The following is a 57671-nucleotide window of genomic DNA, read 5'->3' as shown; positions in this document are numbered from 1 at the left end:
CTTTTCATCTCGAAACCTGACCTCCTGCTTGGCCGGGTGGACGTTGACATCCACTTCCCGGCTGGGGATGTCCAGAAACAGCACTGCCTGGGGGTACTCCTTGTGCAGAAGCCGACCCTTGAATGCCTGGCGCAGGGCGCTGATCAAGGTTTTGTCCTGGACCGGCCGCCTGTTGACAAAGAAGACGATCCTGTCACCTCGGCCCTGGGCGGTTTCCGGGTGCCCGATGAATCCGGAGATGGCGTAGTCTCCCTCCTGGGTTTCGACTTCGATGAGCCGCTCGGCTATGGACGGGGGCCAGATGCGGTGCAGGCGGGCAAGAAGGTCCTGGCCTGACGGAAAGTCATACACTGTCCGGTCGTTGGAGATAAAGGTGAAGGCGATGTCCGGGTTGGCCAGGGCAAATCGGCACATTGTCTCCTGGCAGCGTTTGGCCTCAGTCTGCTGGGTTTTCAGGAACTTGAGCCGGGCCGGAGTGTTGGCGAAGAGGTCCCGGACCTGGATGCTGGTTCCTTCCCGAAAGGGGATGGGCTTGACCTGACCCAAAAGGCCAAACTCGACGTCCAGCTCAGCTCCTTCCTTCTGCCCCTCCCGAATGGACCGGATCTGCATCCTGGAGACCGAACCGATGGATGGCAGGGCCTCTCCTCGAAACCCGAAGCTGGCGATATTCAACAGATCCTTAAACGCGGTGATCTTGCTCGTGGCGTGACGGGTCATGGCTTGAGGAAGCTGGTCCGGGGCCATGCCCTGTCCATTATCCTCGACCCGGATCAGGGTCTGGCCTCCGCCTTCAATGAGGGCGGAGATGCGGGTCGCCCCGGCATCCAGGCCGTTTTCCACCAGCTCCTTGAGTACGCTGGACGGACGTTCCACCACCTCCCCGGCGGCTATCTGATTCTGCAGCTCTGGAGGCAGGACCTGGATGTCGAAAACCATGGCTTCCTTGATGCGCCTGCAAAAAAATATGTTTTTGCAGGCAGTGTTAAGTTTTAAGTTGAAAGTTTTAAGTGAAATCAAATAGTTGTAAATTTTAATTTATGTGTTTAACCCCAGTCTTCGACTTTTTGCAGTTGAGTCTTTCTTGCAGGGCTTCGGGTTTCTGTTGCTACTGCTCAAGGCTGATGTCTTGTCCAAACTGCCCGATTGGCAGCAGATTGAGCATGAACATAACTTTCTTGTCGTACTCCGTGCGCTCAAACTCTACATTTATGCCCCAGCATTGATGCCTGTAGGTGACATTGAGACGCTGATGGATAATCTCTGATTCTTCGAGATCCTGCTTGATGTCCACCCCCACCTGCCAGGAAGGGGAGATCCTGTGCGTTCCTCCCACCCGCAGGACGTTGATGGCGTCCTGCCCGCTGTCGATGGTGTAATCATCATCATCCTCCTCATCCAGACCGTTATGCCAGATGTCGTTGTCTATATCCTTTTGGTAGTCCAGCCCGAAGAAAAGGGAAGAGTTCTTTCCCGGGCGGACCTCCAGGGTGTGTTCATGCTCGGTAAAACTGGACTCGTAGGGTGAAAACCAGGACTTTGAGTATAATGAGAGCCAGGAGGCCGGATGGAGCTGCAGCTCGGCCCGGATGTCGGAAAAAGGACGGCGGAGGGTAATGGCCTCGTCTTTTTCGCGCAGGGTCGGTTCCCGGAACTCATAGCTCTGTTCCAGCTCAAAGGTGCAGAAATCGCGGTAGCTGTTCTGGATCTGGGACGTGGCGTTGCCGCTGGATGCAGGCTTCAGGGTGGCCTTTCGTCTGGTCAAAATGGACTTAATGGAGTAGGTCAGTCGGTTTGTGGGATCTATGCGGTCCAGGTAGTCGAAGTCCGGAAGGTCCTCCTGAATATTGTTCGGGATGAAGTTCCATTCCAGCTCGGGCTGAATGGTGTGCTTGATGCCGGTCCACTGGGAGTCGCCGGAGGTTTCCAGGCCGTGTCCTGGGCCCTGCCTGGGAGTGAAGTCAAAGACCCGCTGAAGGGAAGTGAAGGCGGTCACCCGGGCATCGAAAAGCCCCCGGGTGAGGGTGGTGCCGTCCACATCAGGATCGTTTTCCACCCGGTCCAGGGTATACAGGGTCTGCCGCCATCCGATCCTGGGGATGATGGTCCCGTAGGCATTGCGCATGGGCAGGCTGATCTGGGGGTGCAGATCGGTCCGTACACCGGTTGTGCCGTACTCCCGCCAGAAGTAGGTCATTTGGTTTTGAGCCTCCCACTCCAAGGGGGTGGACAACAGGCGGGACTGGTAAAAATCGAGATTGACCTCCGGCAGACGCTGCAGGGTGGGATTGAGAGACGATGACAGGTTGTCGTTCATGTATTTCAGGTCCTGGGTGTACTCGACCTGGGTGGTCAGCCCCATCTGGGCCCAGTTCCGGCTGAGCTGAAAGATGCTGGTCCGTTCCAGTACGTCCTCATCCTGGATGTCCCGTCCGAACTCGGAAAGAAAGATCTCCCGGCTGGTCTCAAATCCGCTCATCCCGGAGTCGAACTCCCGCAGATAGTCCTGATCCGAGACCAGGTCCACATCCAGCTTGGTCTTCCAGTCAGGAGTGAACAGCCGACCGTTGTATTTGCCCCGGATCCAAAACCGGTCGGTGTTCGGTCGGTTCCACCTGTCGTTTTGAAACTGATCCAGCTTCTCATCGTCGTCATCCAGGGAGTCACTGAGCCAGTCGGCCCGGAAATAGCCCTTGGACATCAGATTGGGGGTGGTTCTGTACTCCAGGCCGAGCATGAGGCCTCTATTGCTCATCATGTTGGCGTACACGGTTGCATCCCGATCCGGGCCCAAAACCTGGTAGTAGGGGAGGTTGATCCCGTATCCGTCCCGGTCTCCGGTGGTGATCTCGGGCATTAAGAATCCGGACTGGCGCTCCTTTTTGGCCGGCAGGATCAAATACGGCGCATACAGGACCGGGAATCCTTTGACCTGAAACCTGGGGTGGGCCATCCGGGCGTAGCCGTCCAAAGTCACCGATCCTTTGGAAGTCTGTACAGACCAGGCCGGCTTGGATCCATCGCAGGTGGTGACCTGGGCCTGGTCGAAACTGTAGGTTTCCGGGCCGGTCTTGCGCATCCGGTCCCCGCGCACGTAGAGGTTGGATTCCTCCATGAAGATCTGCCCATTGGTCAGCCAGCCCACCTCATTCTTCAAGTCAAATTCCGCAGTCTCAGCCTGCAGGGTATCCGGCCCGAATCTGATGCGGATATTTCCATTCAGGTAGACCCAGTCCGTATCCCAGAAGTATCGGGCAAAATCAGCCTGCAGGGAATCATTGCCCCGGGTAAGCAGGACGTTGTCTTCCGCCTCGACCACTTTTCTCTTTTGAAAGGTTTCCATGGTCTCGGCCCGCAGGATCCACGGCTCTGATCCTGATCCGGAGTCAATGCGCAGGGAGCGCGACTGGGCCCCAGCCTCCATGGCCGGGAGGCAACATGCCAGGATAATGGAAAAAAGGACAAGGGAGCGGAGGCGACAGGGAAAGGGAGCACAAGGATGCAGCATGGATAATCAGCCGGATTTTGCGGAGTTTCGCATCATGAGCCGGGCAAGGATTCAGCCGGATTGTACCGAAGACGTTGGGCTAGGCTATCTCCCCTGCAAATAGACGGAAATGACCTGTTTGTAAAGAACGTCGTTCTGGTCTGGCAAGCTCGCCAGGAATCTCGTGAACCATTCCGGGGGCGGCGGATACGCGGGCATGTGGTGCTTTTCCGTAGTGGATGCCTGATACAAATTTGTTTCGTATCGATTGTGTTGCGTCGGCTCAGCCTGGCGCACCTGAGCGCGCACAAAATACACGGCAAACTCTTATGCATGCTATTCCACTTTCTGTGTCGAAGAGCCTGAACTTTAAGGAGGGGGGTGATCTATTGCATTCAAATGCCTGGGCCTAGAGGCCGCCAGAATGTCGGTCCACGCAGAGTATTGCGGAACAATTATGTATCAAAAAATACATGCATTATATACGTGTACATTCCATGTCTTTGAATTATCAGACTTTTTATAGTGGCAAGCTGATTGCAAAATATATTCTGCCAGTCTTCAGAGGCCTCTGCGCAATCAGTGAACTATGAGATGCTATGGAGGAAGCAATGAAAAAGATTGAAGCAGTCATCAAGCCGTTCAGGCTGAATGCGGTCAAGGATGGATTGACTGCCCTGGGGGTGCAGGGGATGACAATCAGCGAAGTCCGGGGGTTCGGAAGGCAGAAGGGACACCAGGAGATCTATCGGGGGGCGGAGTACGAAGTCGACTTGATCCCCAAGGTGAAGATTGAGGTGGTGGTTGAGGATGAGCAGCTTGGCCAGGTGATGGGGGCTATCCAGCGCAATGCGCAGACCGGAAAGATCGGAGACGGCAAGATATTTGTCTCGCCCATTGACGACGCTATGCGCATCCGGACTGGAGAATCCGGATCAAATGCACTTTAAAGCTCCCGCTGAGGATCAGCCTGTCCGTTCGGTTCCCTTTTGAGCGGGGCTGGACAATGTGGGGCCTTCGGTTTTCTGCACACATACTGCGGCAAAGGGTTGTAAAGAGATATCTCCTTCGCTGGGCGAAGAGCCTCTTTCCGGCCCCAGCAGTCGTTTGCAAAATCATAAAGACAGGAGGATGCAAAGGTGGAATCCGTCCTTGAAATACGTTATGCGCTGGATACGTTCTATTTTTTGGTTTCCGGGATGCTGGTCATGTGGATGGCCGCTGGGTTTTCCATGCTTGAGGCCGGCATGGTCAGATCCATGAATACAGTTGAAATCCTGACCAAGAACATCGCCCTGTATTCCATAGCCTGCATCATGTACATGCTCATCGGCTACAATATCATGTACGGAGATGGAGGATCTGTTCTCCCCGGACTGGGATTCCTGGTTCAAGGCGACAACAGTGTGCAGAGTGTCCTGGCTGGAGGAGAGCAGGCACCGTATTACTCCTCCATGGCTGATTTCTTTTTTCAGGTCGTGTTTGTGGCCACGGCTATGTCCGTGGTTTCCGGGGCTGTGGCCGAGCGGATGAAGCTGTGGGCTTTTCTCCTTTTCTCCGTGGTCATGACCGGTGTGCTCTATCCGGTGCATGGGTATTGGACCTGGGGAGGCGGTTTTCTGGATCAGCTCGGGTTTTCCGATTATGCGGGATCCGGGATCGTGCACATGGCCGGAGCGGCGGCGGCCCTGGCCGGGGTGCTCATTCTGGGGCCCAGGCGGGGCAAGTACGGGCCTGGAGGAAAAATCTCGCCCATCCCCGGTTCAAACCTTCCATTGTCCGCCCTGGGGACTTTTATCTTATGGATGGGCTGGTTTGGCTTCAACGGAGGCTCAGAGCTCAAGGTCTCGGATGTGGAATCGGCCAATGCCGTGGCCATGGTGTTCGCCAACACCAATATGGCCGCAGCCTCAGGCATGATCGTGGCTTTAACGGTTTCCCAGCTGAGCTTTGGCAAGGCCGATCTGACCATGGGCCTCAACGGCGCCCTTGCCGGTCTGGTGGCCATAACTGCGGAGCCCAGCGCACCATCGATGATTCTAGCCAGCGGCATAGGAGCAGTGGGGGGGATCATTGTCGTCCTTTCCATAGTGGCTTTGGACAAGATGGGCATAGACGATCCGGTAGGAGCCATCTCAGTTCACGGGGTGTGCGGCGTATGGGGGCTGTTGGCCGTGTTGTTCTCCAGTCCGGAGGCCTCCCTTGCAGGACAGGTTGTGGGCATTGCGGTTATTTTTGCCTGGATGTTCGGCACAAGCCTTGCTTTGTGGCTGGGCTTAAAGGCGGTTATAGGCATCAGGATCAGCGAGGAGGTGGAGTACAGCGGTATGGACTCCTCTGAGTGCGGCATGGAGGCGTACCCTGAGTTCATGGGGGCCAAAGGAGGTGAGTAAGCCCCGAGACGCTGCGTTCTGGCACATCAGACTGGATGAGCATTTAATGTGCGGGCCTGCCGCTCACGGCACACAGAAGAGACGGCAAACTCTTATGTAGGCAATTCCACTTTCTGTGTCGAAGAGCCGCATTTTGCCCCCGATCCAGAGCTCAGGGGGGGGATGCACAATGAATGCCGGGGTCCTGGGCCTGCCTAGGCCTGTATTGTGCCCAAAAGGACGATTTGATATGCATTGAACTCTGCATCAGGCAGGATTCACGATCAGTACCTGAGCTCAACGGTTTCAAGGTATGGCTTTGCGAGCACCTCCCCTGGTGCGCAAAGGATTCTCAGCTCGGGCTCTTTGCACGATGCCGGAACGCCAGCGTTCCGGCATCGTGCTGTGCATATATCAATCTTGGCGCACAAGGAGAGGCCATGAACGAGGCGCAGGAAGATATCTGGATCTCGGTCCTCGGGTCGGGATGGCACGTCATCTACGAGCCGGGCCGGGACGAAAACGGTGATCCCATATGGAAGTATCCGCTGTTTATGGAGATCGAAGAGCAGGACGACGGACAGCCCGGGATAATATTTCGTCCCTTGTGTGTGTTCGGCAACAACTCACAGCTTTCCCCCATTGACCCTCAGCACATTATGTATTCCTACCGCCCGGCTGAAGATGTGATCAGCATGCGGGACAAGTTTGTGCAGCGGTACAAGGCCGAGCTGGAATCCATGAAAAAGAGCACCCACGACGTGAATGCAGGCAACGGCGGGCGGCTGCAGTAATTGAAAATGGGCAGGGCTATGCCCTCGGCTTTTGCGGCCGCGGCATAGCCCTGCCCACGTACCTGGGACGTCGGGTGGCCGAGGGCATACAGACGAGGCAAGGTGTGCACTCCTTTCTGCCCTTCCCAGATCCATCCTTTCCCGCCTTTCCCCTGTATCGCAAGCGGGCGTGGTTTGTACCTCTGGCCGTGGACTGGTCCGGTCTTCTGGACCAGCTCCATTGAGGTCCGGAAATCCCTGGTTTGGCACGTGTTTCGGGGCGTTGACCAAGGGTGGATCTATGCCTCATACTGGATGCCGTGTTGCATGCATTCCTTTGTGACCCTCTGTTTATGAGAGGGCTGATTTTTTACTGGGGACGCAGGTATGGATGAAAACCAGAAATTTCGCAATGTCGCCAAGATGCTCAAGCCGGACTCCCTGGGCCTTGAGCCCTTGGTTCCCCTGGACCCGGACGAGATCGATGATTTTGATGATCTGCTGTGGTCCATGTCCAAGACTGCTTTCGGCGGCCGGCGCCTGGGGGAGGCCCTGGATGTTCTGCAGACCATGGTCGAGGACCCGGACTGTCATGTGGTGGGCACCTTTTCCGGGGCCATGACCGTGGCCAAAATGGGCCCTCTGCTGTGCAGGATGATCGAAAAAGGATGGCTGAACACGGTCATTTCCACCGGAGCGCTGATGGCCCATGGGTTCATTGAGTCCATCGGCCTGAAGCACTACAAATACAAGCCCGGAGAGATGAGCGATCCAGAGCTTTGTCAGGCCGGGTTGAACCGGGTCTACGACACCCTGGAATCGGAATTCAATTTTATTGAGGCCGAAAAAATCATCTATGCGGTCCTGGATCAGCTGGACAAGAGCCAAGTCTTTTCCTCCCGTTCGGTCTGTGCAGCTATAGGCAAGTACCTGCACCAGAATGTCCAGGGCATGGGGATTTTGAAGAGCGCCTATGAACGAGATGTCCCGGTCTATATCCCCGCGTTTACAGATTCCGAACTGGCTTTGGACATCGCTTCCTACATGATCAAGCTCACGCCGGAGATCGCGGATCACGACATCCAGGCCGAGGGGCTTCCGTTTCAGTTTAACCCGTTTGCCGATCTCTTTGACTACACCCGGCGGATGGTCAACTCCAAGCGCCTGGGCATATTCACCATCGGAGGAGGTGTCCCCAGGAACTGGGCCCAGCAGATGGGGCCTTTTGTGGAGATGGCCAAGCAGACCCATCCGGATTTGTCCTGGCCTTACTCCCGGTTTCAGTACGGAGTGCGCATCTGCCCGGAGCCTGACCATTGGGGGGGGCTCTCCGGATGCACCTACCAGGAGGGCGTGTCCTGGGGGAAGTTCGCCCCGCCTTCCCAGGGCGGCAGGTTTGCTGAAGTCATATCCGATGCGACCATAGCCTGGCCACTTCTGGTCAAGGGCCTGCAAAAGCGGCTGGAAAAAGGGGAGCACGGACAGGCATCGAAGTGAGGGAAAAGGGGTAAGGTATCACCGCGGATTCCGGTGAAAAGAGGAGCACGCGGTTGTTGATCAGAAATGGCGGAGAGGGTGGGATTCGAACCCACGTGGCGGGGCGAACCGCCAACCCGATTTCGAGTCGGGCGCGTTATGACCGGACTTCGCTACCTCTCCGCATGAGCTGGGTGATGATCTTGTATGTGTGCTGCCGTGGGGCGTCGGGGAGTCCGATTTTATTGCCCGGTTTTTGAACTCCGGCGGCGAGCGAAAAAACTCTGCAGGAGCTGCGAGCATTCCCGGTCACAGACTCCCTCCTGAATCCAAAAAGAATGGTTCAGCCATCCATAGTCCTGGGGAAAGTGCATCCGGGAAACCAGGGCTCCGGCCTTGGGGTCTCTAGCTCCGAAGACGATGCCGGAAATTCTGGCTTGAACCAGTGCTCCAGCGCACATACAGCAAGGTTCCAGGGTACAAACTATGACCGAACCAGTCAACCGGTAGTTGCCCTGTCTGCGACACGCCCTGCGCAGGGCGACAATCTCGGCATGGGCTGTCGGGTCCTGACTGCTGATCGGGGTATTGTGCCCGGAACCGAGCACCCGCAGGTTTGCATCCAAAACCAGGGCCCCCACCGGAACCTCGTCCAGCATCTCGGCGTTCCGAGCCTCCTTCAAAGCCGCCTGCATCCAGAAGGTCCAGTCAACCTCGCTTTTCATGGCCTGACAATCTGCGCTCGAAGCGCCGGTCATCCTGCTGGATTGCGGCGCAAAGAATCAATGCCCCGGGCAAAGATGGCTGTGCCGGAAGGGGCTTGTTCTCCCCTGGTCCACGACGGATGGTTGGTCCGGTGGTTAAATGCTTCGGGATGGGGCATCAGGCCGAAGATCCGGCCGGTGGGATCGGTCAGGCCGGCGATCGCCAGATCTGAGCCGTTGGGATTGGCCGGATAGTCCTGGGTTATTCGGCCGAAGCGGTCGGTGTACTGCAAGGCGATATGTCCGTTCTGTTCCAGGGAGTGCAGGGCGTTTTGGTCTTTGGCAATCAGTTTGCCTTCTCCGTGCCGGACCGGAAAATACAGGTTGTCCAAGTCTCGGGTAAAAATACACGGCGAGTCCGGATTGGGCCGCAGGTGGACCCAGCGGTCCTCAAAACGGGCGGAGTCGTTGTGGCCCAGGCTGACCTCGCGGGTAAGGTATCCGGAGTTTGTGGCCGGCAAAAGACCCAGCTTGACCAGGAGCTGGAAGCCGTTGCAGATCCCCAGGATTGCCCCCCCTCTGGCATGAAGGTCCATGATGTCCTGGACCAGAGAACGGCCGGATCGGGTCATAGTGTGCCGAAATCTTGATGCTGCGGCCTGGGCGGCACCCAGGTGATCGCCGTCCAGAAATCCCCCGGGGAAGACCAAAAGCTGGAAATCATCCAGACAGCAGGCCTCTTGCACCAAATCCGCGAAATGGGCAACAATCACCTCGTCCGCTCCGGCAATGCGGCAGACATGGGCGGTTTCCCGCTCGCAGTTCGTCCCGTATCCGGTCAATACCAGCACTCGTACCTGGCTCATACACAGCCTCGCTCGCAGATGGTTGGCGGGTGAAGGGATGGTTGACAACGAGCTGAGCCCATGTCTAGGTCTCGACCCGTTGTGCGCGGACTCACGATACGTATAGCCGTCCGGAGAGTCAACGTGCGCAGAGGGTGCAGCAGGCTGGGCAGACCGCCTGAACTTTGGGCAAGGAGGTCTGAGTGCATAGAGTTGAACACCCAGCGTGGACTTTTGGAGCCCGGAAAGGTATACCACACCGGGTGCCAGGAAGGTTTTCTTTAGAGTGCGCTGTATGCCGTCTACAGATTTTGGAAGGGGGAGTATGAAGACCAAGTTTCTGTTTGTTACCGGAGGAGTCCTTTCCTCCCTGGGCAAGGGGCTGGCAGCTGCCTCCATCGGGGCCCTGCTCAAGTCTCGAGGGCTGAAGGTTACAATTCAAAAGCTCGATCCGTATATCAATGTCGATCCCGGGACGATGAATCCGTTCCAGCACGGCGAGGTGTTCGTTACTGATGACGGGGCGGAGACAGATCTGGACCTGGGTCACTACGAACGCTATGTGGGCGTGCCCATGGCCCAGTACAACAACTACACCTCAGGCAGTATCTACCACACGGTGATTACCAAGGAACGGCGAGGCGATTACCTGGGGGGGACGGTGCAGGTCATCCCCCATGTGACGGATGAAATCAAAAAGGCGATCCGCGGGGTGGCCAGACATGACGAGGACGTGGCCATTATCGAGATCGGGGGCACGGTGGGCGATATCGAAGGGCTGCCCTTTCTGGAAGCCATCCGTCAGCTTCGATCCGATCTGGGCAAGGAAAACGTGTGTTACATCCATCTGACCCTGGTGCCATATATGCGGGCGGCGGGGGAGCTGAAGACCAAGCCCACCCAGCACAGCGTCAAGGAGCTCCGGAGCATAGGCATTCAGCCCGATCTCATCCTCTGCCGTTCAGAGGTGGAGCTCTCGGACGAGCTAAAGGGCAAGATCGCCCTGTTTTGCAATGTGGAGCAGGATGCGGTCTTTTCCGCCGTTGATCTGGACAATATTTACGAGCTGCCCCTGGCCTTCTACAACGAGGGCCTGGATCAAAAGATCGCGATCATGCTTCGCCTTCCGGCCAAGAATCCTTCCCTGGCCCCGTGGCAGCATCTGGTGCAGACCCAGAGTAACCCCCAGGGCCGGGTCAAGATCGGCATTGTGGGCAAGTACGTTGATTTGAAGGAGGCTTACAAGAGCCTGCACGAGGCCCTGATTCACGGCGGGGTCAGCAATATGGTCTCAGTGGAGCTGGTCTATGTCAGTGCAGAAGAGCTGAGCACGGAGAATGCATCGGCCATGCTCCAGGGATTGGACGGAATCCTGGTTCCCGGGGGCTTCGGCTACCGGGGAGTGGAAGGCAAGATCGTGGCCAGCGGGTATGCCCGGACCCACGGGATACCTTTTTTCGGCATCTGTCTTGGCATGCAGTGCGCGGTGGTCGAATTCGCCCGCAACGTTCTGGGGCTGCCGGAGGCGAACTCCAGCGAGTTTGTACCGGATACCCCGGATCCCATTATCTATCTTATGACCGAGTGGTATGATTTCCGGACTCAGAGCATGCAGACCCGGGACGAGACGTCCGAGAAGGGAGGGACCATGCGACTGGGGTCCTACCCCTGTCAGCTCAAGGAAGGAACCAAGGCCAGGGAAGCCTATGGTGAGTCCAGGGTGGAGGAACGACACAGACACCGGTATGAGTTCAATACAGACTATTCCCGGATCTGCCAGGAGGCGGGCATGGTCTTGAGCGGAACCTCCCCGGACGAGACCCTGGTGGAGATCGTGGAGATTACCGACCATCCCTGGTTCGTGGGCTGTCAGTTCCACCCCGAGTTCAAGTCCCGCCCTATGCAGCCTCATCCCCTGTTTCGAGAGTTTATCCGGGCGGCCAAGGACAATTCATGACATTATGCGATCCAGAACCGAAATCCTTGTTCATAATCGCCGGACCCTGTGTCCTGGAAAGTCTGGAACTGGGCTTGGACGTGGCCGGGGAGCTGGCCGTTCTTAGCCGGGATCTGGGACTGCCGGTCATCTTCAAAAGCTCCTTTGATAAAGCCAATCGATCCTCTGTGCACAGTTTCCGCGGACCGGGCCTGGAAACCGGGGTCAAGTGGCTGGAAAGAATCAAAGAGTCCAGCGGCCTGCCGGTGACGACGGATATCCACACCCCGGATCAGGCCGAAAAGGCGGCCCGGGTGGCGGATGTGATCCAGATACCGGCCTTTCTGTCCCGCCAGACGGATCTGCTTCTGGCCGCGGGGCATACCGGGCGGATCGTGAACATCAAAAAGGGCCAGTTTTTGGCCCCCTGGGATATGGCCGGGCCGGTGGACAAGGTCCGCTCCACCGGGAACCGGGCGGTGTGGCTGACCGAGCGGGGGAGCAGTTTCGGATACAATAATCTTGTGGTTGACTATCGATCCATTCCGGAGATGCAAAAGCTCGGTACACCTGTGGTCTTTGACGCCACCCATTCGGTGCAGCTGCCCGGAGGGCAAGGGACCTGTTCCGGGGGGAACCGGGAGTTTGTGCCCCTGCTGGCTCAAGCGGCAGTGGCCTCCGGGTGCAGGGGAGTCTTCCTGGAGGTTCATCCCCAGCCGGACAAAGCCTTGTGCGACGGGCCCAACAGCTGGCCCCTGTCCAGGCTCCGCGAACTTTTGCAACGGCTTGCAGCCCTGGCTGAGGTGGCCCATGAAGGCTGAACAACTGGCCCGGGAGGTGAAGATGCTGGTCTGCGACGTGGACGGGGTATTCACCGACGGTGGGCTGTACTACGATGAATCCGGCCGGGTGAGCAAGCGATTTGATGTTCAGGACGGATTCGGGGTCAAGCTGGCCCAGCGCATGGGCCTGGAAGTAGCGGTGATCACCGGTCTGGAATCCGAGGCGGTCCGGTTGCGGATCCTGGAGCTCGGCATCCGGGAATACCATGCCGGACACAGGAAAAAGAAAGCGGTGGTTGATGATATTTGCCGGCGGAACGAGCTGGATTATTCCCGGCTGGCTTACCTTGGTGACGACTGGGTGGACGCAGTGCCCCTGTCCCTTGTCGGTTTGCCCATGGCCGTGGCCAATGCCCAAGAGGAAATCAAGAGCCTGGCTGCCTGGGTCTCTTCCTGTCCGGGGGGGAACGGCGCAGTGCGGGATGCCGTCCGCTTCATTCTGCAGGCCCAGGGAAGCCTGAAACAGGCCTGGAGATTATGGTCTCTTTCAGACCACAGCGCATAATCGCCATCGGGCTGCTCCTGATCGGACTGCCGGCGGCCTGGTTCGCCTGGCAGCACTTCTCCAGCCCCCCTTCCTCTTCAGAAATGGTCTATGAAGCCCTGGATGTGGCTATTGCCGACCTGCATCTGGTCCAGGGCGGCAAGGGCCAGAGGACATGGGAGCTCACTGCCCGCGAGAGCCGGTACATAAGGAACGAGTCGCGCATCGAGTTTGACCAGCCGAGAATCACCTTTTATAAACAAGGTGACGCAGGTCAGATCAAGGCCAGGGCCCCGGAAGGCGAATATCTGCAGGATGCGGGGAAAGCTGCGCTTTGGCCCCGGGTGACAGCCACATATGGACAGGTAACTGTGCATTCCGAGCGCATGGTTGTGGATCGGGCCGAGGAAACCATTACCTTTACCCGGAATGTGGTCATCACCCATCCCCAGTCCAGAGCCACGAGCCAGAAAGCGACGATTGAGCTCAACGCCAACAGGCTGGTGCTTACCGGCAATGTGGAGGTGTATTTCCATGAGACAGGAAGGAAATAGGGATCGCGTTCTCTGCTTGCATATATGTGTGCTGGTCGTGATTTGCACTGCCGCCCTGGTCAGCAGTGCGGCAGCCCAGTCGGCGGGCCTCACTGAGAGCAAGCCGATGAATATAGAAGCGGACAGGGTGACCTATGGCCAGGATGAGAATCGACTGGAGTTTGAGGGAGATGTGTATGTACAGCGGCCCGATTTTGAGCTGTGGTGCGACAGGATGATTGTGACTCTGCATTCAGAGGAAAATGATGCACAGCAAGAATCAAGCCAGGAGATGGGACTGGCCACTTCCGGCCGGGTGCGCAGGATCGTGGCCCAGGACAATGTCCGGCTGAAAATGGAGCAAAGGACGGCCACCAGCGATCGGGCAGAGTTTTATGTCCAGGAATCCAGGATCGTTTTGCTGCATAACGTCGTCCTCCAGGAACAGCAGAATACGGTCCAGGGACACAAGGTCACCTTCTGGCTGGATGAAGACCGCAGCGTCATCGAAAGCAAGGAAGGAAGCCGGGTCAAGGCTGTGTTCTACCCGGATGAGGAAGAGGACTCGGAATAATGGCCACAATGACGGCCCGGGGACTGCGCAAGATCTACGGCAAGCGTTTGGTGGTCAAGGGAGTGGATGTCGCTCTGGATCAGGGCGAAGTGGTCGGTCTTTTGGGCCCCAACGGAGCGGGCAAGACAACCACCTTCTACATGCTGGTGGGCATTATCCGGCCCAATGCCGGACGCATATTCGTGGATCAGACCGAGATCACGGCCTGGCCTCTGCACAAGAGGGCCAGGTTTGGGCTGAGCTATCTTCCGCAGGAGAGCTCGGTCTTCACCAGGCTGACTGTGCAGGAAAACCTGCGGATCATCCTGGAGTTTACCGATCTCTCCCGCAGGGATCAAAACGAGAAGCTTGCGTCTTTGCTCCAGGAGCTGGGCATCGAAAAGCTGAAGGAACAAAAGGCGACCCATTTGTCCGGGGGGGAGCGAAGGCGTCTGGAGATTGCCCGGGCCCTGATCCGGGATCCGGACTTTATTCTCCTGGATGAGCCCTTTGCCGGTATCGATCCCCTGGCTGTGGACGATATTCAGCAAATCATCGTCTCTCTCCGGGAAAAGGGGATCGGGGTGCTGATATCCGATCACAATGTCCGGGAGACCATGACCATATGCGACAGGGTCTCCCTGGTCTACGATGGGGAGATCATCCTAGAAGGCGCTCCGAGCGAGATCGTTGCCGACCCGAGGGCTCGCAACGTCTATTTGGGGGAGAAGTTCTCTCTATGAACTCCCGATTGGGCTGGCTGCATGCATTTTGCTTCAGGTCACCGGACACGGACCCGAGTTTGCAAACCCCAGGCTTTTGTGGCAAATTCGATGCAGAAAGGAAAGTAGGGATAGATAGGCTGTTTCCTGGTGTGGTGTCCTTGTATATCTTTGCGATGAAGTGATTATGAGTCTTCAACTCCGGCAAAATCTTAAGTTGGCCCAGCAGCTGATCATGACCCCCCAGCTGCAGCAGGCCATAAAACTCCTGCAGCTTTCCCGGCTGGAGCTTGTGGAGACTGTCCAGCAGGCCCTGCTGGAAAATCCGGTCTTGGAAGAGAGGGGTCCGGAAACAGATCCTGATGCAGAGCAGCAGCAATCCTCAGAGAGCCAAAGCGAGAAGGTGAGGGAGTTCGATGTTCAAGAGCAGTCCCTGCTGCGGAGTGCAGAATGGGACGATTACCTGGGAAACTTTTCCAGCACCTCTCGACAGGCCTCGGAGCGGGAGCTGCCGGAGGAGATGGCGTCCTTTGAAACCATGCACGCGGCCAAGCCCACCCTGGAAAGCCATCTCTTGTGGCAGCTGCATCTGTCCAATCTTAGCGACCGGCAAAAGGAAATCGGCGAAGTTATTGTCGGCAGTCTGGACTCCCATGGATATCTGCATTCCAGCACAGAGGACATTGGGTTCATGTGTCAGGCCTCTCCGGAAGAAGTTGCAGATGTGCTCCCTATCGTTCAGCGCTTTGACCCTGTCGGCGTGGCCAGCTCCTCCCTTGCCGAATGCCTTCAGGTCCAGGTCGACTTTCTGGGCAAGGACGACCCCATCCTGAGTTCCTTGATCCAGGATCACCTCGAGGATATAGAGTCCGGAAATCTGCAGGCCCTGGCCAAGAAGTTTCATGTCGCTCGGGAGGATATTGAAGCCTACGTGCGGATCATCCAAAGCCTGGATCCCAGGCCTGGCAGCAGCTTCGGAGGCGGAGAGACCTTTTACATAAGTCCGGATGCCTATGTCTACGCCTATGGGGACGAGTTCGTCATTGTCTTAAATGACGAAGGATTTCCCGATCTGCAGATAAGCCCCTACTACGCCCCGCTTTTGGAATCCAAAGACAGCCATCAGGGGAAGCAATATCTGCAGGACCAGATGCGGCAGGGCCTGTGGCTCTTAAAGAGCATCCAGCAGCGGCAGCGCACTTTGTACAAGGTCTTGGAGTCCATTGTCCGGTTCCAGCGCGAGTTCTTCATCCACGGAGTCAGTCAGCTCAAGCCTCTGGTGCTCAAGGACGTGGCCGACGAGATAGAGGTTCACGAATCAACAGTCAGCCGGATAACAACCAACAAATATGTGGCAACTCCTTTCGGGATTTTTGAGCTCAAATACTTCTTCAACAGCGGGCTCGGAACCAGCAGCGGGGAGCAGGTGGCTTCGGAAAGCGTCAAAGCGGCCATTAAAAACCTGATATCCCATGAGGATCAGAAAAAGCCCTGGAGTGATAAGCAGCTGGTGGAATGCCTGAACAAAGAGCTGCAGGTGAATATTGCCAGACGGACTGTTGCCAAGTACAGAGAATCACTTGGGATACCATCCTCAACCAAGCGCAAGAGGAAGGTGAGGTAATCGTTGAGAACCCCCTTTCCAAAGGTCAGGGGGCCTTGTCCAGCAAAGCGGTGATCAACCATGTAATCCACAGCTGGTGATGAGCCGTGTATTGGGACTGCTACCTCAAATAATCAAGCAGCCGGGATCAGGAGGCCTTCCGCGTTTCGCTGGACAAGGCCCCCTGAACAAATACAAGATGAGCTAAGGGCGTGGTCCAAGGAGCTGGAAGTCCGGCACCGGATGAGAGTGAGCGCTATCGAAATATGGATCGCGGAATTGTCTGCATTGGATGCAAATGATGATCGGAAAGACAGGTGATCCCTATGTCAGGAGGCATGCATGGAAGTAGTTTTCAACTTTAAGAATTTTGAGGCCTCAAACCATCTGAAGCAATACGCTCAGACCCGTTTTGAAAAGCTGGACAAATATCTTCGCAATCCGGACACTGCTCAGGTGCAGATAAATCTGCAGGTCGAAAAGTTCCGACAGATCGCGGAAGTAATTGTGACTGCCGATGAGAACAAGATTTCGGCCCAGGAAGAAACCGACGACATGTACTCGACCATTGACATGGTCGTGGACAAGGTCGAAGCCCAGTTGCGCAAGCTGCGGGACAAGGAAAAGGACCGCCGCAGGGGGAAGGGGAACAGGGCTTCATCAGCTCCGGGCCCGGATGCTGTTCCTTTTTCCGAGCAAACAGGGGATGAGGATCAGCCTCATGTTGTGCCCACAGAGATGTATGAGCCAAAGCCCATGGATGTCGAGGAAGCGGCGATCCGCCTGCAAAAGTCGGACGAGGGCTTTCTGGTATTTTTCAATGCCGACAGCAACAGGGTCAATGTCCTGTATCGGATGAAAAATGGAGACTTTGGACTCATAGATCCCAGGATGTAACCATGAAGCTCTCCGACTATCTGGCCCAGGACCTCATCGTTCCCGAGCTGAAAAGCACCACCAAGAATGAGGTCCTGGGCGAACTGCTGGATTCGTTTCAGACCAAGTGGCCGGATCAGGACAAGAACAAGGCGCACACCATTCTCATGCAGCGGGAGGAGCTGGGCAGCACCGGCATAGGGGACGGTGTGGCCATCCCTCACGGAAAGATGGACGACCTCAAGGATATCGTGGTCATTGTCGGCCGCAGCCTGAAGGGGGTCGACTTTAAGTCCTTGGATACCAAACCGTGTTATATCTTTTTTCTTGTCCTGGCACCTGAGCATGTGGCTGGGATGCATTTGCGCATCCTGGCTCAAATATCCCGCCTGCTCAAGGATCCCGATTTTCGCGAGTCCTTCCTGCACGCAGAAGGCCAAAAAGGATTGTGGACGCTTTTGCAGTCGGTCTAGATGAACTGGAGCTGGCAGACCATGGATCCCACACAGGGTGCAAGTGCACTCCAGGACCTGTCCGGAGGAAATCAGTTTCCCGTGGTTATTTTGACTGGGCTCTCCGGAGCCGGGAAAAGCACCGCCCTGAATGTATTTGAAGATCTCGGCTTCTTCAGCGTCGACGGTCTGCCATCCAGCATGGTCTCTCGGCTGGTCAGTCTGTTCTGGGCTCAGAATCCGAGCCAATACAGGGGAATCGCCCTGGGCATGGACATCAGACAGCCCGACCTGGTCACGGAGTGGCAGCAGACCGTTGAATGGCTGGGTGAGCACAATATGCACCCCCAGGTCGTCTTCCTGGAAGCGGATCAGGAGACCCTGCTGCGCAGATACGCAACCACCCGCCGGCCGCATCCCCTGGAATCCATCCACAGCGGTCTGGAGACAGCCCTGGCAAAGGAGCGGGAAATCCTGTCCGCTCTCCGCCAGAATGCCGAACTGATCATAGATACCAGCGCATTCTCCATCCACGATCTGCGCCGTCATCTGCAGGAGAAGTGGGAGTTTCTCAGCGATACCCTGCAGGGCCTTAGGCTGCACGTCATATCTTTTGGCTACAAGTACGGCGTCCCCAAGGAAGCCGATCTTGTGTTTGATCTGAGATTTTTGCCCAACCCCTATTTCGAGGACCAGCTTCGGCACCTTTCCGGGCAGGATGCGCAGGTTTCTGCGTATGTCCTAAACGGAGAGCCTGGAGCGGAGTTCTTTAGTAAGCTTCTGGACTTTCTGACCTTTACCCTCCCGCTCTATGCCCGGGAGGGCCGCTACCGTCTGACCTTGACCTTTGGATGTACCGGTGGACGGCACAGGTCAGTGGCTGTAGCCGGTTCTGTATTCAAGCGGCTGAAAGAGCTTGGGTATCAGACGTCTCTGGAGCACAGGCATCTTGAATTAGGGTGAAGGCAAGGGCAGGTGAATATGATCGGGATTCTTATTGTTACCCATTTGGGGTTTGGTCACAAACTTCTGGAAACTGCCGAAGGGATTGTCGGCAAGCAAGAAGGGTGTCTGGCCCTGTCCTTGGATGCCGGACACGATATGGAAACCGTCCTTGGAGACATCAAGCAGGGGTTGAAAGATCTGGACTCCGGGGACGGCGTGCTGGTCCTTACCGATATGTTCGGCGGGACCCCGAGCAATGTCTCGTTATCCCTTCTGGGTTCAGGCAAGCTGGAGGTCATCACAGGAGCGAACCTGCCCATGCTGCTGAAGATATTCAACCTCCGGGGCACGACCTCCCTCCCGGATCTGGCCCTGGAGGCCAAGTCTGCCGGCCGGCAGGGTATCTTGGTGGCAGGGGAAGTACTCAAGCGAAAAATAGCCAATGAGTAAGCAGAGGCTGTGGGTTCGAATAGACAACCGCCTGGTCCATGGACAGGTTGTTGAAACCTGGCTCCCGTACTCCAATGCCAGGACCTTGCTGGTGGCCAATGATCAACTGGCAGAAGATGAACTGCGGCAGGAGCTGTTGCGCCTGGCTGTGCCTACCGGGGTGCGTATCCTGTTTTCCCAGGTCCTGGACGCCGCAGATCAGGTGGCTGATCTGGAACCGGCCAAAGGAACTGCGGACATATTCCTTTTATTTTCTACCTGCGGGGACGCAAAACGAGCGTACCTCAGCGGACTGAAATTCACTTTTCTCAACGTCGGCAATATTCATTTCAGTCAGGGCAAGCGCCAGGTATGCGATCACATTGCCCTGGATCAGGAAGACATTTATTGTCTGCGCTACCTGCAGGAGCAGGGAGTGCATCTCGATTTCAGGTGTCTTCCCAATACTCAGGTCAATATGAAGGCCCTGTGGTAGCTTGATCTTGTAACCTCTGGGGGATAGATAATTGTCATGCACCCACTATCGGAGACCCTCCTGATTCTGCTCGCGGCCAGTTTTTTTTTGGGCTCATCACCCAGTTTCGCACAGCTCTGAACACAGGCTTTCTTGACCGTCCCCTGACTATCGGAATCATAGCCGCCGCAGTGAGCGGCCAGTGGCCTCAATGCCTGGGAGCGGCAGTCTTTTTTGAGCTGGTCTGGCTGGATCTTTTCCCCGCCGGTACGTTCATCCCCCCTCAACGCATCTTCAGCACCGCACTGGTCTGCTCAGTGATCATTGTTCTTGACCTGAATACGACCGCTGAGGTCGTGATTCCTCTGCTCTGCGCCCTGCCCGCTGCCGGCCTGGGAATGCATATCGAAAAACGGCTGCGGATGGGTCAGAGCGAAAGCCATACCCGGCTGGAAACCTGGGCGGCAAGGGCTGAGCCCCGGGATTTTCCGACCAGCATGATCTGGGCTGGTCTGGCTCACAAAGCGGCCTGGGAGAGCGGTGTCTTTTTGGGGGCGGCCCTGCTTGTTACCGGTTTCACATCTGGTGTTCTCATCCTGCATCCTTCCCTGGTGTCCGGCTGGCCCCTGAGCTGGCCGCATCTGTGGTCTCTGGCCCTTATCGGGGCCGTGCTTTCGGTGCGCATTCGCCGGGCCTATGAGCTCCTTGTGGCCGGGATCTGTGTCTGTACCCTGCTCATCGGTGTCCTGCTCTGATCTTGAGCTTTCCCGAACAAAATAGAGCACAAGAAAACAGGCGGATAAAAAATACCTCCCCACGCCTCTTGGCAGTCGCTTCTATTTGTGCTAATTATCACAAGGAGCGGTCGGCAGGAAATGCATGTAGGTCACGAAAAGATTCAGGAGGTAGGACATGGCAGTTTATGTGGTCGGTCACAAGAGTCCGGATACAGATTCAGTGTGTGCAGCCATTGCCTTGGCTGACTTGAAGAGCAAGCTGGGAGTGGAGTGCAAACCGGCGGTCCAGGGGGAGGTCAACCCGGAGAGCAGGTTTGTCCTGGAGAAGTTTGGGTGCGACGCACCGGAGCTGTTAACCGACGCAACAGACAAGCAGATCATGCTCGTGGACCATTCCGATTTGTCCCAGAGCCTGGACAATCTGAACAAGGGTGAACTCATGGCCATTGTCGATCACCACAAGGTCGGGGATGTGAGCACTCCCAATCCGATCGAGGTCTGGACCTGGCCGGTGGGATGCACCTGCACAGTGCTAAAGAGCATGTACGACTTTTACGGGGTGGAAATCCCGAAGAATATCGCCGGGATCATGACCTGCGCCATATTGAGCGACACAGTTATCTTTAAATCCGCAACCTGCACTGATGCGGACAAGAAAGCGGCCGAGGCCCTGGCCAAGAAGGCCGGCCTGGACGACCTGCAGAACCTGGGCATTGAGATGTTCAAAGTCAAGTCGGCCATTGAGGGGACCCCGGTCCGTGAGCTGGTCATGCGCGATTTCAAAGACTTCAACATGAACGGAAACAAGGTGGGCATCGGCCAGCTGGAAGTTGTGGACCTCTCTCTTCTGGACAGTGTGAAGGACGATCTGGCCAAGGATATCTCCAGCCTCAAGGGCGAGGGCAGCTACCATTCCGTTTTTCTCTTGCTTACGGACATCATGAAGGAAGGGTCTGAAATGCTCCTGGTTTCGGACAATCCGCCCGTGGTGGAGAAGGCCTTCGGCGTATCCCCGTCCGGTGATAAGGCCTGGTTGGACGGGGTCATGAGCCGCAAGAAGCAGGTGGTGCCCAACTTTGAAAAGGCCTTTGCCGCCTAGCAAGTCAGTCATTAGTGCCTGCAGTTGGCCCGACTGTGTGCCCCACGGGCAGGGCCAGCCGGAAACGTTGCCTGACAGCCTTTGACCAGGAATTGAGAATCTGCTGCGAATCCCGGTCCGGGAACTCCCGGGCCGGGATTTGTCTGTCAGAGCTGCGGGTTTAGGCTGCGATAGAGATGTTCATAGCTGTGGACCATGCGGGCGGGGGAGAATTCGTCCAGCCGGGCCGCGGCCTGGTGGGCCAAGCTTCGGCGCAGCCCGGGCCTGTGATACAGATGGACGATGGCCTCGGTGATGGCCTGAGGGTTCCCCGGTGGGATGAGCACGCCGTTGACCCCGTCCTGGATGATATCCGGAATCCCTCCTACTGCCGAGGCGATTATCGGGACCCCGCAGCCGATGGCATCCAAAAGAGTGGACCCCAGCCCTTCATAATTTGAGGGAAAGACAAAGAGATCCATGATGGACAGGTAGAGGCCGACGTCATTTTGAAAACCCAGGAAATCGACATTGTTCAGTCCTTCCGCCATCCCCTCCAACATCTTTCGATCCGGGCCGGATCCCAGAAACAGAAACCGCATCTGCGGGTAGTTCACCTCCAGCCTCCGGGCGGCCTCAATCAGATGGCGCTGCCCTTTATGCCGGTCAGACAAAGCCCCGACATGGCCGATAATAAAATATGAAGCATAGGACCGACGCAAGGAGCCGGGCGCTTCCCTGTCCGCTGTGCGTGGAGTCCAGGCGCTGGGAATGCGGTCTACAGGCGGGGGGTGGCTAAGGTAGGATTGCAGATACTTTTGAATAGGCGTGGAAATGGCTACCAGGCGTTTTGCCCCGGCGTAGACGCTTTTGGTCCATGGGTCGGTGTTCAAGGGGTTGGGCACCCGGCGGGTAATAATATAGGGCGTTCGATGCGTAAGCCGTTGGAGAAAGGCCCAGTGCGCCGCCTTTCCGTCATGGGCGTGAACCAGGGAATCAGGGGCAAACCGCCTGTGACCGCCTAGCATATGCCTTGCCGGGCAAAAGCGGAGCCCTGAGGTACCATCCAGTTCGTCACGCAGGGGAGAGTCCGGACGGCAGACCAGGGTCTGTTCGTGCCCACCAGCGGCCGACAATCCCTGAATCAAAATCTGGGTTTGACGTTCTCCGCCCCTGTATCCCCGGGCGAGGTTGACATGGACTATGTGCATGAGTGATGAAGGCTCGTGCGTTTACTGGGTGTCGCGGACACCGCGCATTGCTTGTTCCGCCAATGTCCATACCTCGTCTACCCCGATGTGGCGCATGGAGTCCTTTTTGATGCTTGTGAACTGGGGCAGCTCGGGAAAGGGGCCTGTCCGCTGGGGATTTGTCGGACCAAAGAGGGCGAGCAGAGGCCGTTTTCTGGCACAGGCCATGTGCATGGGGCCGCTGTCATTGCAGATGAGCAGATCGAGATGATCCATCAAGGCTGCGGTTTCAAGCAGGGAAAAATCAGGACAGATGTTAATTGTCCGGGGGGCCTTGTTCAGGATCTTCCGGCACAGAAAGTCTTCGTTCTGGGAGCCTATGATCAGTATCCTTCGCTTGGAGTCCTGCTGGACCAGCCTGTGGGCCAGGCTGATGAAATGTTTGATGGGCCAGGTCTTTTTGTGGTTTACAAGTGACTGAAAGGAGAAAAAGAGCTTGTATTTGGTCAGGCTGCCGCAGCCGATGTGCATCCCGATCAAGCTGTGCGTTTCAGGGGCTACACCGTAGTCTTGGGTAAGCTTTCGGCGGACCCTGCTCTGCACTTCATGCGCAATGGGCAGGACATATTCGCAGTATGCTGAAAGGGGGCTAGATGAGGAGCGCGGCGCAAGGGCGTGGGCAAACAGGAGCAGATCCTTGGCCTTGTGCTGTGTTGTCTCTATCCGGCGGTGCTGAATGATCGGGGTTTGAACCTTTTCCAGATACCTGCGTATATTGGAGGATCTGGTGTTGACCACCAGATCGTAGTCCTCGGCCAGCCTGGCGATATCCTTTTTATCTGTCCGGTGATGCACGGTGTCGAGATCTGGATGCTGGGAGAGGACAGCATGCGCACCGGAGCCGAATGCCAGGGCATCGAACCGGATATGGGGGAAGCTTCGGCCCAGAAGCCGTATGGCCGGGGTGCGGAAGAGGGCATCGCCCACCCGGTCGGCAGCGGCTACAAGGACTCTGCTGCCGGGAGGCAGAGACTGCAGAGCTTTCTCGGAAGCAAAAGCCCCGGCACGTGTGATCCGCTCGGTCATGCGCGCTCCAGTGTTTTTTTCTCCACAGGCCTGGTCCTCCATCTCTGATGCATCCAGAACCACTGCTCCGGATACCGCACAACCATGTCCTGAACCGCCCGGGTATAGAACAGAGCCGCTGCGTGCACCTTTTCCTCCATGTTTCCGGTCAGTTCGGCGGTATCCAGGGAAGAGCGGGAATGGAATATGTACCTGCCGCGTCCTTTGCGAATAAGAAATATGGGCCAGATCAGGGCCTTGGATCTAACCGCCAGAACCGCCGGCCCGATATTGACCGAGGCTTCCCGGCCCAGAAAGGGAAGGAACGTGGATTTGCTTCTCTTTGTATTGTGGTCCACGAGAAAGGCACTGATGCCGTTTCGGCGCAGGCAACGCAGGACGAGATGAGCGGCCTGATCGTGGCTGACGATCCGGTTGCCGCCGAATCCCCGGTAATGAGAAATGAGGGCGGCAAAATCCAGGTCTTTCGGATGCTTGACGATGATTTGACGTTGCCGGGAAGAAAAGGAGAGACTGAAGATGGGCGCGAGGAGTTCCCATGCTCCAAAATGTCCGGTAGTCCCAACAATGGGGCGTTGGATATTCTCCATGCGGCTGAATTGATCCGGGTCGGAAAAGGATATATTGGAGCGGATAAAACGGTGATCGACCTTTGGGGGCAGGAAGACTTCAGCAAAGGCGGTGCCGGTCTGGCGAAAGTTCTCTTTGGCCAGACGGACAGCAGAGGCCTTGTCTTTCTGCAGTCGATCGGCGATTGCGTTTATGGCAATTCTGCGCCTGCGGGGAGACGCAGACCACATCAGGTCTCCGAGCAGAGCTCCGAGCAGAGAGGCCCGGTGAAAGTCCAGCCCTTTTGTGCAACATGCTCCCAGGGCTGTATACGCAAGTGAGCGCACCGAAGAGATGTGTGTGCTGTCTTGATTCATTGATCAGCTGTGTCGAGGAGGTCATAGCCGCGCAAGATGCGCTTCCAGGCCTGATGGAAGTTGTCGGCGGATGTATCCCGGGGCCATACCTTGGCCAGTGATCGCCGCAGGCGGTTCAGATTGGCTTGCCTTTGACCGGGCTTTGGCCTATACCAGACTCCTTTGTCGAAATCAATCAACCAGACGGCTTCAGCCTTATCTATAAGGATGTTGTTCACGTTCAAGTCCGGGTGGCAGATGCCTTGGCTGTGAAAGTGCTGTAGAGTGGAGCCGATTCTGGTCCACAACCTGTCGTCGATGGAGTCTTTCTGGTTTAGAAGCATGCCAAGGGGCAGGGCATCCGGAATTTGTTCAGTGATGATGTCAGCGTAGTACATGAGCCAGATGCGCTGTACATAGGCGGCCGCGGGCCTGGGGACCGGAAGGCCCTTGGCGTGCATGTCCAGAAGAAGATAAAACTCTCGCCATGCCCGGGTCGTATCCAGTCCAGTCCACAGGTATCTGTCTTTCATGTATGGGCCGATGGCCCCACCCCTGCGGTAATGGCGAAGGAAAAAACGCTTGCGCCCGTATTCAACGGCGTAAGCACTCCCCCTGCCCCGGGCCTGACCGGTCAGGCAGCCCTGCTGACGCCAATATGCCGGAGAAAAGAATCTCCGGTCCATTTCTGAAAATAGTGCTGGGTCGTAGACAACGTACTCGGATGTACAATACGTAGCTGAATACCTGTGATGAACTATGGACATGAGTGAGCGTATCTGTCTCCTCAGGCTGTCGGCCATTGGTGATGTCTGCCATGTGTTGCCGGTACTCAGGACGCTGCAAAAGCACAAACCCAGGGCCAGATTGACCTGGGTGATCGGCAGAACAGAGGCCCAGTTGGTTCACGACATTCCGGGAGTGGAGTTTCAAGTCTTTGACAAGAGGAACACCTTGAGATCGGTTTCTTATCTGCGCAGGGAGTTTGCAGGATCTTCCTTTGATGTCCTTTTGAACATGCAGGCCTCATTCCGGGCCGGCCTGGCCAGCGCATGCATACCGGCCCGGAGGAAGATCGGCTTTGATCCCCAAAGGGCCAAGTTTTTCCACCCCTTGTTTTCCAATGAGCGGATCGAACATCACCAGTCAGAACATGTCCTGGATTCTTTTTTCGGCTTCTTGGCTCCCCTGGGCATATACGACCGTGTGCTGCGCTGGGATATCCCTATTCCTGGTCCGGCTTCTGAGTTTGCCTCCTCGGTGATCCCGGATCAAGGCGGGGCGGTGGTCATAAGTCCGTGCTCAAGTGTTCGGTTCCGCAATTGGCGCAATTGGAGTCCGGCCAAGTATGCTGCGGTCGCCGATTATGCCCGGGAGAAGCATGGATTGCAGGTGGTTCTGACCGGCGGTCCCAGCCGGGAGGAAAAGGCCATGGGAGCACGGATCCAAGCTGAAGGCCAATATGAGCTTGTTGACCTGATCGGAGGGACGAATCTTAAGCAATTGCTCGCTCTTTTGCAACGGTGCCGGGTTCTCGTTTCCCCGGATTCCGGCCCCCTGCACATGGCCACAGCTGTGGGCACACCGGTGGTGGGACTGTATGCTACGTCCAATCCGGATCGAACCGGACCGTACTTGAGCCGGCAATGGGTGGTCAACAAGTATCCGCAGGCCCTGAAGGAAGAGACGGGAAAAGACCCTGACCATGTGCCGTGGGGGCGCAGGGTACGCAAGGCTGAGGTCATGGATTTGATCACAGTCCAGGATGTGCGGGAGAAGCTGGATCAGGTGCTCAGGGAAACTTGATTTTTCGGTTGCAAGATTATAGACCCCATTCGGGGTGAGGCCAGAATATTTGCTTGTTGTCCAATAAGGAAGGTGCGGATGTGAGACGGGTAAGCGCAAAGACCATACTGGTGACCGGCGGTGCAGGATTTTTGGGATCACATCTGTGTGAGCGCCTTTTAGAGCAGGGCCATGAGGTCATCTGCCTGGACAACTGCTTCACCGGAAACAAGAAGAATATCTACCACTTGATGGATAATCCCAAGTTCGAGTTCATGCGCCACGATGTTACCTTTCCTCTGTACGTGGAGGTGGACGAGATCTACAACCTGGCCTGTCCGGCTTCGCCCATCCATTATCAGCTGGACCCGGTCCAGACCACAAAGACCTCGGTGCACGGGGCGATCAACATGCTCGGGCTGGCCAAGCGGGTCAAGGCCAAAATATTTCAAGCATCTACATCCGAGGTATACGGCGATCCGACCATTCATCCACAGCCGGAAGGGTACTGGGGGAACGTCAATCCCATCGGGCTGCGGTCCTGCTACGATGAAGGGAAGAGATGCGCGGAAACGCTCTTTTATGACTATAGCCGGCAGCACGGGCTGCAAATCAAAGTAGCCAGGATATTTAATACCTATGGTCCGCGCATGCATCCCTTCGACGGCCGGGTGATCAGCAACTTCATTATCCAGGCCTTGCGCGGGGAACCGATCACTGTGTACGGCGACGGCTCCCAGTCCAGATCCTTCTGCTACGTGGACGACCTGATTGAGGTCATGATCCGGATTATGGAGAGCGGGGATGAGTTCACCGGACCGGTGAACATCGGTAATCCAGGGGAGTATACCATCCTGGAAATAGCCGAAAAGGTTGTACAGCTCACAAAAAGCAGCTCCCCGATTCAGTTTAGGGACCTTCCTCAGGACGATCCCAAACAGCGGTGTCCGGATATCAATTTAGCCCGGGAGCAATTTCAGTGGGAGCCTCAAGTTGATTTGCACAAAGGATTATCATCTACAATAAGCTATTTTGAAAAACTCTTAAGCGAAGAAAAAATATAATTAGTCAGGTAGGTACCACCGGCTATGCCGGTGGTACCTACCTGACTTTGGTAATTTTGGTAATGACAAAAATAGTAATTATATAAAATAATGTGGAATAAATTTATAGTTCATGTTGTATTGATATATTATGATTAATTTAGGAAGGATATTTTTTATTCTTGGTGGGTTACCTTTCGGAGGTATTGCAAATCTACTTTTCGAGATATCTAAGGAGTTGCAAGTCAGAGATATTGACTTTACTGTTGTTAACTTGTCAGGTGTAGGGGATAAGCTTTGTGCGTTTGAAGATCACGATCTTCCCGTGATTAATCTTGCGTCCTCTGTAGATGTTTTGAAAACCTACCGTTTAGACACCATTGTCAAGCTACGTAATATTATTTGTGATTTACGTCCCTCTATTATTCATACCATGGAGTTTTCAGGTGACTATTTTGGTAGATTGGCTGCACTTGGAATGAATATCCCGATAGTTACCCATATTCATACTACAAAAAAACAAAAAAAGATGCATAGAAAAATAGCGAACAAATTGTTGTCCAGAAAAACAGATGTTTATTTATCTGTTTCAGAAGCTGTGAATGAAGTTATTAAAAAAGAACATAGTTCTAATAAAAGAAGTATTGTATTGTACAATGCTTTGAGTTCTGAGAAAATTACGCATAAAAGCAAATATTATTATAAAAATGAAACAAAAAGTTCTGTGGTAGCCTGTGTTGGACGACTTGTTGAACAAAAAAATTTTGATATGGCTTTAAAAGCTTACAAGATACTTTGTGAAAAAATTAATAATGTTGACTTATGGATCATAGGTGAAGGAAAAGAACGAAACAAACTAGAAAGTCTAGCCCATGATCTTTGCATTGAAAATAAGGTCACTTTTTGGGGATATAGAAGTGATGTTGAAGATTTGCTGGCAAGGTCTGATATATTGTTGATGCCCTCCCAATACGAAGGATTAGGAATATCAGTTTTAGAAGCTATGCAACTTGGTATACCTGCAGTCATTTCCAAATATGTATCGGCCAAAGAAATAGCATGGGATTGTTGTCTTGTTTGTGAAACACATCCTGATGACATTGCTGCAAAACTATGCACGCTGCTCACTGATGATTCACTGTATGCAGAACTTGCTCGGAACGCTAAAGCTCGAAGTCAGAGCTTTACCATCGATACTTATGTGGATAAGCTTTTAGATGTATATCAAAGTCTCTTGCCAGATTATAATGAACCGACTCATGGATGATCAAGAAACAATATTCTAAAGTATGAAAGTTGCCCTCGTTTTTAAGTCTTTGAATGCCAGCGGCGGGGCCGAAGTGATGGCCCAAACCCTGTTGCGGGTATTATGTTCCACGGGTGCTCATTTAAAAGTTTTGGCCCGGCAGGGAGATACAGGGCCGCAAGATTTTGAGTTCGTGCAGGTCAATCCTTTTCACTTTGGTCGTTTTGGACGGGTTGGCGGCTTCGCTCGTGCCGCCTGCAGGAAGGTGCAGGATCTTGATGCAGACTTGGTCTTGTCGCAAGAATACATGCCCTGTTGTCATGTCTATCGTGCGGGTGGTGGAGTGCATGCTGAGTGGCTTCGCCAGCAGCGCCGGACACTTGGTTTTGGGGGACGGCTGTGGCAACGGATGGATATGCATCACCGGAACAAGCTGCGGCTGGAGCGGACGACCTATGAGTCAGAAAATTTGCGGGCCGTTATCTGCAACTCAGAAATGGTACGCGAGGATATTCTGAATCATTACAATGTCTCCACAAAACGGTTGTATGTGATTGAAAATGCAATCGATGTGAACCAGTATCGACGGCCGGCAGACTTTGTGAATCGTAAAGAAAGGACCCGGGACTCGATCGGTGTTCCCAAAGACGCCTTCCTTTGGTTGTTTGTGGGGTCGGGCTTTGCGCGGAAGGGATTGCATACCGCCTTACGCGCCTTGGCCCGGAGGCCGGAAAGCAGTCACTTGCTGGTTGTCGGCCGGGACAGTCACCAAAGACGTTATCAGCGTCTGGCGTCCCGGCTGGGGATTGACCATCGCGTTCATTTTGCAGGGCGTCAGAGCGATGTTCGTCCCTTCTACTGGGCAGCGGACGCCTTGATTCACCCCGCCCTGTATGAGGCCTACGGACTTGTTGTCCTGGAGGCCATGGCAGCTGGACTTCCTGTTTTGGGTAGTCATCAATGCGGCGCAGCCAGGTCTCTGATTCAAGAGGGTCAAAATGGATTCCTCCGCGATTGTCTGGATGTGGACGGTTGGGGTGATGTCATGACCAGGACGGAAGATGCTTCAGGGTCGATGGCTGAGTCCGCTGTTGCTGCCGCAAGCCGTCGGAATCTGCCCCAGCTGGAGGCCGAAGTCAGGTCTTTCTTTCAGGGGCTTTTAGAGCAGTTGAAGAGTTCAGAAAATGTGACAGGCCCACAGAGTGAATAGATCTTTGAGTATGCAGCGACCCGTATATTGTTATGACCTCCCGGTTTGACCGCATAGTACAGAGGAAGATAGTCCTGGCCTCGCAATGGAAAGATCAGCCAGGAATTTTGGATTTTTGCTGGCAGGTTGAGTCACAAGTGAACAGCGCCGATACTGTGGCAATGAAGGATGATGCAGCGGCCAAGGTGGTCGCGGTTCCATTTAAGACATCCCGCCTGGTGATTAAGCAATATAATCCCAAAAGCTGGCAGAAAGCGATAAGCCGTTCAGTTCGCAAATCAAAGGCAAAAAAGAGTTGGGATAACGCCCATTATCTGAGTTTAGTCGGTTGCAAGACGGTAAATCCGGTTGCCCTGATTCAAGACCGCATCGGATTTTTCGTTGTTCGGTCTTTTTTTGTGTGTGAGTATATTCCAGGCCTGGAAGCAGATAAGTACTTCAATGCTCCGGACAAGAAGGCGGATGAGCTTTATGCGACAGCGAAAAAAGTCGTTGAATCTTTGTTGGCCTTTCATCTGTGCGGCATTTCAATTAGAGACACAAGAGATACAAATTTTCTTATAACATCTCAGAATGTCTACTGGGTGGATCTTGATGCTGTGCAGGTGCCGAAACTGCAGATAATTGCCAAGAGACAAAGAATAAAAGACTGGCAGATTTTCTTTTACAGTTGGCGGCATAATGAACGGGTGCTGAGAATCTTTTGGGACCTTGTACACCGGAGACTCGGAGATCAGTTTTGTCATAAACTCAGAAGAGCAGTGGCGACATATTACGGCAAGAAATTTTCTTTATCCTCTTGCTCTGGTAATCCTGATAAAGGCTTTCCATATGCACAGGAAATAGTCAAAGAAGTAGAAGCAATAGTGAATAGCGGCATGTTGCCTCCGGGATGGAAAAAGGTGCAGAGCGCGCGGACCGCTGTTGTGGCCCGCAGACAAACCCCGGAAGGCGGTGTGTATTGCAAGGTGTTTCTGCCTCGAGACAGGCGGGAAGGTTTGAAGAGGCTGGTCAGGCTTGGCCGGGGGGCCAGGGCGGTCAAAAATGAAAAGATGCTGTATGGAGCCGGATTCCGGGTTCAGGAGCATCTGTTCTGGGGGCGCCAGGGTAGTCGGGACTACATTGTCTCCAGGGAGATCAAAGGGGTAAAAATGGTCTCCTGGCTGGAAGGCAAGGGTGGAGCCCCGAAGCGGCGGCGGGAGATCCTCAAGCACCTGGGAGAAGAAGTAGGGAAGCTGCACAGAACCGGATTTGTGCACGGGGATTTGCGGCTGAGCAATATCCTGATTCGAGAGGACGCGGAAAAACCGGTGTTTTATTTTTTGGACAATGAAAGAACCCATCTGCACCGAAGAAGAATCCCCCGCAGGGAGATTGTGAAGAATCTGCGGCAGATAAATACTGATGCAGTCTCCAGGTTGAGCCGGACGGACCGCCTGCGGATTTTTCAAGCCTATCATGCGGCTTGCGGAACCAGGTATACGAACACGCAAATAAGGCGGCTTTTGGCGGAAGTGGAGAAAAGGACTGCCCAGCGATTGGCCGCGGATTGAGGCTGGAGAGTCAACTCAGGTATTCATCTTCCCTTCACCGGCAGATGCCGGAGAGCGTGCCGTATTCCTGCACAGGGCCATGGCTGCGGCAGTGTAGACCCCATATATGGCAATCGGGATCGATTTCTCCATAAGTGCTTCGGTCAGTGCAAACTGCATGAATGCGAGAACCAGCATGATCCCGGCATAGGCATAGTCTCTGACCGACTTGTCCCGCCGCAGCCAGAGCAGAAATGCCGTCAGCGGGGCCAGGAAAAGGGCCAGCATTACCGGAAGGCCGGGGATGCCGTGGATGGTCATCAGTTCCAGGTACATGTTGTGAGGCGTGCCGTATCTGGTGATCGGCCTCAGGGTCGGATCGGTTTGGGCTTTTTGGTCAATAATGTCTTCAAATCCGTCGTCACCGACCCCGATCCAGGGATGTTCTCTAATAATGTCCACTGCTTCTGTCCACATCCGTAACCGCGCTGCTGTAGAAGGGTCCGCCGAATCCATGATGCTGATTTTCTGGCCGGACAGGGCATTGTTCACTGTCTGGTACGCCGCCTGCATTCGTTCGGTGAGGGAAGAACCGGTCAGGGTATACGCGGTTCCGCCCCCGATCAGGAGCACAGTTATGATTATGGTACGCAGAAGCCAGGCCCTGGGATGAGTGCCCAGCTGGAAGAGGAAGACGAGCAGCAGTAAAGGGCCCGCAATCAAGGCGCCCCGAACCCCGGCCAGAAGGGTTGCAGTCAAGCCCATGAGTACAGCTGCAATGGGGATGAGGACCAGAAGCTTGTGTTTCCTTTCAAAGAACTGTATTCCTGCCAGGCTGAGAAATCCCATGGCCATGCACGCATCTCCAAACACAATATGGTGGTATGCGCCTTCAATCCGTTCAACCCCCAGCATATAATAGGAAATGAGGGACCAGACACCCGCGAATATAGCTCCTGCACAGAGACTGTACCAGAAGGTTTCCGCTTTGAGCTTTGTGTGTACAAACAAATAATAAATAGGGATGAACAAGAGCAGTTTAATCTCGTGCCCGTATTGAAAATCGGATTGAAAGTTGTCTGGTGAGATCCAGTGCAGGGGCACGGAAAGAAGTCCCATGCCCAGGATTGCGGCAAAAGAGATCATGACCGCTTTTTCCGGCCAGGAGAAAGTGAGTTTTTGCTCTCGAGCATACCAGGCGTGAACGCCCAGAAGGGCAAGGAGTATCAAGGTTGCGCTCGCAGCGTGCCGGATCCACACTGCGGTCACCGGAAGGAGAAAAACAAGGACATTGACGGCTGTATGGTATGATCTGTTCGGCATAGAGAAGTGTGCTTTCCTTTGGAGGTGATATGAACTGGGTTTCTCAGAAAATACTTCATGCCAGGCACCGGATATTGGCCAAAACCTGATTTTTGTCAAGCATGCAGGAACAGTGACTTGGGAAGAATGAATTTGACGTATTTGTTCAGGCGAAAGCCCCTGCAACCTTGGCAAGCTTGTCAGGCCTATTTCGTTTATGTCTTATTCCAGATTGCGTTCAGGATAATTTGAATACTTGACACAACTATAGCGATATTTTCTTTTCAGTCATTTTCGCGAAAGCGGGAATCCAGTTCTTTTTGTCTCCAAAGAAAGTGAGGCTTTCCTCGATCATCTTGACTGCAAATTGGAATTACAATTTGACAATCCGGATCGGGTGCCCTAGGACAAAAGTCCTAGGCAGAAGATGTTCGGATATGTATTTATATGATATATTTGATTATCTTTTGGAAGCAAAGTAGAGAATAAGTTGCAAAAAAAATCGGGTGCGCTATATGACCCCTCATCCTCTGCCTCTTTCCCTGGCAGTTATTGTCCTAAATGAAGAACAAAATCTCCAGCGCTGTCTGCAAAGCGTTTCCGGGCTGGTTTCCGAGATAATCGTGGTTGATTCCGGGTCCACGGACAGAACGGTTGCCATTGCCGAGGAATTCGGGGCGAGGGTTTTTTATAATTCGTGGCCTGGACATGTGGCTCAGAAAAACTATGCCCTCTCCCTGTGCTCGCAGCCCTGGGTGCTGTCCCTGGATGCCGATGAAGCCCTGTCCGATCAGCTTTTTGCTTCCATTCAGAGCCTTTTTGCCCACAAGGAACAAGCCTGCGCCGGCTATTGGCTGAATCGGAAAACGTTCTATCTGGGAGCCTGGATAGAGCATGCCTGGTATCCGGAATGGCGGCTCAGGCTGGCCAAGCGGGACACGGCAGCTTGGCAGGGAACCAATCCCCACGATAAGCTCGTGGTCCATGGTTCCACCTCCAGCCTTTCCGGAGATATCCTGCACTACTCCTATACTGACTTGAACGATCACCTGAAGCGGACCATAGACTACGGCCGGATCGGGGCTGAAGCCGCTTTGGACCAAGGCAAGCGTTTTCATTGCAGCCAGCTTCTCTTTTCTCCATTCGGCCGCCTGGTGAAGAGCCTTCTTTTTAAGCAGGCCTGGAGAGACGGCTGGCGGGGTTGGATCATTGCCGTGTCCTCTTTTTTGACCTGTTTTGCCAAGTACGCCTTTATGTTTGAGCATTGGGCGACACGCGAAAAAGAAGCCTCATGTCCACGCCTGGAAGAAAAATACTGATCGTCGGCCCGGCCTGGGTCGGAGATATGGTCATGGCCCAGAGCCTGTTTGCAGCCTTGCAGGAAGCAGATCCAAGCACCCGGATCGATGTTCTGGCTCCTCAATGGAGCCTGCCCCTCCTGTGGCGCATGCCCGAAGTGAACAAGTGTATAGCGGTTCCGATCGAACATGGCCGGCTGGCCGTGGCCACCAGGCTGGGCTTGGGAAAAAGACTGCGCTCTGAACACTATTCCCAGGCCATAGTCATCCCCCGTTCCTGGAAGTCGGCCCTTGTTCCCTTGGGGGCCAAAATACCGGTCCGAACCGGTTTTCTGGGTGAGTTTCGACATCTTCTGCTCAATGATATCCGCAAGCTGGACCGTTCGGTCTTACATACGACCGTTGAGCGGTTTACAGCCCTGGGGCTTCCGGTCCAGGCCTCGATGCCACCGAAGATCAAGCAGCCCCGGCTGCGGGTTGATGCGGACAACGCACAGACCTTGATCAGGAAATTCGGGCTGGATCGCGAGCGGCGAATCGCCGGGTTTATGCCCGGGGCGGAATATGGGCCGGCAAAGCAGTGGCCCATTTCTCATTTCGCAGATTTGGCCCGTTTGCTCACAGATGAAGGGTGGCAGGTCTGTCTTTTCGGTTCACCAAAAGACCATGCCGTGGCCGAGGAAATCATACACCTGTGCCCTCGGCCCATTGTGAACTTATGCGGCAGGACGTCCCTTGAAGACGTCGTTGATATGATTGCCCAAACCGATGTGGCTGTGAGCAATGACTCGGGCTTGATGCATGTTGCAGCCGCGGTCGGGACCAGGGTGGCGGCGATCTTTGGTTCCTCCAGCCCGGAGTATACCCCTCCGTTAAGCGCAAAGGCTCAGGTCTTGACCGCAGAGATAGAGTGCCGGCCGTGCTTTCAGCGCCGGTGCCGATTCGGGCATTACCGCTGTTTGACTGAGATAGATCCCCAAGCGGTGTTCTCCAGGATTTGTTGACCACCCGTGCAGCAACTTTCTGTGCAGAATAAACGGCAGGGGCAACATTCAGCAATCAGGGTCGAAAAAAACATAGTTTTGCATGAAAAAGCCCTGGGTATTGCCTGTTGAGTGATGACTTGAGCTTTGTACACTTGGTTCTGCTTCCACCGTAGGCGTGTATACACAACACTAGAGATTCTTCAGTCGCTGCGCTCCTTCAGAATGACAAGAGGGACGGAACTGCAAAAAGTCGATTGATGTCAAGGCTGAGCCAAACTAGAGCCTCCCACCCATTGATTTTTCTGTCATCTGTCGTCTATCCTCTGTCGTCTGTCATCTGTCAGCGGGCCGCCATTCTTTCTTCTTGTCATTCTGAGCGAGTCTGTGAGCGAAGGATCTCTGATCAAAATGGATAATAAGCCTGGTTGGTTTTCTATGGAAATACTGGGTTCAGTTCTTAAGCAAGGACGCGGTTGTCCTCAGCCGCTGCCCATTTCTTCTCCAATGCAACCCTTCCGGTGAGGTATAGGAAGATCATTAATGTCTGTTTTCTCTGCCTGGAAGCACGTGCACATCCTGGTTGTCGGCGACGTCATGCTGGACAGATATGTCTGGGGACAGGTGGATCGCATCTCTCCGGAAGCACCGGTTCCTGTTGTCCTGGCCCGGGATACGACCGAGACCCTGGGCGGAGCAGGAAATGTGGCCGCAAATGCCGCCGCCCTTGGGGCCCAGGTGACAGTATTCGGGGTATGCGGCCGGGACGAGGCCAAGGGCAGGGTTGATCAGCTCTTGTCAGAGCGGGGTATTGCCAACAGCCTGATCAGCCTGCAGTCCATGCCCACGATCAGCAAGACCAGGATTATGGCCGGCAAACAGCAGTGCCTGCGCATCGACCAGGAAGACACAATCACCCTGAGTTCCGCCCAAGAGGCGGAGCTGGTACACAGGCTGGGTGAAGCCATGAGGCCACAGACGGTGTGCATCATCTCCGATTACGGGAAAGGGCTTGTGTCCTCAACTTTGTGCCGGGCCATTGTGGACCAGGCGCGCAGCGCATCCTGCCCTGTGCTTGTCGATCCCAAGGGAAGAGACTGGGAGCGGTATCGCGGCGTAGACTGCATCACTCCCAACAGCTTGGAGTTTGCCCAATATGCAGATCTAGGGGGAGCAGACGGGAGTCTCTTGAGCAGAACCGGGCAAGACGTGTGCAGCCGTCTAGGGCTTTCCAGCCTCCTGATTACGCGCGGGGCGCAGGGCATGCTTTTGGTGGGCCGGGATTTTGATCCAGTGAACATTCCCACCCAGGCCAAGGAGGTCTTTGATGTCTCCGGGGCCGGGGATACTGTGATCGCGGCCTTGGGCCTCGGCCTGGGGGCGGGCATGAGCTGGGAGCAGGCCGCCCGGATGGCCAATGCGGCGGCGGGTATAGTTGTCGGCAAGGTGGGCACCCAGCCGGTATGGGCTCATGAGCTGGAACGGGCCTTGACCCGGCAGGACTATGGCACCCCCAAGGTGGTGTCCACGGAAAAACTGGCCCAAGAGGTACAGACCTGGCAGCATGCCGATCAATGTGTGGTTTTTACCAATGGGTGTTTTGATCTTTTGCGTCACGGCCATATCAGGCTGTTGCAGCAGGCTGCTTCTCTTGGGCAGCGCCTGGTGGTAGGGCTGAACTCAGACGCCTCGGTGCGCAGGATCAAGGGCCCTGAACGCCCGGTCTTGGGCCAGCAGGACCGGGCCACCATCCTGGCCGCTCTGGAATGCGTGGACCGGGTTGTGATCTTTGCTGAGGACACGCCGGAACGGTTGTTGAGGGAGATACAGCCTGACGTCCTGGTCAAAGGAGGAGATTATCGGGAAGATGAGGTGGTTGGCCGGGATATTGTCAAGGGCAGAGGGGGCAGAGTGGAGATCATACCCATAGCCGACCAGGTAAGTACCAGCGATTTGATCCGGTCTATTTTACGTCAGAATGGCACAGCATGCGGTTGAAGTTCTCATGGAAAAATAAGGATACTGAATCAAGCCACCCTCCCCTAACCCCTCCCTTGAATGCTGCCCAAAGCGGCAGCATAGAGGGGAACCAGTAAGGAGTCACCTCCTTTCACGAACTGCTGTCTTCAATCTGAACGCCCAAAGCCGATCCAAAGGCAATCAAATCCTGATAGCCTTTTTCTACAATATAATGGAGCACACTGCTGTCTAATTGTTGGTATTGGTGGATGGCTATATTTCGAAACCCAGTCATGGCCACCAGGGACTGGCGCAGCTGAGTGCTGATCATTCCCGCCTTTTCCAAGAAGATAAAGGCGTCTCCACTGCTTTGGGGTACTCCCAGCCGCTGCTTGGCCACCACATGCATAGCCAAATCAATCGCCGCCTGACAGGCTCGTTCAATATTTAAGGTCAAGGCATCAACATGGGTGTAATCTTCCAGATCTGGATCTGCCCTGTACTCTTCATGCATACGTCGGATGCATCGCTCAATGATTGCAGCTTTGTTCCAGACAATGTCATCAGGCTGTATAGGCATGTTCAACTTCCCGCCTGGCAGTTCGCAGTTCAAGATACAGGCCCAAGGCAGTAGCCACGAACATATCGTGAAAATACTGGTCCTTGCAAAACAGGCATTCGCCTTGTAAAAGCGCCTCCTTGGCGTAAATAAGATTATGCGTGCTCAAGATTCCAATGTCCACTGTACGGGAACAATACGCTCTGAGTTGACTGCTCAAGTGCAGAAGGTCCATCTGGCTGAAGCTGCGACCCTGGGTCGGAAGCAAAGCAATGTCAAGGTCACTGTCCCCACGCAACCGGCCCGTGACAGCTGAACCCAAAGCGTAGGCTGCAGATATCCTCTCGTCTTTTTCCAGGCAATCAGCGATTTCTTTGACTTCTGAGTTGATATAAACCACTGTTCTCTCCCGTTTGGCGAATTACCCTCATGCCCTGGCGGGCACGCTTGCGCTAACGAAGCATACAAATGATTTCGATACCGATCCCGATACCGATTGGGAACAGGCAAGAAATCGGTTACCCAATCAGATCCTGATAACTATTAACTAATAACAGTTTTTCATACAAATGTCTCTATCATAGCGGCAGCATGATGTCTTTTTATCTTACCGAGGGAAGGCTGGAGCTGCAAGCAAAAGACGTCTCCAGGTCCGTGAAATGTGTCCTGATTGACTCCAGAACAAAACGTGAGTACTTTGACAATATTGCCCAATATCTGTGCAAAATTGGTCTGTGCAGTAGGAAGCTGAGCATAAAGCACATCAAAACAGGCATTTGCAAGACAAAAATACATTTTGCTGACCGCCTCAAGCAATTCGAACATAGAGGTTCATGTCCATGAGTCAATTTGAGCAGCTGGATGTACGCCAGGTGCAAACTTACTCAGCCCGAACCCGGAACTCCAAGGTCCAATCTGAGGCTGAGGCCAAGCCTTTGCGGGCCGGAATGAACGTGAGTCAATTCCTGCAGTCTTTACCCCGGATCATGAAGGCTCAGGAGCTTTTCGAGATTGCCAAAGCAGTTGTTCGGGCCAGAGAGAACGGCAAGCCGGTGTTGGCCATGCTGGGTGGACATGTGATCAAGACCGGGTGTGCCCCTGTGTTGGCCGACTTGATGGAGCATGGTTTTATCACCCATGTGGCCGGCAACGGATCCATGGCCATCCACGATACAGAGCTGGAAATCCTGGGCCAGACTTCCGAGGATGTAGCCGCTCAGTTGCAAGACGGTTCATTCGGAATGGCCTATGAAGTGGCAGAGGTCTTGAATTCCAGCGCCAAATCAGCCCAGCAGGAAGAACTTGGATTTGGAGAGGCCTTGGGCCGGAGTCTGTGCACAAAACAAAATCATCATGTTGCACGTTCCTTGGTGGCCAAAGCCTTTGACCATAAAGTGCCCTGTACGATTCATGTGGCTTTGGGAACAGATATTGTTCATCAGCATCCTTCAGCAGATGGAGCTGCTATTGGCGACGCTTCCCTGCGGGATTTCCGTATCCTGGCCAATACTGTCTCTCAACTTGGGGGCGGGGGAGTAGTCCTCAATTTTGGTAGTGCCGTGATCATGCCTGAAGTCTTTTTGAAAACCCTGGCTGTAGCCAGAAATGTAGGCTATCCTGTCCATGGGTTCACTACTGCCAATTTGGACATGATCCAACACTACCGCCCAACAGTGAATGTGGTCCAGAGGCCGGTGCTTGGATCAGGAAAGGGTTATGCCCTGACCGGACACCACGAGATCATGATTCCTTTACTGGCGGTTGCCATATATGAGCAGATATAGGATGTAAGATGTATTTCGTCTTGTCAGGAGGAGGGCAATGTCTACAAGCGGTGATAATAAGATTCCTGAAGCATTGGCCAAGGAAATAATGGAACAGGCCCGAAAAGCGGATGTTTATAAAGTTATTCTGTTTGGTTCACATGCCTACGGGAATCCTCAAAATGATAGTGATCTTGATTTATATATAATCTCAAAGAAACGTTACCTCCCGCAGAGTTACCAGGAGAACATGAATCATTATCGTTCGATATCTCAGTATTTTAGATCATTGAAAAAAAATTATCCTGTTGATCTCATCATTCATACTTATCCTATGCATAAGAAGTTTCTTGATCTGAACAGTAGCTTTTCGCGCCAAATCATGAATCATGGAAAAGTCTTATATGAAGCAGATAACTCGTGAGTGGTTTCAGGCTGCTTATGATGATATATTGATTATTGAAGAAATCATAGACAAAGAGTATTTGTCTCATATTGTAGCTTTTCATGCGCAACAAGCAATTGAGAAGTCTTTTAAGGCGGTTTTAGAAGAATATACAGACAATGTGCCTAAAATTCATCAGTTGGAAAGACTATCGAGCCTTGTAAGTTCTTGCCTAGACATTGAATTTGATGAAGAAAATGATTTTTTTGAGGAATTGGATAAGTTGTACATAGATGCCAGATATCCAGGAGAATTTGGACTCCTTCCACAAGGAAAGCCCTCCCTTGATGATGCAAAGAGGTTTTATGATCTAGCTCATGGATTGTATGATTTTTTGCAAGATCGTCTTTTGTAATTAAAGCCTGGCAGAGCAAAAATGATATACATGCGATGTAAATTTTTGATTCAGGCTGGAGTAATATAGCGTGCTAACTGTGGAACTTGAGACCATCCAGGAGCTCATTGCCCAGGGCAAGGCGGAAGAACTGGCCGCCATGCAGGAACAAGTGGACCTGCACCCTGCGGACTGGGCCGATTTTCTGGAACAATTGCCCCATGAAGAACTGGCCAGGTATATTGAGCTCGTGGGCCCAGAGATGGGGCTGCCCATTTTTGAGTTTGTATCCTTTGAAGCCAAAAAAGCGGTCATCGAGATCCTGCCCAAGGATGTCCTCGGCCGGCTGATCACCTTGATGAGCCCGGACGACCGGGCCGATCTGGTGGAGGAAGTGGACGAGTCCATGAAGGAACGGATTCTATCCCTTCTCTTCCAGGCAGAACGCCAGAACCTGCTCAACCTTTTGAGCTATCCGGAAAACAGTGCCGGGGCGTATATGACCACGGAATACGCCCTGCTTCGGATGGACGATACTGTTCAGGACGGTCTGGATCAGATCCGTCTTCAGGCCCCGCGCAAAGAGAATGTGTATTATATCTATGTGGTGGACACCTCCTTCCACTTGGTGGGATTTATCTCCTTGCGCCGGCTGATAATGGCCAGACGCGGGGAATATATCCGGGACATTATGGATAAGCGGGTCATTTCCGTCCAGGTAGACGACGATATCGAGGAAGTGGCCGAAAAGATGCGGCATTACGACTTTCTGGCCATGCCGGTGGTTGATGATCAGGAGCGCCTGGTGGGGCTGATCACCTTTGACGATATCTACGACGTGATCCAGGAAGAGGCCACTGAAGACATGTACTATCTGGCCAACCTGGATACTGACGAGTCCGTCCAGTCCCCTTTGTATCGGTCGGTCAAGCTACGGATCCCCTGGCTGATGTTCAATTTGCTCACTGCACTGTTGGTGGCGACGACTGTGCATCAGTTTTCAGATACCATTTCGCAATACGTAGCCCTGGCGGTCATGATGCCGGTGGTCGGTCTGCTCGGAGGCAACGCCGGAAACCAGTCCCTGACCGTGGTGGTCCGGGCCCTTGCCCTGGGAGAGATCGATCTGGGACAGCACTGGAAGGTCCTGCTCAAGGAGCTGGCGGTCGGATTGTGCAACGGATTAATGGTCGGCCTAGTCATCGGAAGCATCGCCTATTTCTGGTACCAAAATATTTGGCTGGCCTTTATCCTGGTTATCGCCATGACCGCGAATCTGCTTATCGCAGGTTTGTTCGGGTCTATGGTCCCAATTATCCTCCGCAAGCTGAACCTGGATCCGGCTTTGGGCTCAAGCATTTTTGTGACCACTGCCACGGATGCCGGGGGGTTTTTCATTTTTCTGGGACTGGCCACATTGCTTCTGCACCACCTGCTGGCCGGCTAGGAAGATGCGCTTATGAAAACCGGAAGCGATTCTCAGCGTAACCAATTGACGGCTCTTCGACACAGACAGTGGAATTGCCTACATAAGAGTTTGCCGTCTCTTCTGTGTGCCGTGAGCGGCAGGCCCGCACATTTTCTTGGTCCCGCCAAAAGGGGGAAACCCGGCACTCACGTGCATGATAAACTCACTCAAACAAAAAGTAGTGAACTGCACGTGAGTAGCCGGGAGGGGGCAGGGATCCCCCTTTGGCGGGGCTTAGAAAATACCGGGCCGAAAGTGGGCACACAGCAGAGATGGCAAACTCCAAAAATCCACAGGCTACGTCGAAGACCCCAATTGACATACTGGCCATTGCGAACAGCTGAAAGATGCATGGCAATCTCACCCTCACTCCCGGGATCGCTTTGCTCGCAATGAGCATTGAGAATTGCTCGGCTTTCATGAAACACATCCTGGCCTTCGTCGGGCACCAGGGATTCGCCCTAATGTAAGCTGGATCAGGAGTGACTGAGGAGTATGGACTACCAGGTTTTTTCTTTGTCTCAAGCAGAAAAAGATTCCCTGGTCCGGGATATCGGTCGTGTCCTGCAGGAGTATGTGGAAATCATGTATGCCTATGTACATGGTTCTTTTGTTCATGAACCTCACTTTCGGGACCTGGACATTGGAGTCTGGTTGTATCCTGAGTTGGTACCTGAAAAAACATTTTCCTATGAAGATACTGTAGCCCAAAAAATTATATGCAAAACCGGAATGATATATCCCGCCGATGTTCGTATTTTAAATCAGACATCAATCCCTTTTCAGTACAAAGTTTTTCAAGGGGAACTTGTAGTAGACCGGGATCCAGAAACAAGATGTGAACGTATAGAATACATTGTGAGTCGCTATCTGGATATGCGCCCGGTTCTCAACCATGCCATTCGCGAGGTTTGCTCCCGTGAGTCTTGATGGAGATCGAATACGAACCAAGCTTCAGGATATAGTTCGGGCCAAGGACAGATTGCAGCGCATCCAAGCTCTGGGAAGGGATTCTTTTCTCTCAGATGAAGACAACCAGGACATTGCCAGATCCAGATTGCTTGTTGCTACAGAAGCGGCGCTGAATATCTGCTATCACACTGCGGCCAAAAAACTACACAAAGTGCCTGAAGAGTATGGACAGTGTTTTCAATTATTGGGGGAAGCCGAGCTTATTCCCCAAGACTTAGCCTCCCGGTTGGCAATGATGGCCAGATTCCGCAACAGGCTGGTGCATATGTATTGGGATGTTGATTATTCCCAGGTATATGAAATTCTCTCAGAAAGCTTGAGCGATTTGGATGAGTTCTCACGACATGTGGCCACATGGTTGTGAATTTGTATCAATAGCGGTCAATACATGAATGTGGTTGGGAGGGGGGCATGAACCCACAGGGAGAGGATCCGTACCTGGAAGCCCGGATGGGCATGGTGGAACGGCAGATCAAGGCCCGGGGGGTGACCAATCCTTTGGTCATCAAGGCCATGCAGGAAGTGCCCCGGCACGAGTTTGTGCCCGAGCCCGACCGCAGACTGGCCTATGCCGACCGGCCGCTGCCCATCGGCCGGGGACAGACCATTTCCCAGCCCTATATTGTGGCCTACATGACCGAGCTGCTCCGTCTGTGCGGCGGAGAAAACGTTTTGGAAATCGGGACCGGCTGTGGATATCAGGCCGCGGTGCTCAGCCGCATTGCCCGGACCGTATACAGCATTGAAGTCTATCCTGAGCTTGCGGACCGGGCCAGGGACAATCTGCGCCGCCTGGGGTACGACTCCATTGAGATAATCTGCGGGGATGGAACCATGGGCTGGCCGGAACATGCGCCTTATGACGGGATCATCGCCACTGCTTCCGGCCCGGATGTCCCTGATCCCCTCAAGGAGCAGCTGGCCATGGGCGGGAAGCTGGTCATGCCGGTCGGGGAGTACAGGTTCGGGCAGTACATCACCCGGGTGACCAAGGGCAAGGGGGATCACTTCAACCAGGAACGTCTGCTGGATGTGGCTTTTGTTCCCCTGATCGGGAAGCACGGCTGGCCGAAATAACCCATAATGCCTGCGAAGGCGCAGGCACAAATTTCTGGGTCCAAGAGCCAAAAAGCGAATACTCAGTTTTTGCCCATGCCCCAAGCATCTGCATTCACATTCTCTCCCCAGGAGTATCCCGATTCTCCGGGCTGCTATCTGATGAAGGACGGGTCCGGGCGGATCATCTATGTGGGTAAGGCCAACAGCCTCAGGAACCGGGTGGGTTCCTACTTTCGTTCTCCGGAGCATCTTCCGGCCAAGACCAGAGTGATGATGGGCAGGGTGGCCGGGATCGACATACTCTGCACTCACTCCGAAAAAGAGGCTCTGCTCCTGGAAGCCAGCCTGATCAAGAAGCATCGTCCCAGATACAATATTGTCCTGCGTGACGACAAGTCATATATCCTGTTCAGGCTGGATGCCCAGGCCACGTATCCCCGACTGAGCCTAACCCGAAAAGTGACCAAAAACGGGGACATGTATTTCGGTCCCTTCACCTCAGCCCAGGCCGCAAGGCAGACCCTCAAGGTCGTGAACCGGATCTTCCCCCTGCGCAAATGCAAGGACACGACCTTTCGCAATCGGACCCGACCATGTCTGCAACACCATTTGGGGCGCTGTCTTGCTCCCTGTGTGTACGATGTCGATCCTGCGGAGTATGCCCAGATGGTGAAGAATCTGCGGCTGTTTCTTTCCGGCCGTTCGCGGGATCTTGTCTCCAGGCTGCAACGGGAGATGCACCAGGCGTCCGCAGAGCTGGCCTTTGAAAAGGCGGCATCCATCCGGGACCAGGTCCGGGCCATCGAACAGACGGTGGAGCAGCAGACCGTTGTCCTCCCCCATGAGGAGGATTGCGACGTTTTGGCTCTGGCTGAGACGGACCGGGAGCTGGTGGTGGGCATGAGCTTTATTCGCCAGGGTAAGCTTTTAGACCATAAAACCTTTTTTTGGACCAATGAGCAGGCGGACGACCTGCAGGTGGAGCAGGACGAGCGGGTATCCAAGGACTTAGAAGGTGGCTTGAAGCCGGATCAGGACTGCGTGGAGCCCCACATGTCCGGCGGAGAGGATGTGCTGCGCACGGTTCTGTTGCAGTTCTACACCCCGGAGAAGTTCATCCCCCAACGAATCATCCTTCCTTTTCAGCTCAGCGATCCGGACGTGGAAAATATTTTGTCTGAGCGGCGGGGCGCTCCGGTGCATCTGGTCCCGGCCTGGCGCCAGCAGGACAAGAATCTGATCGACTTTGCGCGGACCAATGCCCTGCAGGCCAGGAGCGATGACAGCGAACAGCAATTGCTGCGCAATTTGAGCCGGAAGCTGGGTGCCAGGGGGCTGGAGCGGATTGAAGGGGTGGATGTCTCCCATCTTGGAGGTCAGGGAGTGGTCGTGGGTCAGGTGGTTGCGGAAAGAGGCCGGCTTGAGCCGGAGGAGTACCGGCAATACACCTTTCCCGATCTGGAAGGGAGCAGGGACGATTATGCCGCCCTGGCCGCATGGGTGGAACGCAGAATCAGGTCCGGACCCCCCTGGCCGGACCTGGTGCTCATTGACGGGGGAAAAGGGCAGCTTTCGGCTGTGCACCGCACTCTCGAGCAGGCTTGGAGCACGCAAGGGATGCCGCCTGAAGACAGACAGGGATCATGGGCCTTGGCCGCCCTGGCCAAAGGGGCGAGGAGGCAGGGGGAGCTGGAGGAACGGGTCTTTGTGCCCGAGCGCAAGAACCCCATTTCCCTGCGCCCGGGAAGCAAGGAGCTCTTGCTCTTGCAGCAGATCAGGGACGCCGCCCACCGGTTTGTCCTCAGCCGGCAGAAGCGTTCCAGGACCAGACGGGTCCTGGACAGCAGGCTGGAAAAGCTGCCCGGGGTTGGACCGCGCACTGCGCGTTTGCTGTGGGACAGATTCGGTTCTGTCCAGGCTATGCTTCAGGCCGATCCGGCCCAATTTGAATCCATACCCGGGATTGGACCGCACAAAGCGAAGAAGCTGCATGCCGCACTGCACAGCCATGAGAAATTGGGGTCTTCGACGTAGCCTGTGGATTTTTGGAGTTTGCCATCTCTTCTGTGTGCCCACTTTCGTCAAGGAATGCCGTTTCGGCATACGTCTTTATTTCCGGTCTGGATCCGCAAATGGCGCCTGGCTGAATACCGGGCTGCCGGATTCGTGTCCGGCCCAGGGCTGAGCCGGGGTATATTGCCGCAAGGCCTTGAGCTGGGCCACCTGGTCCCAGCTGCCGTGCTGCCGGCAGTGGCGCAGTCGGGTTAAATCCAGACTGACAATGCTGGCTGTGGGCTGTTCTCCGGCGGCGAACAAGGTGTGCCCTTCCGAGGATACCGCCAGGGATCGCCCGCCGAGGGTATAGTGCCCGTATTCCCCAGAACCGTTCATGTAGATATAGTAGGCCTGGTTTTCCATGGCCCGGGCGTATTTGATGCATTCGTAAGCTTTGGGGATGCTGTCCGGGTCCATGGAGAGCTGAATAAGGACTTCCGAGCCCATTAGGGTCAAGGTGCGGCTGATTTCCGGAAAATCGGCGTCAAAGCAGATCTGCAGCCCGCAGCGGACATTGGGCTGCTGCATATCAAAGGTCAGGTATTCTCTGCCCGGGATGGTCCCTGCCTCCAGATCCGTATCCCACGGAACCATTTTCTTGTACATCCCGGCCAGATTCCCCTCCGGATCCAAAACCGGAGCTGCATTGGAAAAGCCGCCGCCGGGCTCGGCCAGCTTCAAGCTGCCGGGTATGAGCCAGGCCTGAAGGGAGGCGGCCAGGGTTTGCAGGGCTTTTATTTCAGGGCCAGCTGGGTCCAGGATTCGGTCCGGGGAGATGCCGAACTCAACGCCGATTATCAGATGCGGCCGGCGGGGATCGCGACACAGTCCCTTGGCCCTGGCTTCGAAATAGCGGATGTTTGTGTCCGGATTCCGGCTGATGGGCATTTGAATCATGCCCAGATGCAACATGTCAGACATAGATCTTCCTGTGGGGTTTTGTGCTGGTTGGGAGAACGCCTCTTCGAGACGTCAGGCGGTTCTTTGACTCACGAAATATGGGCACACTTCACATGGCACAGGCAGCGGAAAAGAGCCGGGTCAGGCCAAGGCAGCCGCCACGGAGGCGAGCAGGGATTCCAGCTCAGCCTCGGCCCGACGCATTGACCGCTCTGAATCAAAGGCCGAATCCAGCTCGTCCAGGATGGTGGAAAAGCGGGACGTCCCGGTGAGCATTCGGGGATACCGGGTGCCGGGCCGCATATACTCCCCGTCTTCAAAGACATAGTGACAGGGGCCGGGAGACCGGGCGGACCTGTAGGGCCATGTTTCCTTGAGCTCCAAAAGGGGCTGAATGTGCTGCGCAGCTGATGTGCCGGTCTGGAAATCGTTTGCTGTGATCTTCCGGCCCAGCCTGTTCTCCAGGTCGGCAAACAGGGCTTGCAGGAGTCTGTGCTCGGTTATGAGCAGGCCGTAGATATACCAATTGGGGGCGGTAGTCTGGACCACCAGCTTGTATCTGGCCGGCAGGCGATAAGAGACAGGGCAGAAGTACAAGCGGCAGGCAGCTGCCCCGTAATAGCTGTATCCCCGAAGGTCCAGCCCTTTGTTTTCCGGGATCAGGGGGTGCAGCAGACATCCGACCCGGCTCTGGTGTGCACCGATCAATCCGAGAAAGGGGCAGTGATGGAAGTGGGGGTAGGGCCGGTCATCTCCCAAACAACGCAGCTCCTGAAGGGCAAAATCGTCCAGGTCGTCCTCGGTGCGCGGAATGAATCGAAAACGAGCAGTCCTGTCCTGCAGAAGAGATTCAAGGTGCGGCCGGGACAGATGGGGGATATTGTACAGACCGCAGCACGCGCCGCAGGAAATGGTCTCACTGACCTGACACAAATAAACCTGGCCCGGGATTTCAGTGCTCATATCCATCAGGGTTCGGGTTCGCCTGGGGCTGGACCTTCCATAGTGGTGCCGGCAATTGTTTGCAAATGATGCAGTCTTTTGTCAATCTCCCGGCATGGCTTTCTCCCCGCATGCCTGCATAGGACTCGGGTTGTAAGCCGACTCGGGCCCGAAGGGGGAATATGCAAATCCGCATGCCTGCCAAGGAGCAGGCACGCTTGGGCTCGCGAAGCATGAACATACTACTACAGCATACAGAACCCAGGAAGGAGGAGTTATGAAAAGCGATTCAGTTGCCCTTATCTATTTCTCTCCAACCTCCACAACCAAACAGGTGCTGGAATATATTGCCCAGGGGATCGCAGCGGAGACAACAGAACACATCGACCTAACATTGCCGGCATCACTGAAGGGCCTGGAAAATGGGCTCGCGGTTAGCGCCGATGTCGCTCTGCTGGGAGTGCCGGTCTATGCCGGTCGGGTCCCGCCCGTAGCTGCGCAAAGGCTGCAACGGATTCAGGGGCAGGGAGTGCCGGCCGTGGTTGTGGCAGTATACGGCAACAGGGCCTATGAAGATGCCTTGGTGGAGCTCAAGGATCTCGCTGCCGGCTGCGGGTTTGTCCCAATAGCCGGAGGGGCCTTTATCGGCGAACACTCTTTTGCTACCAACCAACGGCCCATTGCCAACGGACGCCCTGATGACGCGGATGCAGCCGAGGCCAGATCATTTGGGGTCAAGATAGGGGATACCCTGGCCTCGGTGTCATCCGTTACAGAGTTCGGCACCCTGCAGGTCCCGGGAAATGTGCCTTACAAAGATCGTCCGGAATTGAAGAAGGTAGCTCCTGTGGTTGATCAGGAGACCTGCATCCTGTGCGGGACCTGCGAGGAGAGCTGTCCCAGCGGGGCCATCAGTATCGATGAGGCTGTTCACCCGGATCCCGAGTCCTGCATTCTGTGCCACGCCTGCGTCAAGAACTGTCCCACATCGGCTATAGCCTTTCAGGCTCCCCCCCTTGAAGAGATGGCTGAAAAGCTGAGCCGTGAATGCCGGACCCGGCAGGAGCCGGAGATCTATCTGGCCATCAGCGGGTAGGTTCAGTCTTTGCGCTTTGCCCGCAGGGCCTGCTGCAGCTTTTGGCCCAGGATGCCCATCTCCGGCCCATCCTCCGACGGTGCGTGGGCTTTCCAGTCCTCGGCCTGGGAGGCGTCAGCCGGGGCCAGGGTTATTCGCCGGCTGTCCGGGTCAATGGATTCAATCCGGACCGGAACCCCGTCTCCGGCCTTGAGCTTGTCCCACTGGACCTCGGGAGCCGTCCCGGCCTCCTGCCGAAGCTTGGATCTCGGCAGGAGGCCGATCACTCCTGCCTCCAGCTTGACGAAAAGTCCAAATTGCTCCTCTTTTTCCACAGTGCCCTGGACCACCTGTCCGGGTGCGTATCGCTGACCGATGCCTTCCCAGGGGTCGCCTTCGGCATCGCGCATGCTCAAGGAAATCCGCCTGGACTGAAGGTCGATATCCTTTATCTTGACCGGGATGGTCTGGCCGGGAGAGACCTCGTCTTCAGGTTTGTGCACCCGTTTGAAATAGCTCATTTCACTGATGTGCACCAACCCCTCGATACCCGGGGCTATTTCCACAAATACCCCGAAAGGTGCGGTCCTGGACACAGTCCCGGAAACCACGCTTCCGGCTTGAAAATGTGGAGCCGCGTCCTCCCATGGATCGGTTTGGGCCTGTTTCATGGACAGCTGAAGCCTGGGCTGTCCCTTGTTCTGTTCTTCCATGCCCAGGAATTTGACCTGGACGTTTTCTCCGGGGGCCGTCACCTCCTCCGGGGCGATATTCCTGGACCAGGACATCTCTGAAATGTGGACCAAGCCTTCCAGGCCGGGGGCAATTCGGACAAACGCCCCGAAGGGGGCCAGCCTGGTTACCGTGCCGGAGAGGATATCTCCGGTGGAGACCGTCTCCTGCAGCCTGCTCAGGGATTCGTCCCGCTCCTTTTCCTGCAGGGCGCGTCTGGAGACCACAATATTTCGTCCCCGTTCTTCAACCCGGGTGATCAGAAAGTCGTACACTGCACCGACCAGGTCCTCGGATTCATCCACCGGCCGGATGTCGATCTGACTCAAGGGGCAGAATGCACTTTGGCCCATGACCCTGACCCGGAATCCCCCCTTGCATGTCTGCTGGACCTTGCCCTGAACCGGGATGCGGCTGTGCATGGCCTGCTCCAGCTGCTCCAGGCCGCCCTCGGCCGCGCCCATGGTCCGGCCCAGCCTGATCTCGTTGTGCCGCCTTGAAAGGACGAAAAGCTCCAGCTCATCGCCTTCAGCATAGGGGAAGCGGCCCTCTTCATCCACAAGGTCCTGCTTGTCCACCACACCGTCGATCTTGGTCCCGGTATCCACGTAAGCCTGGTCTTTGCCCACAGCAATGATCCGGCCCTGGATCCGGTCGCCTACCTTGAGCTCTCGACCCACGGAAAACTCGCTGTCCTCAATGAGCTGAGCAAAACTTTTTTCTTGGCTGTCCTCAGTCATGGACCTGTTTTCTCCTTATCTCTTGGAAATACACATACATTGAAGTGCTGAAAGGAGCGGTGCAGATGATGTCTTCGACTCCTTCAGGGATTCACAAGTGGGTACATGGGTACGCCGGAAGTCTCTTGGTGTCAATCTAATCATGGGCGGCACGGGGCGGGGCAAAGCTTGAGCATCGCCTTTTTTTTCTATAGGCTTTTGGGTGTTCCAGGCGTTCACCCTTTTCATCCCTCGACAACCTTATCCCCAGAGTCTTCTGTGGCCTTGCGGAGCGGCAAATCCATGCACGAGCTTGATACCATCTTTTCTCCAGAGTCCTTGGCGGTCATCGGGGCCTCAGCCACCCCGGGCAAAGTGGGTCACGACATATTCAGGAATATCCTGCGCGGGGAGTACACAGGGGTTTTGTATCCGGTGAACCCCGGAGCCAAGTCGGTGCTCAGCGTCAAGGCCTACCCGACTGTGCTGGATATCCCCGGCCAGGTGGACATGGCCATGATTATTCTGCCCCCGAAGTACGCCCTGGAGGCTGTCGGTCAATGCATTGAAAAAGGAGTCAAGGGGCTGGTGATCGTCTCCGCAGGCTTCCGGGAAGTGGGCGGAGAAGGCCGGGAGGTTGAGGACAAGATCGTGGACATGTGCCGGGAGTCCGGGGTGCGTTTAATCGGTCCCAACTGCCTGGGGGTTATCAATCCCGTTTCTTCGGCCAGCCTGAATGCCAGTTTTGCAACCCGGATGCCGGAACCGGGCAATATTTCCTTTATCTCCCAGAGCGGAGCACTGTGCACCTCGGTTCTGGACGTGGCAGCCGACAGGCAGTTCGGGTTTTCCAAGTTCATCTCCATCGGAAACAAGGCGGATGTTGATGAGCTTGATCTGCTGGAGTATCTACATCAGGATCCGGATACAGATGTCATATTGATGTATATCGAGGAGCTGCGGCGGGGAGCGGAGTTTATACAAAAGGTCAAGGAGATAACCTCCGGGCCCAGGCGGACTCCGATCCTGGCCATCAAGTCCGGACGGACCACAGCCGGTGCGAGTGCCGCTTCATCTCATACCGGCTCTCTGGCCGGATCCGAGGCTGTCTACGATGCAATCTTTGAACAAAGCGGGATCATCCGGGTTGATTCCATCAACGACCTCTTTGATTTTGCCGGGGTTTTTACCTACAAGCAGCAGAGCAGACTGGGTAAAGTGACCCGGAAGCTCCCGGCCGGAAACCGGGTGGCCATTGTTACCAATGCCGGCGGCCCGGGGATCGTGGCTACGGACATGACGGTCTCTTCCGGGCTGCAGCTCGCAAAGTTCAGCGATGAGACCATCGAGACCCTGGACAGCCATCTGCCCAGCACGGCCAATCTGAACAATCCGGTGGACATCATCGGGGATGCGGCCCAAGAACGCTACGAACACGCCCTGCAGGCCGTGATCAGGGACGAGGGAGTGGATGGGGCGGTGGTTATCCTGACTCCCCAGTCCATGACCAATGCCCTGGCGACTGCCGAGGCGGTGGTCAAGGTGGCCCGGGAATCGACCAAACCGGTTATTTGCTGCTTCATGGGGGTGGTTGACGTATCCAAAGGGGTGCAATATTTGCAGGAACAAGGGTATCCCGTCTTTCGCTTTCCGGAGAACGCAGCCAAGGCCTTCGGCGTATTGTACCGCTTTTCCAAATGGATCAACCGGCAGCAGCTGGCTGAGTTCACCCAGGACAACGACAGGCAGGAAGCCGAACGGATTATCCGGGAGTGCCTGGATCAGGGCAAGACCAGCCTGGGGGAGCTGGACGGGCTCCGGCTCCTGCAATGTTATGGCTTTGACGTCCTTCCCACCGAGCTGGCTTCCAGCGCTTTGAAGGCCGGAGAGCTGGCCGAAGGGATGGGGTTTCCGGTGGTCATGAAGATCGTCTCACCCCAGATCCTGCATAAGTCTGATGCAGGCGGGGTGGTGGTGAATGTCGGGGACAAACAGGAAGCTGAGCAGGCCTTTGACACGATCATGGCCAATGCCCGAGAATATGATTCCGAGGCAACCCTGGAAGGTGTTCTGGTCCAGAAAATGGCTGAAAAGGGGCAGGAAGTCATTCTGGGGCTTAACCGGTATCCTATCTTCGGACCGCTGCTCATGTTCGGCCTGGGCGGCATCTTTGTCGAGGTCTTCAAGGATGTGTCCTTTCGTCTTGCTCCGGTCGGGCGGAACGAGGCCAGGCGGATGGTCCGGGGAATCAAGGGATATAAGATGCTGACCGGATTCCGGGGCCAAGAAAAAGCGGATGTGGAAAAGATCGAAAAGCTCTTGGTCGGCTTATCTGACATGGCTCTGCATCATCCTCAGATCCAGGAGATGGACATCAATCCGCTTATGGTTCACGCTCAGGGCAAGGGAGCGACAGTCGCCGACTGCCGGATTATTCTGGAAGATGTGAAGTGATGCAGGCATCAGACCGAGCACGCTCGCTGCCTGGTTACACCCAGGAGCGGGCAGCAGCGCACAAAAGGTTCGTTTCAGTGCAGACGTTCTTCGGGTATCGTGCAATGGCAGCCTCGTTTTTCTTCAACTCCAAGTGTTCAAAGGAGGGCGTATGGTCAAAGCATTCATCAAACGCGTTGTGCCAGAGGACAAGGCCAGGGAGATGATTCCCTTGTTTCGGAAAATGCGGACTCTGGCCATGCAGCAGCACGGCTACATTTCCGGTGAAACCTTGCGTAATGTGGATCGGGAAGATGAGTATCTTGTGGTCAGCATGTGGAATTCCCTTCGGGATTGGCAGCGCTGGCTGGAGAGCAAGGAGCGGCAGGAAGTGCAGAAGGAGATTGACGAACTGCTGGGAGGAAAAACTGAGTATTCCCTGTACCATACCGGGTTTTCAGAGTAAGATCCGGCTGTACGTCGGTTCACTTCAAAAGGCCGCCCCGGAATTCCGGAGCGGCCTTTTGTTATGAGCCATGTCTAGCGATCCATTGGGTCAGCTCGCGGGGATCATTGGACTTCATAATACGTGCAAGCTCATCGGCAGGTCGACCAATCCGATCGTGCCATTGGGAGAAAATCATTTGCCGTGAGGCTTCATCAAAGTCTTGTTCGTACAAGGCGTCAATCATGCGCTCAAAAGTTAAAAAACCGTTCATGCTCATTTGTTGGTACATTTCGACCAGGACCAATTGACGGGTTGGAGAGAGGAGATCATAGAATGAGAAAAAGGCATCGAGCTGATCATGGATTCTTTTTCTGGGAGTATCGGTGAGCAGACGAGTGATTTCCTGTGTCAAAGGTTCCTGCTCGGCCGGTGCGGACCCATTCGGGGGGATGTCTTTTACATCTTGGTCCAGGACGGCTTGTGTGCTGACCGGGTACGCAACTTCAGGACCGGGCTGGGATGGCTGGGGAGGAACCGATGCCTGGATCGCCGATTCAGGCTCTTGGGGAAGTAAAGGCGGAACCGGCATTTGCAGGACCCGTGTATCCGGACCTGAAACCTCAGCCTGGTGGGAGGGGCGTGTTTCTTGAATCGGCTCCGGAGTTGTCGGCTGCCCGGAATCCTGCGGCTTTGACAGACTGAAGGCCGCAGACTGCAGTTTGGAGGTCCATTTGATCAGCGGCTCAGGCCCGTATTGCCATCCGGCCAGCAGGACTGCGGCGACGACAAGGCCAAAGGCGGCTGTCATGGAGTAGGCGAGTTTTTTCCGGCCGTGAAAGCTTTGACCAGAAATATCCTGATAGACCTCCCGAATGATTGCTGTCCCCACCTTGTCTTTTCCGTAGCCATAGGCAGTGATCAAAGCATTGTCGCACAAGATATTGATTGATCTGGGGGTTCCGTGGGTCTTTTTATAGATCAGGGCTAATGCACTGCGGGTGAAAGGCAATCTTCCGGGCCGTCCGGCTCGCTTTATGCGATGCCGGATGTAATCCCTGGTCTGCTTTTTGTTCAGCGGCCGCAGAATGGCCCTGATGGCTATCCGCTGCTTCAGCTGCCGCAATTCCTGCCGGTTCAGGGTTTTTTCCAGTTCAGGCTGACCAATGAGCACAATCTGCAGGAGCTTGCTGGTCGAGCTTTCAAGATTGGAAAGCAGTCTGAGATTTTCCAGAGTATCAACCGGCATGTTCTGGGCTTCATCTATGATCAGGACCACGGTTGTCCCTTCGGAAAATTCTCGGATCATCTCCAGATGAAGATTATGGACAAGGTCGAAGATTTCGTCCGAAGCAGTACTCTGGGCGGCACGGCTTGAGTCTTCGCTGTTTTCAGAGGCGGTGCTTTGGGGTAAGGAAAGCCCAAGTTCGGCGTAAATGATCTTGACCAGCCCTTTGAAAGTTATATTGGGGTTAAAGACAAAAATTGTTTTTATCTTTCCCTTGGAGTTCTTTTGATCCAGATACGTCCGCAGAACCGTGGTCTTGCCCAAACCAACCTCGCCAATGACCGCAATAAAACCCTTCCGGTTTTTGATTCCGTATATGAATGCGGCAAAAGCTTCCTTGTGGCTCGGGCTCAGATAGAAAAACCGAGGATCTGGAGTAATATGAAACGGTTCCTGGTTGAGTCCGAAATGCTGTAAGTACATATCATCACACTGTGGGTTGAGTTCTCACCTGCTCGGCCTTGCCTTTATTGTTCAACAAGCCGATCCATCTCTCCTATCCCAGCTGGCATGCAAGTCGAACACCATGTTCGTGACCTACTGACCCAACATGCCCTGACTGGCACAACGAAGAGTGAAAATAACATACTTCGCAAAAACCAGATCCTAAGACATTGTTTTCATTTAGCTGATTCTGATCAGAGATTCTTCGCGTGCAGACTCGCTCAGAATGACAAGAAGAAAGAATGGCGGCCCGCTGGTTCCGGTGATTCCGCTTGTCATTCTGAAGGAGCGTAGCGACTGAAGAATCTCTTGTATTGTCTCTACTTGTCTACTGGGTAGGCAGAAATAAACATACAAAGCTCAAGCCATCGCTTAACACGCAAAATACAGGGACATTTCATATAGATACATAATAAACAGGATGTTAGGTCATTATTTTTGTACAAATGGGTGCGGAAGGTTCTTTGCATAATGTTTGGACGAGATTGCCACGCACCTTTCATGTGCTCGAAATGACGAAAGATTTTGTGTTTTACGTTGAGAAATGCTCAATTCAGGTCCATGTTTCGTCGTTCCTGCGTTTTGGCAGGCATGTGGGCTTGTCGAGGTGAAGGCAGGTCTTTCTTTGAGCCGTGTGCTGTTCATTGCATACAGTTTCACGGCACGTGAAAAAGATTGCATAGCGAATTGTGACTCACAAATACGCAATCCTTTGGCCCAAAATCGTACTATTCTGGTTCGTTACTGAGACCAGGGATACAATCCCGGATAGTCCGCTAGGGATTTCCGCGCACCATACATGTGTCTGCAAATGATAATATTGCAGCTACTTGCCTTGAGAATTGCTTCAATCCAGGTTCAAGCCAAGCCTCTGTCCTTCCCAGACCCCATCCCCCCTGCCTCAAGCATGCATGCAACACGCAAGGCTACGGAAAATATGATTTCTGCCCGTATATGCCTGGGAAGCTATGTGGTGGGCACAAAATATGTGTGTCTGCGCATCAGGATGAGGTCACTTCAGGCAAATTCACAGGAATGACGGAGGAGGATACATGGCGTGAGCATGGAAAGTCATCTGCTTGGCACAGTCTTCGCACAGCATTGAGTGTAAAAATAAGCCTCACCCTTTAACCAGATATGGTAAGTAATCATGAGCATGCCAAAGGTCGAAATCTCCCCGTACCTGGACATTGCCCGCAGAAGAAAGCTGTGGATAATCATTCCATTGCTGACAAGCATCGCAATAGGTGTCGGAATCATTTATATCAGTGACAAAATATATAAAGCTCAAACAAGGATATTGCTGGAAGACCAAACAGTCTCCTCGTCCTATGTTGAGCCCTCAGTAAGGGATGATATTATTCTACGTATCATGAAAATAGGACAACAGATTAAAAGAAAAGAAAACATACAAGAAATAGCTCAAAAACATAACTTGAATGTTTTTGAGAATAAACAAGATAACGATGTTTTTCATAAGGTACAAACATTTGTGAGCAACTTAATTGTAGATCAGGGCAACGCCAATCAAAGGTTCTCAGTTAATACAAATGGAGAAGGTACAGATTATATAAGTAATATAAAAGAAAATATAGAGATACAATACTTAGATGAGTATGGGATAATTGAGTTGTCCTTTCAATGGAATGATCCAAATATTGCAGCCGAGGTTACAAACGATATTGCGTCAAGATTTATCGCTGAAAATAGCAAAATGCGCGAGGAAATGGCAACTGGAACAACAGAGTTTTTAGATGCTGAGGTGGCGAGGCTCAGGAAGGAGTTGTCTGAAAAGGATGAAGTTTTAAATAAATTCAAAAGGGAACATATGGGGATGCTTCCCAGTCAGTTGCAATCAAATCTTAATATACTCAATCAGTTAAAAGATGAGATGAGTGGTTTAGAAGATAAGCTGGCATCAGAAAAACAAAGATACATGCTGTATATGTCGCAATTATCATTAAATCAAAATGATGATATGACAAATGAAGAACTTCTGATTGAAGAGATTAAAAATTTGAACAGTCAATTGAATGACTTATTGATACGTTATACTGATAGGCATCCGGACGTTATCGCATTAACGCAAAAGATTAATCAACTTAAAAAAAGATTGCAGTCCGGTAACATCAGGAGCAACTCTATTGTGGCTGATGTGAACATACCCAACCCAACCGGATCAGGAATTTCAGATCCTGCCGCCTATTCCCCCGAACTGCAGGCAATGCAAGATCAAATCGGGAGATATCAGTCCCAAATCAACCAGATCCGCAGGGAAATACAACGCTATAAAACCAGAATAGAAGGGACGTCCCAGGTTGAGCTTGAGCTGACCAACCTGGAGCGGGACTACGAAACGGTGAATAATCGGTATCAGGACCTGTTGACCAAGAAAATGAACGCCCAGTTGGCGGAACAGCTGGAAATGAAACAAAAGGGGGAGCATTTTCGGGTTGTTGAAGCTGCAACTCCCCCTCTTGCACCCTTTAAGCCGGATATTCTTTACGTCATGCTGCTGACCCTTGGTTTAGGTCTGGGAGTAGGGGGCGGGGCCGCATACATGCGGGAAGTGCTTGATCCCGGGTTTTACTCTCCGGAGGAAGTTGAAACGTATCTTGAGACTGAAGTTGTGGTCAGTCTGCCTTTTGCATCCCAAAAGTAATGCTGGAGATGGGTATCCAGGGGACCTTGGAAATGGGGCTAAAAGCTTACGGACATGGCTGACGCCAGCTTCCTTCATGCGTGAAAATGAAGGTATAATTTGAAACCATGCGGAGCATTATCAATGGGTAAGATTTATGAAGCGCTGGAACGATTGGAAGGTGAGCAGCTTGACAGCAAAAGGATGTCTGCGGGCAAAACCAGGCTGTCATTGACCACCCCAATGGAGCCACCCATGATCGGCTAATCGGGCCACCCTATGATCGCCCTAATGGGGCCAGTTTTAAGTGGCCATCTTGAGGTTGCGAACCCCCCATTTTTTAGGCTGATTTTTGGCTTTTTTCCACCTCTTTTTTGAGAGCTTGGTTTGGCTTTGGTTTCCTGTAGCTGGGCCCATCCAAATAGACCAGGTAGGCATCATGCCGGAGTCTATCGATGGTAGCTGATCCCAAAAGCTTGTTTTCAAAGGCCCGGTCCCATTCCTGGAAATCAAGGTTGCTTGTAATGATGGTGGAT

55 protein-coding genes and 1 tRNA gene (1 of these 56 running past the window's edge) are annotated in these 57671 nt (G+C 54.3%); 38 read left to right on the top strand and 18 right to left on the bottom strand.

Annotated elements, in window-relative coordinates:
- Both mutL and N902_RS16630 read right to left on the bottom strand, forming a co-directional pair.
- A protein-coding gene (mutL, locus tag N902_RS0105770; RefSeq protein WP_034621878.1) for a DNA mismatch repair endonuclease MutL crosses the window boundary here: on the bottom strand, positions 1-939 show its 5' portion. It extends 837 nt beyond the left edge of the window; only the first 939 of its 1776 coding nucleotides appear in the window; the start codon lies at positions 937-939; the stop codon falls past the left edge of the window.
- 169 nt (positions 940-1108) lie between these two features.
- Positions 1109-3508, bottom strand: coding sequence for an LPS-assembly protein LptD (locus tag N902_RS16630; RefSeq protein WP_051564359.1), 2400 nt, complete (start codon positions 3506-3508; stop codon positions 1109-1111).
- Between the two features lie 590 nt (positions 3509-4098).
- On the opposite strand from N902_RS16630, the gene N902_RS0105755 reads away from it, so the two are divergent.
- From N902_RS0105755 to N902_RS0105740, 4 genes are all read left to right on the top strand, one after another.
- Positions 4099-4437 (top strand): P-II family nitrogen regulator, encoded by a 339-nt coding sequence (locus tag N902_RS0105755; RefSeq protein WP_027370160.1) that lies wholly within the window; start codon positions 4099-4101, stop codon positions 4435-4437.
- A 189-nt stretch (positions 4438-4626) separates the two neighbouring features.
- On the top strand, positions 4627-5880 hold the full coding sequence (locus N902_RS0105750; RefSeq protein WP_027370159.1) for an ammonium transporter: 1254 nt from the start codon (positions 4627-4629) through the stop codon (positions 5878-5880).
- Between the two features lie 419 nt (positions 5881-6299).
- Positions 6300-6653 (top strand): hypothetical protein, encoded by a 354-nt coding sequence (locus tag N902_RS0105745; protein WP_027370158.1) that lies wholly within the window; start codon positions 6300-6302, stop codon positions 6651-6653.
- Between the two features lie 366 nt (positions 6654-7019).
- On the top strand, positions 7020-8129 hold the full coding sequence (locus tag N902_RS0105740) for a deoxyhypusine synthase family protein (protein WP_027370157.1): 1110 nt from the start codon (positions 7020-7022) through the stop codon (positions 8127-8129).
- Between the two features lie 67 nt (positions 8130-8196).
- Here the strand turns inward: N902_RS0105740 and N902_RS0105735 are convergent.
- The 3 genes from N902_RS0105735 to N902_RS16625 all read right to left on the bottom strand — a co-directional run bounded on the left by N902_RS0105735 (position 8197) and on the right by N902_RS16625 (position 9678).
- Positions 8197-8291, bottom strand: a tRNA-Ser gene (locus N902_RS0105735).
- A gap of 59 nt (positions 8292-8350) precedes the next feature.
- Positions 8351-8833, bottom strand: coding sequence for a tRNA adenosine(34) deaminase TadA (gene tadA, locus N902_RS0105730; RefSeq protein WP_027370156.1), 483 nt, complete (start codon positions 8831-8833; stop codon positions 8351-8353).
- A gap of 29 nt (positions 8834-8862) precedes the next feature.
- Entirely contained in the window at positions 8863-9678 is an 816-nt protein-coding gene (locus N902_RS16625; RefSeq protein WP_034621876.1) for a phosphoribosylformylglycinamidine synthase subunit PurQ, read from the bottom strand.
- A gap of 304 nt (positions 9679-9982) precedes the next feature.
- Here N902_RS16625 and N902_RS0105710 point away from each other — a divergent pair, with 304 nt between their 5' ends.
- The 14 genes from N902_RS0105710 to N902_RS0105645 all read left to right on the top strand — a co-directional run bounded on the left by N902_RS0105710 (position 9983) and on the right by N902_RS0105645 (position 21343).
- The gene (locus N902_RS0105710) at positions 9983-11614 is read left to right on the top strand and encodes a CTP synthase (RefSeq protein ID WP_027370153.1); all 1632 of its coding nucleotides are present in this window, start codon (positions 9983-9985) and stop codon (positions 11612-11614) included.
- Entirely contained in the window at positions 11611-12414 is an 804-nt protein-coding gene (gene kdsA, locus N902_RS0105705; RefSeq protein WP_027370152.1) for a 3-deoxy-8-phosphooctulonate synthase, read from the top strand. The genes N902_RS0105710 and kdsA overlap by 4 nt, the downstream gene beginning before the upstream one ends.
- Positions 12404-12940, top strand: coding sequence for a KdsC family phosphatase (locus N902_RS0105700; RefSeq protein WP_027370151.1), 537 nt, complete (start codon positions 12404-12406; stop codon positions 12938-12940). Before kdsA ends, N902_RS0105700 begins: the two co-directional genes overlap by 11 nt.
- Positions 12913-13473, top strand: coding sequence for an LPS export ABC transporter periplasmic protein LptC (gene lptC, locus N902_RS0105695; RefSeq protein WP_027370150.1), 561 nt, complete (start codon positions 12913-12915; stop codon positions 13471-13473). The genes N902_RS0105700 and lptC overlap by 28 nt, the downstream gene beginning before the upstream one ends.
- A gap of 28 nt (positions 13474-13501) precedes the next feature.
- Complete coding sequence (lptA, locus tag N902_RS0105690; protein WP_027370149.1) at positions 13502-14026, top strand: lipopolysaccharide transport periplasmic protein LptA; 525 nt, start codon at positions 13502-13504, stop codon at positions 14024-14026.
- Entirely contained in the window at positions 14026-14748 is a 723-nt protein-coding gene (lptB, locus tag N902_RS0105685) for an LPS export ABC transporter ATP-binding protein (protein ID WP_027370148.1), read from the top strand. Before lptA ends, lptB begins: the two co-directional genes overlap by 1 nt.
- 166 nt (positions 14749-14914) lie before the next feature.
- Complete coding sequence (gene rpoN / locus N902_RS0105680) at positions 14915-16351, top strand: RNA polymerase factor sigma-54 (protein WP_027370147.1); 1437 nt, start codon at positions 14915-14917, stop codon at positions 16349-16351.
- 321 nt (positions 16352-16672) lie between these two features.
- On the top strand, positions 16673-17227 hold the full coding sequence (hpf, locus tag N902_RS0105675) for a ribosome hibernation-promoting factor, HPF/YfiA family (protein WP_027370146.1): 555 nt from the start codon (positions 16673-16675) through the stop codon (positions 17225-17227).
- A gap of 2 nt (positions 17228-17229) precedes the next feature.
- Complete coding sequence (locus N902_RS0105670; RefSeq protein WP_027370145.1) at positions 17230-17679, top strand: PTS sugar transporter subunit IIA; 450 nt, start codon at positions 17230-17232, stop codon at positions 17677-17679.
- Between the two features lie 21 nt (positions 17680-17700).
- Positions 17701-18621, top strand: a complete 921-nt coding sequence (gene rapZ / locus N902_RS0105665) for an RNase adapter RapZ (RefSeq protein ID WP_051564372.1) — start codon at positions 17701-17703, stop codon at positions 18619-18621.
- A gap of 18 nt (positions 18622-18639) precedes the next feature.
- A complete protein-coding gene (locus N902_RS0105660; RefSeq protein ID WP_027370143.1) occupies positions 18640-19053 on the top strand; it encodes a PTS sugar transporter subunit IIA in 414 nt (137 codons plus the stop codon).
- The gene (locus tag N902_RS0105655) at positions 19046-19528 is read left to right on the top strand and encodes a PTS sugar transporter subunit IIB (protein WP_027370142.1); all 483 of its coding nucleotides are present in this window, start codon (positions 19046-19048) and stop codon (positions 19526-19528) included. Before N902_RS0105660 ends, N902_RS0105655 begins: the two co-directional genes overlap by 8 nt.
- Positions 19529-19698: 170 nt before the next feature.
- Positions 19699-20262, top strand: a complete 564-nt coding sequence (locus N902_RS0105650) for a hypothetical protein (protein ID WP_027370141.1) — start codon at positions 19699-19701, stop codon at positions 20260-20262.
- A 157-nt stretch (positions 20263-20419) separates the two neighbouring features.
- The gene (locus N902_RS0105645; RefSeq protein WP_027370140.1) at positions 20420-21343 is read left to right on the top strand and encodes a manganese-dependent inorganic pyrophosphatase; all 924 of its coding nucleotides are present in this window, start codon (positions 20420-20422) and stop codon (positions 21341-21343) included.
- Between the two features lie 146 nt (positions 21344-21489).
- Here N902_RS0105645 and N902_RS0105640 read toward each other — a convergent pair whose 3' ends face one another.
- Genes N902_RS0105640 through N902_RS16620 form a run of 4 tightly spaced genes read right to left on the bottom strand, consistent with a single transcriptional unit; the run spans position 21490 to position 25270 of the window.
- Complete coding sequence (locus tag N902_RS0105640; protein ID WP_027370139.1) at positions 21490-22533, bottom strand: glycosyltransferase family 4 protein; 1044 nt, start codon at positions 22531-22533, stop codon at positions 21490-21492.
- A gap of 21 nt (positions 22534-22554) precedes the next feature.
- Positions 22555-23598, bottom strand: coding sequence for a glycosyltransferase family 9 protein (locus tag N902_RS0105635; RefSeq protein ID WP_027370138.1), 1044 nt, complete (start codon positions 23596-23598; stop codon positions 22555-22557).
- A complete protein-coding gene (locus N902_RS0105630; RefSeq protein WP_051564357.1) occupies positions 23595-24524 on the bottom strand; it encodes a lysophospholipid acyltransferase family protein in 930 nt (309 codons plus the stop codon). The genes N902_RS0105635 and N902_RS0105630 overlap by 4 nt, the downstream gene beginning before the upstream one ends.
- Positions 24521-25270 carry a 3-deoxy-D-manno-octulosonic acid kinase gene (locus N902_RS16620; protein ID WP_161635159.1) on the bottom strand — a complete coding sequence of 250 codons (750 nt, stop codon included), beginning with the start codon at positions 25268-25270 and terminating at the stop codon, positions 24521-24523. Before N902_RS16620 ends, N902_RS0105630 begins: the two co-directional genes overlap by 4 nt.
- On the opposite strand from N902_RS16620, the gene N902_RS16615 reads away from it, so the two are divergent.
- The 5 genes from N902_RS16615 (at position 25269) to N902_RS0105600 (ending at position 31340) form a co-directional block, all read left to right on the top strand.
- Positions 25269-26309, top strand: a complete 1041-nt coding sequence (locus N902_RS16615) for a glycosyltransferase family 9 protein (RefSeq protein WP_034621872.1) — start codon at positions 25269-25271, stop codon at positions 26307-26309. The two genes, N902_RS16620 and N902_RS16615, sit on opposite strands and share 2 nt — an antisense overlap.
- Before the next feature lie 80 nt (positions 26310-26389).
- Complete coding sequence (locus N902_RS0105615; protein WP_027370136.1) at positions 26390-27352, top strand: UDP-glucuronic acid decarboxylase family protein; 963 nt, start codon at positions 26390-26392, stop codon at positions 27350-27352.
- Between the two features lie 130 nt (positions 27353-27482).
- Complete coding sequence (locus tag N902_RS16610) at positions 27483-28598, top strand: glycosyltransferase family 4 protein (protein ID WP_051564353.1); 1116 nt, start codon at positions 27483-27485, stop codon at positions 28596-28598.
- A 22-nt stretch (positions 28599-28620) separates the two neighbouring features.
- A complete protein-coding gene (locus N902_RS16605) occupies positions 28621-29787 on the top strand; it encodes a glycosyltransferase family 4 protein (protein WP_084287851.1) in 1167 nt (388 codons plus the stop codon).
- Between the two features lie 137 nt (positions 29788-29924).
- Positions 29925-31340 (top strand): lipopolysaccharide kinase InaA family protein, encoded by a 1416-nt coding sequence (locus N902_RS0105600; RefSeq protein WP_208596275.1) that lies wholly within the window; start codon positions 29925-29927, stop codon positions 31338-31340.
- A gap of 15 nt (positions 31341-31355) precedes the next feature.
- Here N902_RS0105600 and N902_RS0105595 read toward each other — a convergent pair whose 3' ends face one another.
- Positions 31356-32642, bottom strand: a complete 1287-nt coding sequence (locus tag N902_RS0105595) for an O-antigen ligase family protein (protein WP_027370134.1) — start codon at positions 32640-32642, stop codon at positions 31356-31358.
- Between the two features lie 494 nt (positions 32643-33136).
- Between N902_RS0105595 and N902_RS0105590 the strand changes: the two genes are divergently transcribed.
- The 3 genes from N902_RS0105590 (at position 33137) to hldE (ending at position 36900) form a co-directional block, all read left to right on the top strand.
- Positions 33137-33940, top strand: coding sequence for a glycosyltransferase family 2 protein (locus N902_RS0105590; protein ID WP_027370133.1), 804 nt, complete (start codon positions 33137-33139; stop codon positions 33938-33940).
- Positions 33913-34923: a lipopolysaccharide heptosyltransferase II gene (gene waaF, locus N902_RS0105585; protein ID WP_027370132.1), complete on the top strand. Its 1011-nt coding sequence runs from the start codon at positions 33913-33915 to the stop codon at positions 34921-34923. The genes N902_RS0105590 and waaF overlap by 28 nt, the downstream gene beginning before the upstream one ends.
- A gap of 522 nt (positions 34924-35445) precedes the next feature.
- Entirely contained in the window at positions 35446-36900 is a 1455-nt protein-coding gene (hldE, locus tag N902_RS0105575) for a bifunctional D-glycero-beta-D-manno-heptose-7-phosphate kinase/D-glycero-beta-D-manno-heptose 1-phosphate adenylyltransferase HldE (RefSeq protein ID WP_027370131.1), read from the top strand.
- Between the two features lie 112 nt (positions 36901-37012).
- Here the strand turns inward: hldE and hepT (N902_RS0105570) are convergent, their stop codons facing one another.
- From hepT (N902_RS0105570) to N902_RS0105560, 3 genes are all read right to left on the bottom strand, one after another.
- Positions 37013-37441 carry a type VII toxin-antitoxin system HepT family RNase toxin gene (hepT, locus tag N902_RS0105570; RefSeq protein WP_027370130.1) on the bottom strand — a complete coding sequence of 143 codons (429 nt, stop codon included), beginning with the start codon at positions 37439-37441 and terminating at the stop codon, positions 37013-37015.
- Positions 37425-37820, bottom strand: a complete 396-nt coding sequence (gene mntA / locus N902_RS19905) for a type VII toxin-antitoxin system MntA family adenylyltransferase antitoxin (RefSeq protein ID WP_051564347.1) — start codon at positions 37818-37820, stop codon at positions 37425-37427. The genes hepT (N902_RS0105570) and mntA overlap by 17 nt, the downstream gene beginning before the upstream one ends.
- A 161-nt stretch (positions 37821-37981) precedes the next feature.
- Positions 37982-38245 (bottom strand): hypothetical protein, encoded by a 264-nt coding sequence (locus tag N902_RS0105560; RefSeq protein ID WP_027370128.1) that lies wholly within the window; start codon positions 38243-38245, stop codon positions 37982-37984.
- Between the two features lie 8 nt (positions 38246-38253).
- Between N902_RS0105560 and N902_RS0105555 the strand changes: the two genes are divergently transcribed.
- The 8 genes from N902_RS0105555 (at position 38254) to uvrC (ending at position 45495) form a co-directional block, all read left to right on the top strand.
- Positions 38254-39204, top strand: a complete 951-nt coding sequence (locus N902_RS0105555) for a GSU2086 family protein (protein WP_208596274.1) — start codon at positions 38254-38256, stop codon at positions 39202-39204.
- A gap of 37 nt (positions 39205-39241) precedes the next feature.
- A complete protein-coding gene (locus N902_RS0105550) occupies positions 39242-39607 on the top strand; it encodes a nucleotidyltransferase domain-containing protein (protein WP_051564346.1) in 366 nt (121 codons plus the stop codon).
- Positions 39588-39983 (top strand): HEPN domain-containing protein, encoded by a 396-nt coding sequence (locus N902_RS0105545; RefSeq protein WP_027370125.1) that lies wholly within the window; start codon positions 39588-39590, stop codon positions 39981-39983. The genes N902_RS0105550 and N902_RS0105545 overlap by 20 nt, the downstream gene beginning before the upstream one ends.
- A gap of 70 nt (positions 39984-40053) precedes the next feature.
- Positions 40054-41409: a magnesium transporter gene (gene mgtE, locus N902_RS0105540; RefSeq protein ID WP_027370124.1), complete on the top strand. Its 1356-nt coding sequence runs from the start codon at positions 40054-40056 to the stop codon at positions 41407-41409.
- 516 nt (positions 41410-41925) lie between these two features.
- Entirely contained in the window at positions 41926-42360 is a 435-nt protein-coding gene (locus N902_RS0105530) for a nucleotidyltransferase domain-containing protein (protein ID WP_027370122.1), read from the top strand.
- Positions 42326-42766, top strand: coding sequence for a type VII toxin-antitoxin system HepT family RNase toxin (gene hepT / locus N902_RS0105525; RefSeq protein ID WP_084287848.1), 441 nt, complete (start codon positions 42326-42328; stop codon positions 42764-42766). The genes N902_RS0105530 and hepT (N902_RS0105525) overlap by 35 nt, the downstream gene beginning before the upstream one ends.
- Positions 42767-42813: 47 nt before the next feature.
- Entirely contained in the window at positions 42814-43479 is a 666-nt protein-coding gene (locus N902_RS0105520; protein ID WP_084287845.1) for a protein-L-isoaspartate(D-aspartate) O-methyltransferase, read from the top strand.
- A gap of 75 nt (positions 43480-43554) precedes the next feature.
- Positions 43555-45495, top strand: coding sequence for an excinuclease ABC subunit UvrC (gene uvrC, locus N902_RS16600; protein ID WP_034621865.1), 1941 nt, complete (start codon positions 43555-43557; stop codon positions 45493-45495).
- A 75-nt stretch (positions 45496-45570) separates the two neighbouring features.
- On the opposite strand, the gene N902_RS0105510 is transcribed toward uvrC, so the two are convergent.
- Positions 45571-46437, bottom strand: coding sequence for a carbon-nitrogen hydrolase family protein (locus tag N902_RS0105510; protein ID WP_027370118.1), 867 nt, complete (start codon positions 46435-46437; stop codon positions 45571-45573).
- Between the two features lie 120 nt (positions 46438-46557).
- Positions 46558-47385: a hypothetical protein gene (locus tag N902_RS18620; RefSeq protein ID WP_027370117.1), complete on the bottom strand. Its 828-nt coding sequence runs from the start codon at positions 47383-47385 to the stop codon at positions 46558-46560.
- Between the two features lie 250 nt (positions 47386-47635).
- Between N902_RS18620 and N902_RS0105495 the strand changes: the two genes are divergently transcribed.
- The gene (locus N902_RS0105495) at positions 47636-48454 is read left to right on the top strand and encodes a 4Fe-4S binding protein (RefSeq protein ID WP_027370116.1); all 819 of its coding nucleotides are present in this window, start codon (positions 47636-47638) and stop codon (positions 48452-48454) included.
- A 2-nt stretch (positions 48455-48456) separates the two neighbouring features.
- Here N902_RS0105495 and N902_RS0105490 read toward each other — a convergent pair whose 3' ends face one another.
- Positions 48457-49905, bottom strand: coding sequence for a 30S ribosomal protein S1 (locus N902_RS0105490; protein ID WP_027370115.1), 1449 nt, complete (start codon positions 49903-49905; stop codon positions 48457-48459).
- Between the two features lie 282 nt (positions 49906-50187).
- On the opposite strand from N902_RS0105490, the gene acs reads away from it, so the two are divergent.
- Both acs and N902_RS0105480 read left to right on the top strand, forming a co-directional pair.
- Positions 50188-52338: an acetate--CoA ligase alpha subunit gene (acs, locus tag N902_RS0105485; RefSeq protein WP_027370114.1), complete on the top strand. Its 2151-nt coding sequence runs from the start codon at positions 50188-50190 to the stop codon at positions 52336-52338.
- Positions 52339-52489: 151 nt separating this feature from the next.
- Positions 52490-52783: an antibiotic biosynthesis monooxygenase family protein gene (locus N902_RS0105480; protein ID WP_027370113.1), complete on the top strand. Its 294-nt coding sequence runs from the start codon at positions 52490-52492 to the stop codon at positions 52781-52783.
- 61 nt (positions 52784-52844) lie between these two features.
- Here the strand turns inward: N902_RS0105480 and N902_RS18615 are convergent, their stop codons facing one another.
- On the bottom strand, positions 52845-54473 hold the full coding sequence (locus tag N902_RS18615; protein ID WP_051564342.1) for an AAA family ATPase: 1629 nt from the start codon (positions 54471-54473) through the stop codon (positions 52845-52847).
- Positions 54474-55644: 1171 nt separating this feature from the next.
- On the opposite strand from N902_RS18615, the gene N902_RS0105470 reads away from it, so the two are divergent.
- Positions 55645-57156 (top strand): GumC family protein, encoded by a 1512-nt coding sequence (locus tag N902_RS0105470; RefSeq protein WP_084287842.1) that lies wholly within the window; start codon positions 55645-55647, stop codon positions 57154-57156.
- 319 nt (positions 57157-57475) lie between these two features.
- Here N902_RS0105470 and N902_RS16585 read toward each other — a convergent pair.
- Positions 57476-57671 (bottom strand): ATP-binding protein (locus N902_RS16585; protein WP_034621737.1); only part of this gene is annotated, 196 nt, incomplete at its 5' end.

This window comes from Desulfovermiculus halophilus DSM 18834, assembly GCF_000620765.1.
GTDB classification, from domain to species: Bacteria; Desulfobacterota; Desulfovibrionia; order Desulfovibrionales; family Desulfothermaceae; genus Desulfovermiculus; species Desulfovermiculus halophilus.
The sequence above is the reverse complement of the archived record's forward strand: the minus strand, read 5'-3'. Positions and strand labels throughout refer to the sequence as shown.

Bases quoted from the DNA above. Each gene is read 5' to 3' on its own strand.
- N902_RS18620 (WP_027370117.1), bottom strand. From the start codon at position 47,385: ATGGATATGAGCACTGAAATCCCGGGCCAGGTTTATTTGTGTCAGGTC.
- N902_RS0105740 (WP_027370157.1), top strand. From the start codon at position 7,020: ATGGATGAAAACCAGAAATTTCGCAATGTCGCCAAGATGCTCAAGCCG.
- N902_RS0105510 (WP_027370118.1), bottom strand. From the start codon at position 46,437: ATGTCTGACATGTTGCATCTGGGCATGATTCAAATGCCCATCAGCCGG.
- waaF (WP_027370132.1), top strand. From the start codon at position 33,913: ATGTCCACGCCTGGAAGAAAAATACTGATCGTCGGCCCGGCCTGGGTC.
- N902_RS0105700 (WP_027370151.1), top strand. From the start codon at position 12,404: ATGAAGGCTGAACAACTGGCCCGGGAGGTGAAGATGCTGGTCTGCGAC.
- N902_RS18615 (WP_051564342.1), bottom strand. From the start codon at position 54,473: ATGTACTTACAGCATTTCGGACTCAACCAGGAACCGTTTCATATTACT.
- N902_RS0105595 (WP_027370134.1), bottom strand. From the start codon at position 32,642: ATGCCGAACAGATCATACCATACAGCCGTCAATGTCCTTGTTTTTCTC.
- hldE (WP_027370131.1), top strand. From the start codon at position 35,446: ATGTCTGTTTTCTCTGCCTGGAAGCACGTGCACATCCTGGTTGTCGGC.
- N902_RS16625 (WP_034621876.1), bottom strand. From the start codon at position 9,678: ATGAGCCAGGTACGAGTGCTGGTATTGACCGGATACGGGACGAACTGC.
- N902_RS0105630 (WP_051564357.1), bottom strand. From the start codon at position 24,524: ATGAATCAAGACAGCACACACATCTCTTCGGTGCGCTCACTTGCGTAT.
- N902_RS0105640 (WP_027370139.1), bottom strand. From the start codon at position 22,533: ATGCACATAGTCCATGTCAACCTCGCCCGGGGATACAGGGGCGGAGAA.
- N902_RS0105645 (WP_027370140.1), top strand. From the start codon at position 20,420: ATGGCAGTTTATGTGGTCGGTCACAAGAGTCCGGATACAGATTCAGTG.
- N902_RS0105530 (WP_027370122.1), top strand. From the start codon at position 41,926: ATGGACTACCAGGTTTTTTCTTTGTCTCAAGCAGAAAAAGATTCCCTG.
- N902_RS16605 (WP_084287851.1), top strand. From the start codon at position 28,621: ATGAAAGTTGCCCTCGTTTTTAAGTCTTTGAATGCCAGCGGCGGGGCC.
- N902_RS0105670 (WP_027370145.1), top strand. From the start codon at position 17,230: ATGAAGCTCTCCGACTATCTGGCCCAGGACCTCATCGTTCCCGAGCTG.
- N902_RS0105555 (WP_208596274.1), top strand. From the start codon at position 38,254: ATGTCCATGAGTCAATTTGAGCAGCTGGATGTACGCCAGGTGCAAACT.
- N902_RS16610 (WP_051564353.1), top strand. From the start codon at position 27,483: ATGATTAATTTAGGAAGGATATTTTTTATTCTTGGTGGGTTACCTTTC.
- hepT (WP_027370130.1), bottom strand. From the start codon at position 37,441: ATGCCTATACAGCCTGATGACATTGTCTGGAACAAAGCTGCAATCATT.
- N902_RS0105560 (WP_027370128.1), bottom strand. From the start codon at position 38,245: ATGTTCGAATTGCTTGAGGCGGTCAGCAAAATGTATTTTTGTCTTGCA.
- uvrC (WP_034621865.1), top strand. From the start codon at position 43,555: ATGCCCCAAGCATCTGCATTCACATTCTCTCCCCAGGAGTATCCCGAT.
- N902_RS0105745 (WP_027370158.1), top strand. From the start codon at position 6,300: ATGAACGAGGCGCAGGAAGATATCTGGATCTCGGTCCTCGGGTCGGGA.
- N902_RS0105660 (WP_027370143.1), top strand. From the start codon at position 18,640: ATGATCGGGATTCTTATTGTTACCCATTTGGGGTTTGGTCACAAACTT.
- tadA (WP_027370156.1), bottom strand. From the start codon at position 8,833: ATGAAAAGCGAGGTTGACTGGACCTTCTGGATGCAGGCGGCTTTGAAG.
- acs (WP_027370114.1), top strand. From the start codon at position 50,188: ATGCACGAGCTTGATACCATCTTTTCTCCAGAGTCCTTGGCGGTCATC.
- N902_RS0105520 (WP_084287845.1), top strand. From the start codon at position 42,814: ATGAACCCACAGGGAGAGGATCCGTACCTGGAAGCCCGGATGGGCATG.
- hepT (WP_084287848.1), top strand. From the start codon at position 42,326: ATGCCATTCGCGAGGTTTGCTCCCGTGAGTCTTGATGGAGATCGAATA.
- kdsA (WP_027370152.1), top strand. From the start codon at position 11,611: ATGACATTATGCGATCCAGAACCGAAATCCTTGTTCATAATCGCCGGA.
- N902_RS0105590 (WP_027370133.1), top strand. From the start codon at position 33,137: ATGACCCCTCATCCTCTGCCTCTTTCCCTGGCAGTTATTGTCCTAAAT.
- lptB (WP_027370148.1), top strand. From the start codon at position 14,026: ATGGCCACAATGACGGCCCGGGGACTGCGCAAGATCTACGGCAAGCGT.
- N902_RS0105470 (WP_084287842.1), top strand. From the start codon at position 55,645: ATGAGCATGCCAAAGGTCGAAATCTCCCCGTACCTGGACATTGCCCGC.
- N902_RS16615 (WP_034621872.1), top strand. From the start codon at position 25,269: ATGAGTGAGCGTATCTGTCTCCTCAGGCTGTCGGCCATTGGTGATGTC.
- N902_RS0105550 (WP_051564346.1), top strand. From the start codon at position 39,242: ATGTCTACAAGCGGTGATAATAAGATTCCTGAAGCATTGGCCAAGGAA.
- N902_RS0105545 (WP_027370125.1), top strand. From the start codon at position 39,588: ATGAAGCAGATAACTCGTGAGTGGTTTCAGGCTGCTTATGATGATATA.
- N902_RS0105480 (WP_027370113.1), top strand. From the start codon at position 52,490: ATGGTCAAAGCATTCATCAAACGCGTTGTGCCAGAGGACAAGGCCAGG.
- lptC (WP_027370150.1), top strand. From the start codon at position 12,913: ATGGTCTCTTTCAGACCACAGCGCATAATCGCCATCGGGCTGCTCCTG.
- N902_RS0105655 (WP_027370142.1), top strand. From the start codon at position 19,046: ATGAGTAAGCAGAGGCTGTGGGTTCGAATAGACAACCGCCTGGTCCAT.
- N902_RS16620 (WP_161635159.1), bottom strand. From the start codon at position 25,270: ATGTCCATAGTTCATCACAGGTATTCAGCTACGTATTGTACATCCGAG.
- N902_RS0105755 (WP_027370160.1), top strand. From the start codon at position 4,099: ATGAAAAAGATTGAAGCAGTCATCAAGCCGTTCAGGCTGAATGCGGTC.
- rapZ (WP_051564372.1), top strand. From the start codon at position 17,701: ATGGATCCCACACAGGGTGCAAGTGCACTCCAGGACCTGTCCGGAGGA.
- hpf (WP_027370146.1), top strand. From the start codon at position 16,673: ATGGAAGTAGTTTTCAACTTTAAGAATTTTGAGGCCTCAAACCATCTG.
- rpoN (WP_027370147.1), top strand. From the start codon at position 14,915: ATGAGTCTTCAACTCCGGCAAAATCTTAAGTTGGCCCAGCAGCTGATC.
- N902_RS0105490 (WP_027370115.1), bottom strand. From the start codon at position 49,905: ATGACTGAGGACAGCCAAGAAAAAAGTTTTGCTCAGCTCATTGAGGAC.
- N902_RS0105635 (WP_027370138.1), bottom strand. From the start codon at position 23,598: ATGACCGAGCGGATCACACGTGCCGGGGCTTTTGCTTCCGAGAAAGCT.
- N902_RS0105495 (WP_027370116.1), top strand. From the start codon at position 47,636: ATGAAAAGCGATTCAGTTGCCCTTATCTATTTCTCTCCAACCTCCACA.
- N902_RS16630 (WP_051564359.1), bottom strand. From the start codon at position 3,508: ATGCTGCATCCTTGTGCTCCCTTTCCCTGTCGCCTCCGCTCCCTTGTC.
- N902_RS0105710 (WP_027370153.1), top strand. From the start codon at position 9,983: ATGAAGACCAAGTTTCTGTTTGTTACCGGAGGAGTCCTTTCCTCCCTG.